Annotated in this window: 36 protein-coding genes; 21 read left to right on the forward strand and 15 right to left on the reverse strand. The window is 70.8% G+C overall.

The annotated features are described in order from the left end of the window. Nucleotides 1–125: 125 nt before the first annotated feature. Nucleotides 126–485, reverse strand: coding sequence for an ArsR/SmtB family transcription factor (locus tag ACWDR4_RS43180; RefSeq protein WP_450416801.1), 360 nt, complete (start codon nucleotides 483–485; stop codon nucleotides 126–128). A gap of 150 nt (nucleotides 486–635) precedes the next feature. Between ACWDR4_RS43180 and ACWDR4_RS43185 the strand changes: the two genes are divergently transcribed. Then, a complete protein-coding gene (locus ACWDR4_RS43185) occupies nucleotides 636–1,979 on the forward strand; it encodes an MFS transporter (protein ID WP_450416803.1) in 1,344 nt (447 codons plus the stop codon). Nucleotides 1,980–1,992: 13 nt separating this feature from the next. Here the strand turns inward: ACWDR4_RS43185 and ACWDR4_RS43190 are convergent, their stop codons facing one another. Beyond that, nucleotides 1,993–3,063, reverse strand: coding sequence for a M23 family metallopeptidase (locus ACWDR4_RS43190; RefSeq protein ID WP_450416858.1), 1,071 nt, complete (start codon nucleotides 3,061–3,063; stop codon nucleotides 1,993–1,995). A gap of 155 nt (nucleotides 3,064–3,218) precedes the next feature. Then, nucleotides 3,219–4,877 (reverse strand): tetratricopeptide repeat protein, encoded by a 1,659-nt coding sequence (locus tag ACWDR4_RS43195; protein ID WP_450416805.1) that lies wholly within the window; start codon nucleotides 4,875–4,877, stop codon nucleotides 3,219–3,221. Between the two features lie 194 nt (nucleotides 4,878–5,071). Between ACWDR4_RS43195 and ACWDR4_RS43200 the strand changes: the two genes are divergently transcribed. From ACWDR4_RS43200 to ACWDR4_RS43230, 7 genes are all read left to right on the forward strand, one after another. Next, on the forward strand, nucleotides 5,072–5,899 hold the full coding sequence (locus ACWDR4_RS43200) for an SAM-dependent methyltransferase (RefSeq protein ID WP_450416807.1): 828 nt from the start codon (nucleotides 5,072–5,074) through the stop codon (nucleotides 5,897–5,899). An 84-nt stretch (nucleotides 5,900–5,983) separates the two neighbouring features. Continuing rightward, nucleotides 5,984–6,355: a DUF6479 family protein gene (locus ACWDR4_RS43205; RefSeq protein WP_450416809.1), complete on the forward strand. Its 372-nt coding sequence runs from the start codon at nucleotides 5,984–5,986 to the stop codon at nucleotides 6,353–6,355. 241 nt (nucleotides 6,356–6,596) lie between these two features. Continuing rightward, entirely contained in the window at nucleotides 6,597–6,788 is a 192-nt protein-coding gene (gene tgmA, locus ACWDR4_RS43210; RefSeq protein WP_319210443.1) for a putative ATP-grasp-modified RiPP, read from the forward strand. Nucleotides 6,789–6,804: 16 nt separating this feature from the next. Beyond that, nucleotides 6,805–7,791, forward strand: a complete 987-nt coding sequence (tgmB, locus tag ACWDR4_RS43215) for an ATP-grasp ribosomal peptide maturase (protein WP_450416811.1) — start codon at nucleotides 6,805–6,807, stop codon at nucleotides 7,789–7,791. Nucleotides 7,792–7,849: 58 nt separating this feature from the next. Then, nucleotides 7,850–8,614, forward strand: a complete 765-nt coding sequence (locus ACWDR4_RS43220) for an LLM class flavin-dependent oxidoreductase (RefSeq protein ID WP_450416812.1) — start codon at nucleotides 7,850–7,852, stop codon at nucleotides 8,612–8,614. Continuing rightward, a complete protein-coding gene (locus tag ACWDR4_RS43225) occupies nucleotides 8,607–8,744 on the forward strand; it encodes a hypothetical protein (RefSeq protein WP_450416814.1) in 138 nt (45 codons plus the stop codon). Before ACWDR4_RS43220 ends, ACWDR4_RS43225 begins: the two co-directional genes overlap by 8 nt. 208 nt (nucleotides 8,745–8,952) lie before the next feature. Then, on the forward strand, nucleotides 8,953–10,077 hold the full coding sequence (locus ACWDR4_RS43230) for a S1 family peptidase (RefSeq protein WP_450416859.1): 1,125 nt from the start codon (nucleotides 8,953–8,955) through the stop codon (nucleotides 10,075–10,077). A gap of 144 nt (nucleotides 10,078–10,221) precedes the next feature. Here the strand turns inward: ACWDR4_RS43230 and ACWDR4_RS43235 are convergent, their stop codons facing one another. Then, entirely contained in the window at nucleotides 10,222–11,070 is an 849-nt protein-coding gene (locus ACWDR4_RS43235; protein WP_450416816.1) for an oxygenase MpaB family protein, read from the reverse strand. A 214-nt stretch (nucleotides 11,071–11,284) separates the two neighbouring features. Between ACWDR4_RS43235 and ACWDR4_RS43240 the strand changes: the two genes are divergently transcribed. Then, nucleotides 11,285–12,859: a serine/threonine-protein kinase gene (locus ACWDR4_RS43240; protein WP_450416818.1), complete on the forward strand. Its 1,575-nt coding sequence runs from the start codon at nucleotides 11,285–11,287 to the stop codon at nucleotides 12,857–12,859. A gap of 84 nt (nucleotides 12,860–12,943) precedes the next feature. Beyond that, nucleotides 12,944–13,108 (forward strand): 50S ribosomal protein L32, encoded by a 165-nt coding sequence (rpmF, locus tag ACWDR4_RS43245; RefSeq protein ID WP_450416819.1) that lies wholly within the window; start codon nucleotides 12,944–12,946, stop codon nucleotides 13,106–13,108. A gap of 22 nt (nucleotides 13,109–13,130) precedes the next feature. Here the strand turns inward: rpmF and ACWDR4_RS43250 are convergent, their stop codons facing one another. Together ACWDR4_RS43250 and ACWDR4_RS43255 are read right to left on the reverse strand one after the other, a co-directional pair. Then, complete coding sequence (locus ACWDR4_RS43250) at nucleotides 13,131–13,850, reverse strand: TIGR03943 family putative permease subunit (protein ID WP_450416821.1); 720 nt, start codon at nucleotides 13,848–13,850, stop codon at nucleotides 13,131–13,133. Beyond that, nucleotides 13,847–14,881 (reverse strand): permease, encoded by a 1,035-nt coding sequence (locus ACWDR4_RS43255; protein ID WP_450416822.1) that lies wholly within the window; start codon nucleotides 14,879–14,881, stop codon nucleotides 13,847–13,849. The genes ACWDR4_RS43250 and ACWDR4_RS43255 overlap by 4 nt, the downstream gene beginning before the upstream one ends. A 120-nt stretch (nucleotides 14,882–15,001) precedes the next feature. On the opposite strand from ACWDR4_RS43255, the gene ACWDR4_RS43260 reads away from it, so the two are divergent. From ACWDR4_RS43260 to ACWDR4_RS43270, 3 genes are all read left to right on the forward strand, one after another. Then, complete coding sequence (locus tag ACWDR4_RS43260) at nucleotides 15,002–15,415, forward strand: TOBE domain-containing protein (protein ID WP_450416824.1); 414 nt, start codon at nucleotides 15,002–15,004, stop codon at nucleotides 15,413–15,415. A 61-nt stretch (nucleotides 15,416–15,476) separates the two neighbouring features. Continuing rightward, a complete protein-coding gene (locus ACWDR4_RS43265; protein ID WP_450416826.1) occupies nucleotides 15,477–16,604 on the forward strand; it encodes a serine hydrolase domain-containing protein in 1,128 nt (375 codons plus the stop codon). A 17-nt stretch (nucleotides 16,605–16,621) separates the two neighbouring features. Then, entirely contained in the window at nucleotides 16,622–17,263 is a 642-nt protein-coding gene (locus tag ACWDR4_RS43270) for a nucleoside/nucleotide kinase family protein (RefSeq protein ID WP_450416828.1), read from the forward strand. 113 nt (nucleotides 17,264–17,376) lie between these two features. Here ACWDR4_RS43270 and ACWDR4_RS43275 read toward each other — a convergent pair whose 3' ends face one another. From ACWDR4_RS43275 to ACWDR4_RS43300, 6 genes are all read right to left on the reverse strand, one after another. Further along, nucleotides 17,377–19,212 carry a hypothetical protein gene (locus ACWDR4_RS43275; RefSeq protein ID WP_450416830.1) on the reverse strand — a complete coding sequence of 612 codons (1,836 nt, stop codon included), beginning with the start codon at nucleotides 19,210–19,212 and terminating at the stop codon, nucleotides 17,377–17,379. A gap of 57 nt (nucleotides 19,213–19,269) precedes the next feature. After that, a complete protein-coding gene (locus ACWDR4_RS43280; protein ID WP_450416832.1) occupies nucleotides 19,270–21,000 on the reverse strand; it encodes a hypothetical protein in 1,731 nt (576 codons plus the stop codon). A 2-nt stretch (nucleotides 21,001–21,002) separates the two neighbouring features. Continuing rightward, entirely contained in the window at nucleotides 21,003–21,905 is a 903-nt protein-coding gene (locus tag ACWDR4_RS43285; RefSeq protein WP_450416833.1) for a carbohydrate ABC transporter permease, read from the reverse strand. Further along, complete coding sequence (locus tag ACWDR4_RS43290) at nucleotides 21,902–22,822, reverse strand: carbohydrate ABC transporter permease (protein WP_450416835.1); 921 nt, start codon at nucleotides 22,820–22,822, stop codon at nucleotides 21,902–21,904. Before ACWDR4_RS43290 ends, ACWDR4_RS43285 begins: the two co-directional genes overlap by 4 nt. 123 nt (nucleotides 22,823–22,945) lie before the next feature. Next, on the reverse strand, nucleotides 22,946–24,268 hold the full coding sequence (locus tag ACWDR4_RS43295) for an extracellular solute-binding protein (RefSeq protein ID WP_450416837.1): 1,323 nt from the start codon (nucleotides 24,266–24,268) through the stop codon (nucleotides 22,946–22,948). Nucleotides 24,269–24,543: 275 nt separating this feature from the next. Next, a complete protein-coding gene (locus ACWDR4_RS43300) occupies nucleotides 24,544–25,674 on the reverse strand; it encodes an ROK family transcriptional regulator (RefSeq protein ID WP_450416839.1) in 1,131 nt (376 codons plus the stop codon). Between the two features lie 329 nt (nucleotides 25,675–26,003). Here ACWDR4_RS43300 and ACWDR4_RS43305 point away from each other — a divergent pair, with 329 nt between their 5' ends. The 5 genes from ACWDR4_RS43305 to ACWDR4_RS43325 all read left to right on the forward strand — a co-directional run bounded on the left by ACWDR4_RS43305 (nucleotide 26,004) and on the right by ACWDR4_RS43325 (nucleotide 32,541). Continuing rightward, on the forward strand, nucleotides 26,004–26,912 hold the full coding sequence (locus ACWDR4_RS43305) for an N-acetylglucosamine kinase (RefSeq protein ID WP_450416841.1): 909 nt from the start codon (nucleotides 26,004–26,006) through the stop codon (nucleotides 26,910–26,912). A gap of 196 nt (nucleotides 26,913–27,108) precedes the next feature. Further along, nucleotides 27,109–29,070, forward strand: a complete 1,962-nt coding sequence (locus ACWDR4_RS43310; RefSeq protein WP_450416842.1) for a phosphatase PAP2 family protein — start codon at nucleotides 27,109–27,111, stop codon at nucleotides 29,068–29,070. Between the two features lie 98 nt (nucleotides 29,071–29,168). Then, nucleotides 29,169–30,911, forward strand: coding sequence for an ArnT family glycosyltransferase (locus ACWDR4_RS43315; RefSeq protein WP_450416844.1), 1,743 nt, complete (start codon nucleotides 29,169–29,171; stop codon nucleotides 30,909–30,911). A gap of 47 nt (nucleotides 30,912–30,958) precedes the next feature. Beyond that, entirely contained in the window at nucleotides 30,959–31,882 is a 924-nt protein-coding gene (locus tag ACWDR4_RS43320; RefSeq protein ID WP_389356581.1) for a MurR/RpiR family transcriptional regulator, read from the forward strand. Between the two features lie 269 nt (nucleotides 31,883–32,151). Further along, entirely contained in the window at nucleotides 32,152–32,541 is a 390-nt protein-coding gene (locus tag ACWDR4_RS43325; RefSeq protein ID WP_450416846.1) for a hypothetical protein, read from the forward strand. A gap of 16 nt (nucleotides 32,542–32,557) precedes the next feature. Here the strand turns inward: ACWDR4_RS43325 and ACWDR4_RS43330 are convergent, their stop codons facing one another. Continuing rightward, nucleotides 32,558–33,223, reverse strand: a complete 666-nt coding sequence (locus ACWDR4_RS43330; RefSeq protein WP_450416848.1) for a peptidoglycan-binding domain-containing protein — start codon at nucleotides 33,221–33,223, stop codon at nucleotides 32,558–32,560. A gap of 263 nt (nucleotides 33,224–33,486) precedes the next feature. Here ACWDR4_RS43330 and ACWDR4_RS43335 point away from each other — a divergent pair, with 263 nt between their 5' ends. From ACWDR4_RS43335 to ACWDR4_RS43345, 3 genes are all read left to right on the forward strand, one after another. Further along, the gene (locus tag ACWDR4_RS43335; protein ID WP_450416860.1) at nucleotides 33,487–34,176 is read left to right on the forward strand and encodes a TetR family transcriptional regulator; all 690 of its coding nucleotides are present in this window, start codon (nucleotides 33,487–33,489) and stop codon (nucleotides 34,174–34,176) included. Nucleotides 34,177–34,317: 141 nt separating this feature from the next. Then, complete coding sequence (locus ACWDR4_RS43340; protein WP_450416850.1) at nucleotides 34,318–34,698, forward strand: Zn-ribbon domain-containing OB-fold protein; 381 nt, start codon at nucleotides 34,318–34,320, stop codon at nucleotides 34,696–34,698. Nucleotides 34,699–34,851: 153 nt separating this feature from the next. Further along, the gene (locus ACWDR4_RS43345) at nucleotides 34,852–37,650 is read left to right on the forward strand and encodes a hypothetical protein (RefSeq protein WP_450416852.1); all 2,799 of its coding nucleotides are present in this window, start codon (nucleotides 34,852–34,854) and stop codon (nucleotides 37,648–37,650) included. A gap of 103 nt (nucleotides 37,651–37,753) precedes the next feature. On the opposite strand, the gene ACWDR4_RS43350 is transcribed toward ACWDR4_RS43345, so the two are convergent. Then, nucleotides 37,754–39,733, reverse strand: coding sequence for a hypothetical protein (locus tag ACWDR4_RS43350; protein WP_450416854.1), 1,980 nt, complete (start codon nucleotides 39,731–39,733; stop codon nucleotides 37,754–37,756). Between the two features lie 122 nt (nucleotides 39,734–39,855). Next, entirely contained in the window at nucleotides 39,856–40,278 is a 423-nt protein-coding gene (locus ACWDR4_RS43355; protein WP_450416856.1) for a VOC family protein, read from the reverse strand. Nucleotides 40,279–40,433: the final 155 nt, after the last annotated feature.

Here is a 40,433-nt window from a genome sequence, read left to right on the forward strand (position 1 = left end):
GGACGGGCTGGGTATGTCAGCCCGTCCGGCGTTTGAGGACAAGGCCCGTTCAGGGCCGTAGCGGGGGTTCGGGGGCGAAGCCCCCGAGGGATGGGACGGGTAAGGGCGGCGGGGGCGAAAACCCCTCAGTCGTGCGCCGCCTTGCCGCTCACCCTGTGATCCGCATGGCTCAGCGCCTCCATCACCAACCGCCGCAAGTGCCCGTCCCGCAGGCTGTAGTGGACGTACCGCCCCTCGCGCCGCGTCTCCACCAGCCCCGCGAGCCGAAGCTTCGCCAGATGCTGGCTGACCGCCGTCCGCGACGCCTCGCACCGCTCCGTCAGCGAACCGACGTCCGACTCACCCTGCGCGAGCAGCCACAGCAGATGCAGCCGCGTCGCGTCGGACAGCAGCGCGAACACCTCGGTCGCCTCCGCGAGCCGCGCACTGTCCGGGGCACGCAGATGCGTATCGGCCGCAGGTGGCAAGGTCTCGCGAGCAGGCATGCCCTCAGCGTAGAGGGAGGAGGGGCCCGTCGAGGGCGACGGCCACTCACCGATTCCCGCATCCCCCTGTCAACATGTGCGCAGGTGCGCACCTATAGCTAGAGTAGTGAGAGGTCACGCCCGCTCCCCGCCGCCCCCAGGGACCGCCGCATGCTCTCCGTCCTCCGCAACCGCACCTACCGCCGCCTCTTCACCGCCCAGCTCGTCGCCCTCACCGGCACCGGCCTGGCGACGGTCGCTCTTGCCCTCCTCGCGTACGACCTCGCGGGCGCCGATGCCGGTTCGGTCCTCGGTACCGCGCTCGCGGTCAAGATGGTGGCGTACGTCGTCATCGCCCCGGCCGTCGGCGCGGTCGCCGACCGGCTGCCGCGGCGCGCGCTGCTGGTGGGGGCTGACCTCACGCGGGCCGGGGTCGCGCTGCTGCTGCCGTTCGTGGACCAGGTCTGGCAGGTGTACGTCCTGATCTTCCTGCTGCAGGCCGCGTCGGCCGCGTTCACCCCGACCTTCCAGGCCGTCGTACCGGACGTACTGCCCGCCGAACGCGACTACACCCGGGCCCTGTCCCTGTCGCGGCTCGCGTACGACCTGGAGAGCCTGTTCAGCCCCGCCCTCGCCGCCGCGCTGCTGTCACTGATCACGTACAACTGGCTGTTCCTCGGCACAGTGGCCGGTTTCCTGGCCTCGGCCGCCCTGGTCACCTCCGCCGTACTGCCCAAGCCCATCGCCGAAACCACCGCCCCACCCACCGGCAGCGTGTACGCGAGAGCGACCGCCGGCACCCGGCTCTTCCTCGCCGTCCCCCAGCTGCGCGCCCTGCTCGCCCTCGACCTGGCGGTGGCCGCCGCGAGCGCCATGGTCACCGTCAACACCGTGGTGTACGTCCGTGACCTGCTCGGCCGGAGCGCCGCCGACGTACCGCTGGCGCTCGGCGCGTTCGGTGCGGGCTCGATGGCCGTGGCGCTGCTCCTGCCCCGGGTTCTCGACCGGATACCGGACCGTACGGTGATGCTGCGGGGCGCCCTCCTGCTCACCGGCGTCTTCGTCGTGCTCGGCGCCATCACCTCGGCGGGCGGCGGGAGTTGGCGCTGGCCCGGGCTGCTGGCCGCCTGGGCCGCGTTCGGTGCCGCCTGCTCGATGGTGCTCACTCCGACGGGGCGGCTGATCCGCCGGGCGGCGCCGGCCGGGGAGCGGACGTCCGCGTTCGCGGCCCAGTTCTCCCTCTCGCACAGTTGCTGGCTGCTGACGTATCCACTGGCGGGATGGCTCGGCGCGGTGGCCGGGCTTCGGTTCGCGGTGTTCGCCCTGGGGGCCGTCGCACTCGTCGGCGGGCTGCTCGCCGTACGTCTGTGGCCTGCGCGGGAATCCGCACCCGTCGAGCACGAGCACGCCGGTCTGCCCGCCGGGCACCCGCATCTGGCCGACGCGCGACGGGTCGGCGGCGGCTGGCGGCACACCCACGACCCGCTCCTCGACGGGCTGCACGCCCACGGCTGACCGGACGGACGGGTCAGTTCGCCGCGAGCCAAGGCTGCGGATCGGCGTAGTAGCCGTCGTAGATCACTTCGAAGTGCAGGTGCGGGCCGGTGGAGAGGCCGGTGGAGCCGACCCGGCCGATGGGGGTACCGGTGGACACCGTCTGACCGGCGGTGACGCCGAGCGCGGACAGATGGCTGTACGTCGTCTCCAGGCGCTTGCCCTCGATGGTGCCGTGGTCGATGACGATGCGGTTGCCGTACGCCTTGGTCATGGCCGCGAAGACCACCTGGCCCTGGCGGGCGGCGAACACCTGGGCGCCCTGGGGCGCGCCGAAGTCCACGCCGGTGTGGAGTTTGGTCACGCCGGTGAGGGGGTGCTGGCGTGACCCGTAGGGGGAGGTGATGACGAGGGTGCTCACCGGGGCGGCCAGGATCGCGTTCGCCGGGGCGCCGCCGGTCACGGGTTCCTGGTCGAACGTCTCGTAGCGCGGGAGCAGTTCCTTCACCTCGGCGAGGTACGTGCGAGCGCCGTCGGGCACGCGTCCCGCTTCGGTGACCTCGTCGATTCCGACGGCGTACGCGGCGAGGGTGAGGTCCACCAGCTCGCCGTTGACGGTGCCTTCGGTTCTGAGGTCCGTGATCTGCCGGGCGAGGGCGCAGTCCTGTCGGCCGAGGGCCATGATGGCGTCGGCCTCGTCGCGCGGTGAGGAGGTTCCGTTGCCGTCGTCGTCCTTGCCCCAGGTCCGCCACTGGGCGGTGGTGAATCCGGCGATGCCCTGCTCGCCCGTGAGTTCGCCGGTGTCGTCGCGCCAGCCGGTGAGCTGGTCGATCTGGGCGGCGAGCACGGACGGTGCGACGACGGTGCAGGCGGCGGCCTTGCGCAGCCACGGCCCGTAGGTCTCGTTGACGCCACCCACGCTGCTCTGCTCCGTGTCCGCCGCCGAGGCCCCGTCCCCGGGCAGACCACCCGTCAGAGCAAGAAAACCGGCGACGACAGCAAGGGTCACCAAGCACGGCAACACCATCAACGTGAAGAAGCCCGGACCACGCCGACGAGGGCGCTGCGCCGGTGCCCCAACGGCGTCGTCGTCACTCACACACAGACGCTAGCCCGCCACCCACGGAAGATCACCGACCCCAAAGGCAGACCAGAAGGCAACAACACACGTCCACAAGGGCAGCCCCGGCAGGGGCGCGGGGAACTGCGCGACCAGCCCCCACCGGCCCGCGGCAAACGAACTACCCACCAGGGGAGCCCCTAGCAGCAGCCAACATCCAGACGACAAAAGCACGACGCCTCGATCGGAACATCCGCCAAAGCAACCGCAATCTTCAACTGCTGAGCAACGATCCGAGCCTCCCCCACCCGCCCCAGCCGAACCAGACACTCATGGAACCCGTGCAGCGCCCACACGTTGCCGGGATGCTGCACCGCACGCGGAAGCGTGTCGTCGAGGCCGAGGTCGGCCCGATAGACCGCCTCCGCCTCCGCGACCCGCCCCTGTTCAAGCAGCAGCGCGCCATACGCGTGCCGGGTCGGCTGCATCCACCCCCACGGCTCGTCGTAGGGCAGGTTGTCGTCCAGCGCGATCGACCGCTCCAGCGCGGCGAAGGCGGCGTCGAAGTTGCCCTTTCGGTACTCCAGTTCGCCGTCGAGCATGGCCGACGCGACGGCGAGGATGTCGGGGCACGTGTTGTTGAACAGCATCCGGGTCTCCGGGACCCGGCCGACCGCCGCGCGGAACAGTTCGCGCTCCGCCTCGGCCTCCGCGATGCGGCCCGTGGCGGAGAGGGCGACCCCTCGGGCGTACCGGAGCATGGCCGTCGTCACGCAGTACAGCGACGGGTCGGCGGGCAGCGGCAGTTCGAGGATGTCCGGCCAGCGGCCGAACCGGATCAGCACATGGACGCGCATGGCGAGGAAGCCCTCAAGCCAGTCGGCCATGGGCGGGCTCTGCACCCGCAGCAACTCCTCCGGGATGGACGCCTCCAGTTGCGCGGCGGCCTCCAACGCGGTCCTGGACTGGCCCAGGAACATCGCGCCGTAGATCTTGAAGTGGTGGTTGTGCGACCGGTAGAGGGTGTAGAAGTTCATCGCGCCGGACCTCGCGCGGAACTTGTCGTCGGCGACGATCGCCGTGCTGTTGTCCGCGACCACGCGCCGGTAGTCGCCGCAGAGCACGTCCAGGTGGGTGGGCATGTGCTGGAGGTGGCCGGCGTCGGGGACCAGGCCGCGCAGCCGGTCGGCGGCGGGCAGGGCGGTCTCCGGGGCGGCGGACATCTCCATCAGGTGGATGTAGAGGTGCAGGAGTGCCGGGTGCCGTGAGCCGGCGTCGGTCGCGATCGCCCGTTCCAGGACGGCCTTCACGGCGAGGGTGCGCGAACCTTCGGCGGGCTCGCCGGTGCGTACGTCCCACAGCTGCCAGGGGGTCAGGTTCATCAGCGCGTCGGCGTACAGGGTGGCGACGTCGAGGTCGTCGGGGGCGAGTTCGTACGCCGTGCGCATGCTGTCCGCATAGGGCTCGTTCCACACCGAGCAGTCCTCGACTGCCTCCGCCTGCGGGTAGCGGGAACGCAAGGCGCCGATCAGGGCCTGTTCGACGGGCGTGGCACCGGCCGCCTTCCGCTGGGCGAGTTCGACGGCGGCGTGCGTGCGGGCGACGGTCGCCGCGAGTTCCTCGCCGTCGAAGAACTCCCAGGGTTTGTTGTAGTTCGGGCCGAGGGCGTACGCGATGCCCCAGTGGGCCATGGCACAGTCGGGATCGGCCGCGGCGGCGGCCTCGAAGCAGGAGACGGCCTCCTCGTGGTGGAAGCCGTACGTCCACACCAGGCCCCGGTCGAACCACTTCTGGGCCTCGGCGGACGACGTCGTCACGGTCCGCGCGTGGGTGCCGAGGTCGTAGTCGTAGTGATCCATCGGTGTCTCTCCCGGTCTCCCGCTCCGCTGGGGCCTGTCCGGCGAGACTAGAGCCGCCCGCGGCCCGCGGCAGCACGCGTTCCCGGCGCCTCCCGCCCTGGCCCCGGGGAGCCCGGTCATAAGATCACCCTCGTAGGCGCGAAGGATGTTGACGGCCGGGTGCGTGTCGACGTCCGTGCGGGGTGCGGGAAGTGATGAGAGGAAGCGGCGTGAGCGAGCAGGGCAGCACGTCAGAGGGACGCGGCCGGCTGGACACCTCGGTGGCCCACAACGCGAGGGTGTGGAACTACTGGATCGGCGGCAAGGACAACTACGTCGTCGACCAGGGAGTCGGTGACCACATCGACGCCATGTTCCCGCTGATCCGCAGCGTGGCCCGCGCGGACCGCGCCTTCCTCGGGCGGGCCGTGCGCTTCCTGGTCGCCGAGCGGGGTGTGCGGCAGTTCCTGGACATCGGGACGGGACTCCCGACGGTGGACAACACCCACGAGATCGCCCAGCGCATCGCCCCCGAGTCGCGGATCGTGTACGTCGACAACGACCCGATCGTGCTCGCGCACGCCCGTACGCTGCTGACGGGCACCAGCGAAGGGGCCACGGACTACATCGACGCGGACGTCCACCGCCCCGAGACCATCGTCGCCCGCGCCGCGGAGACCCTCGACTTCGACCGGCCCGTCGCCGTCATGATGCTCGGCATCCTGAATTTCGTCCTCGACACCGGCCAGGCGCAGGACATCGTGCGCCAGGTGATGGCGGCGGTGCCCTCGGGCAGCTATCTGGTGCTGACCCATCCGACGACCGACTCGGATCTCGGTGGTGAGGGAAACATCGAGGCGATGAAGTTCTGGAACGAGAACGCCACCCCGCCGATCACCGCACGTCCCCGTGCCGAGGTCGCCGCTTTCTTCGACGGCCTGGATCTTCTCGACCCGGGGCTCGTCTCCTGTGCGCAGTGGCGTACGGAGAGCGACTCCACCGCTACTCTTCCGCAATTCGGCGCCGTCGCTCTGAAGCCCTGAGCGGAAAGAAGGACGAGGGCGGCACAGCGTTTTCTCAGGATCATTTCAGGCGCGTATTCACAGGCCGTCGGCGATAATTGGCATATGAGTACGGCAACGTCTGAACTACTGGCCGCGTCGAGCGATCTACTCAACGTGACGGCCGCATTTATCGCAGGCCTGTTCATCGCTGGTGCACTGATCTGGGCCTTCTGGTTCGGCATGCGGGTCCGGGACCGGGAATCCGCCCGACCCCGCCCCGACGAACAACCCACACTCCCGCCCTCCGGTCCCGTCCACGAGATCCGCGAGATGCGGGAGCCCGACGAAATGCCGCGCGCTGCGGCCGAGCGGGAGCGGCTCATGCCGTACGAACTCCACCCCGCGTCGACGAAACGACGCAAGGACCAGCAGCGGGGCCGCTGGGACCCCGGCTCCAGCGGTTCCTTCGGCAGTGGCGGCCTCGGGCGCCACTGACCCCTCTGCCCCCTTGCCCCCTCCGCCTCCCTCCGATCCATCCGCGACCCGGCCCCACGATCCGCGGAGCGTGGTTCGCGGACTACGGAGAGCTGCCCGGACGCGGTTGTACACAACGTGAGGCAACCATTCACTCGTTCGATTCGTATAACTCCTTGGAGGCGGGGCACGGGGGACGGGACGGTAATCCCGGAGTGCCAGCGTCCACTTGACCGACGTCGTCGCCGATCGAGGAGAAGCGATGCAGCTGTTCGTTCTGAACTACGCGCGCCCAGCTGAGCAGTTGGAGGTGAGCACTCCGTACAGTTACGACTGCGGACTGCAGTTGAATGTGCTTCCGGGTGGGCGGATAGCGGCTCATGACCATGCCGTGATGCGTGAATTCGGGGCCACAACGTCGACCGCCGGTTCCAAGACTCACTTCGACGACTGAACATGGATCTGACTCGATGACGGTCCTGGTTCTGACGTCCGAACAGGACGTGACGGCGGATCTCGTGGTGGCCCGACTGAACAGCACCGGCATTCCCGTGGTACGGCTCGATCCCGCCGACCTGCCCGGCGATGTCGCCCTGTCCGGCGAGTACGTGCACGGCGCGTTTCGCGGGCATCTGTCCGTCGGCGGGCGGCTGGTCAGCATGGGCGGGCTGCGGTCCGTGTGGGTGCGCAGGCCGGGGGTTCCGGGGGCGCGGGCCACCGAGCCGTCCGGCTGGCTCACCGAGGAGGCCTCGCAGGCCTTCTACGGCATGCTCCGGGGTACCGGCGCGCGCTGGATGAACCATCCCGACGCGGCTCGCCGGGCCCGGCACAAGCCCTGGCAGCTGCATCTCGCGCAGCGCAGCCGGCTGCCCGTGCCGGCGACGCTGATCACCACGTTCCCGCAGGCGGCCCGTGACTTCGCGCAGCGTTTTCCCGACCTGGTCGTCAAGCCCGTCTCCGGGTCGCATCCGCAGGAGCCGCCCAGGGTGGTACCGACGAGCCGGGTGGCGCCCGATGTCGACTTCACCGCCGTCGCCTTCGGGCCCACCCTGCTGCAACGCCGGGTCGACAAGCGGGCCGACATCCGTCTGACGGCGGTCGGCGACGGGATCCTCGCCGCCCGCAAGGCAGTTGCGCCGGACGCGCATCCCGACGACGTCGACGTCCGCTTCGCGCCCTCCGACGAGCCCTGGCGGCCGGTCGAGGTGTCGCCGCGGATCGCCGAGGCCGTGCACCGGTATCTGCGGGAGGCCGAACTCGCCTACGGGGCCTTCGACTTCGCCGAGGACGCCGACGGCATCTGGTGGTTCCTCGAATGCAACCAGTCGGGCCAGTTCGGCTTCGTCGAGATGGACACCGGGCAGCCGATCGCCCGGTCCGTCGCCGACTGGCTGGCCGGGGAAGAGCCCGACAGACAGCCGTGCGACCCGCGGGGGTCCATGCGCACGGCTCCCTGAGGAGAGCCGCCGCGAAAGTGTCGTCACCCTCAACAGGGCAACCTCCTACGGTGAGTTCATGGACTTCAGCGTGGTCGCCGCGGCGCGTGCGGACGGCGGTCCGGTCGATGAGCCGGTGCAGGTCGGGGTGGTCGCCGACCGGCTCGGGTACCGCGAGGTGTGGGCCGGGGAGGGGCCGACCTGGGACGCGTTCGTCCTCGCCACGGCCATCGGCCTCGCGACCGGGCACGTCGCCCTGACGGCCGGCCCCGTGCCCGTCTCCGTACGCGATCCGCTGACGATCGTGCGGGGCGCGGCCTCGGTCGCCGCGGCCGTGGGGCGCCCGGTCGGGGTCGCGCTGGGGACCTCCAGCAGGCGGGTCGTCGAAGGCGTGCACGGGGTGCCGGGCGGGGCGATCGTGCCCGGGAGCGTCTTCCTGCGGCGGCACCGGCCGCCCGGGGGCCCGCTCACGGTGGCGGCGTTCGGCGACCGGGCGATCTCCGTGGCGGCCACCCATGCCGACCGGATGGTTCTCGATGCCGTCTCCCCGGAGCAAGTGCGGGCCCTGCGCGGCACGTTGGACGCGACGTCGAAGCGGGCGGGGCGCGTCCCCCCTCCCCGGCTGGCCGCCTGGCTGCCGGTCGCCGTCGCCCCCCGGCCGGAGTCGGCTCGACCAGGTCCTGCGGAGTGTCGCCGGCTATCTGGCCGTCCCGGGCTACAGCGACATGCTCACCGCAGCCGGGTTCGGAACGGCTGTGGACCTCGCGCATTCCGGTGCCCCTGTGGACGCGCTGCTCGCCGCGTTGCCGCCGGAGGCCGCGGGCACGGTCGCGCTGGTGGGTGACTCCGACGCCGTACGCGCCCGGATCGACGCCTATGCCGGCGCCGGGCTGGACGAGATCGCCCTGGTGCCCGCCACCGCCGGCGACCCGGCGGGCGAGCACACGCTCACGGCTCTGGCAGACCTCGTCTGATCGCCCGTCAGCCCCGGCGCACGGGTGACACCACCACGGCGCATTGGTATGGACCTGCCAATGGTCAGCGGCTAGGCTCTGCCGAGCCACACGTGTGAGAGCGCTCTCAGAGTACCGCCGTTCCACCCCCACCTTGTTGGAACAACGAAGGGCAACTCCCTTGAGACGCAGGACGATCACGCGCGCCTCCCTGGCCGCGACACTGCTCATGCTCGGCACCTTCGTCACGGCGGGCGTCCTGCCCGCCGCCGCCGACTCGTCCCCTACGACCAAGACCCCCGCCACCGAAGCACCGGCCTCCGCCGGACTGCTCGCCGCCATGCAGCGCGACTTCGGGCTGACGAAGCCGCAGGCCGAGGCACGCATCGCCGCGGAGAAGGCGGCGACGGCCGCCGAACCGAAGGCCCGTCGGGCCGCCGGCGCCTCCTACGGCGGCTCCTGGTTCGACGCCGACAGCGGTCGACTGGCCGTCGCCGTCACCTCGAACGCCTCCCCCGCCACCCTCACCTCCGTCCGGGCCACCGGCGCGGCCGTTCGCACCGCGGCTCACAGTGCGCGCCAGCTCGACGCCACGCGGGCCCGCCTCGACAAGCTGGACGCGCCCGACGGAGTCAGCGGCTGGCACGTCGACCCGAAGGGCGGCGCGGTCGTCGTGACCGTCGTCGCCGATCGACAGGGCGACAACGATGTCGAACAGTTCCTCGACCGCGCCCGTGCCGCAGGTCCCGTCACGGTGGAGAAGACCGCCTCCGCCCCGCGCACCTTCGCCGCCGGAACCGTCGGCGGCGACCCGTACTACACGGGCAACGTCCGCTGCTCCATAGGGTTTTCGGTACACGGCGGATTCGTGACCGCCGGGCACTGCGGCCAGGCGGGCGCCGGGGTCAGCGGCTGGGACCGGTCCTACATCGGCAACTTCCAGGGCTCCTCGTTCCCCGACAACGACTACGCCTGGGTCAACGTGGGCAGCGGATGGTGGACCGTACCGGTCGTGCTCGGCTGGGGCACGACCTCCGACCGGCTCGTGCGCGGCTCGGCCGTGGCGCCCGTCGGTGCGTCGATCTGCCGGTCGGGGTCAACCACGCACTGGCACTGCGGGACGGTGCAGGGCCTCAACGAGACCGTCAACTACAGCCAGGGCGCGGTCTATCAGATGACGAAGACGAGCGTCTGCGCCGAACCGGGCGACTCCGGCGGCTCGTTCATCAGCGGCGACCAGGCCCAGGGGGTGACCTCGGGCGGCTGGGGCAACTGCACCAGCGGGGGCCAGACCTGGTTCCAGCCCATCAACGAGATCCTCAGCCGGTACGGCCTGACCCTGCACACAGCCTGAACCAGCGTCTCCTGATCCAGCGTTCCTGAACTCCCCTGTTGGCGGCACGCGGAGGGCACGCGTGCCGCCAACAGGCTTGCCCGTACGGTCAGTTCGGCGGGTCCACCTGATCGGCCCCAGGACTCAGGACTCAGCGCTCAGTACTCAGGGTTCGAGCTTCCTGAGCTGTGCATTGGTGCGCCGGGTCCGGCGGAGGCGCTCGGGGAGCGGGGTGCGGTAGTCGGGCAGCAGGCGCTGGGCGCGGAACGCGGACTTCAGGAAGGCGCGGACGACACGCTCGCGGCGGGGGCTGAGCCAGCCGATGCCGTGGAGGCGGCAGACGCGCTCGCCCGCCAGGTAGCGGGTCAGGTCCCGGCCGAACGGCCGTAAGGGGGACGGGAACCAGCGCTCGGCGAAGAAGTCCATCATCGCGGTCGCCACCCGACGGCCGGCCTCCGTCGGCTCGTACGGCCGGGAGTCGAACTTCGCCGCGAACTCGGTCATGGCGTTCCAGTCCTCGGGGAACGCCTCTCCGTCCAAGGGACCGGACTCGCGCTCCAGGAGGCGGAAGAGGGTCCGCGCCCAGTGGTGCCACGCGGTCTTCATCTTCTCGCTCGTACCGGGCAGACCGAGGGAGGTCTGAAGCCGGTCCCCGAACGTGGCCAGCAGGACCAGGGGATAGACGAAGTCGTCGATGTCGTCGAAGTTGCCGGAAAGGTGCGGGGTCCGGCGGGCGACGCCCAGGTGGATGCGGTTCAGGCGTTCGGCGGCTCTGCGGCCCGCCTCGCTGGACAGGCCGTCCACCATCCAGGCCGTCAGGAAGTCGTTGCCGTCCTGGAAGCGCCGGTGGGGACGCGTCTCCAACTTCGCGGTGTGGGCCAGGGTGGCGGACCCCATGCTCGGCTGCATCATGCGCATGGTGCCCGGATAGATCATCATCGCCAGGGCGAACTCCGGGACGCGGTGGCCGACGTAGAGCGAGATCATCCGCTCCCAGTCGGTCTCCGGGTCCATTCGGGCAAGCTCACGGTCCACCCATCTGTACCCACGGCGCATCGTCGGTGCCCTCCCCGTCCCCGACCGGGCGCACTTCCCCGTATGGGAAGGCGCATGCCCTCAAAGCCCTTTCGCCACAAGGTAGTTGAGGGTTCGGGACGGCCGGTGCTCCGCTATGCTCGGCCCCTTCGAACGAACGACGACCAACCGAACAGGGAACGTGAGAGCGCACGTGACATCCGGAGATGGCGATCACCCATCGGCGACGCGTTCGGACCGCGGCTCGGGACACGGTTCGGAACGGCTGATCGCCGGCCGGTATCTGCTCCACGACATCCTCGGCAGGGGCGGCATGGGCACGGTCTGGCGCGCCCATGACCAGTTGCTCGACCGGCCGGTCGCCGCCAAGGAGCTGCACATCCTCACCCACGGCGACGAGGAGCACCGCATCCGGGTGCGCCGCGCCATCCGTGAGGCACGCGCGGTCGCCCGGGTGCCGCACCCCCATGTCATCGGTGTCCATGACCTGGTCGAGGCCGAGGACCGGCTGTGGATCGTCATGGAACTCGTCAACGGGCCTTCGCTGGCCCACCGGATCGCCGAGACGGGCCCCCTCCCTCCGCATCACGCCGCCGCCCTCGGTCTGCAACTGCTCGACGCGCTGGAGGCCGTGCACAACGCCGGTACCCTGCACCGCGACGTCAAGCCCGCCAACGTCCTGCTGCGCCGGGACGGCAGCGCGGTCCTCACCGACTTCGGCATCGCGGCCCTGGACGACGGCGAGTTCCTGACGACCACCGGCGAGCTGATCGGCTCCCTGGAGTTCATGGCGCCCGAGCGGGTGACGGGAGCGGAGGCCGGTCCGGCGTCCGACCTGTGGTCCCTGGGCGCGACCCTCGCCACGGTCTGCGGCGGGCTGTCCCCGTTCCGCAGACCGGCGGCGCCCGCGACGCTGCACGCGGTGGCGTACGAGGAACCCGTCCTGACGGAGCGACTCGGCCCGCTGCGCCCGGTCGTCGAGGCGCTGCTGCGCAAGGCCCCGGGCGAGCGGCCCTCGGCAGCCGTCGTCCGTTCCGCGTTGCAGCGGGTCGCGGCCGGGGAGACGTCGGAGATGTTCGCCGAGCCGCTGCCCCCGGCGACCGTGCGCGTACTGCGGCCCTCGCATCCGACGGCCGACGCGGACACGGTGACCAGTGGGCATGGGCGGCTCGTCCCGGCCGGGCAGGGCGATCCGACGGCGCGGCGCACCACGTCCCTCAAGCACACGCAGCCCCGGCCGTCCCGCCGGGCGGGCCGCAAGGGGCTGTGGTGGGCACTGACCGGCACGGTCGTACTGGCGGCAGGCGTCGTGGGCGGTCTCTTCCTCACCGGGACGCTGCCGTTGAAGGATGGCCCGAAGACGACGACCGTCAGTCAGGTCGTACAGTCGGCGACCGGCTGGCAGCCGGTGACCGGAGCGGCCATTCAGCGAGGGGACCAGGTCACCGTGCGATTCGTCTCGGGTGAATGGACGGTCGACCACCGGAACATACCCATGACCGGGCCGGCCGGCTACGACGCGGAGACCGACGCGTTGCTGGACGGTGCGAGGGACTGCAAGGTCGAGCCCGCGGCACCGTTCGGCACCCTGCTGGCCGTCCTCACGGGCACGAAGGGCTCCCCCGTCCACTCCGTCGGGCGGAGGCTGACCTTCCGGGCGACCGGGAACGGCACCCTGCAACTGGGCATCAACGACTCCGCCGGGGCCTGCTCCGAGGACAACCGGGGCACGCTGACCGTGCAGGTGAGTGTCACGCACCAGCCTTGACGGACCGGTCACCGACACCAAGATTGCTAATGGGATCCATTTTCATGTAGCGTCCTTCTCGCTCGCCGACCGAGGAGGATTCCCATGGCCGTTCCCAAGCGGAAGATGTCCCGCAGCAACACCCGGCACCGTCGCGCCCAGTGGAAGGCTGCCCCGGCCCAGCTGGTGCCGGTCACCGTCGACGGGGTCGCCCACATGGTGCCGCAGCGCCTGGTCAAGGCGTACGAGCGCGGGCTGATCCAGCCCTGACCGGAACTCCCCGATCCAGGCCTCAGCCGTTCCAGCTCTCGTCGTACGGGTCGCGCGGCGTCGGGACCGGCTTCGCCTCGGCGATGTCGAAGAACGGGATGATGCCGTTGTTCACCGGGTCCTTGGTCCGCAGCTCGCTGTAGGTGCCGGTGAGTTCGAGCCAGGTGTCCGGTTGCAGCACCGGGGGGATCCGGCCGGTCAGGCCGACCTTGACCGGCTGGGCGTCGGCAGCACAGCAGTTGAGGGCCATCCGGACGAGATACGGGGTGCCCTTGCCGTCGAGCGCGACGAACCCGGTGATCACGATCCGCCGGTCGCCCAGCGAGCGTCCGTGGTCGTAGGCCGCGCGGCCCGCGTAGTCGACCAGGCTGAGGCGTACGGGGTCACCCGAGGGCAGGGGCGCGTAGGCCAGCGGCGCCTGGAGGGCCGTACCCGTGCGGAGGGCGCTGTAGGAGCCCAGGGCGGGCGGGGCCACCAGGATCAGCGCGAGCAGGGGCAGGATCAGGAGCCAGGAGACGCGCGGTTCACGGTGGACGTGAACCTCCTTGCCGGGGCCGGTACTTGACCGTTTCCGCTCGTACCAGACCGTCGCCAGCGCGGCCACGATCAGGACCACTCCGGCGCCGACGACCAGTGGTTGGAGCCCTGCCTTCACGTAGCGCAGATAGAGGTCGGTGGTGCCCGCGTGCACCATCGCCCCGCCGACCAGGAACAGGACGGCCGCCTGTGCCTGCCGGTTCACAGGAGCACCGACCCGACGAGCACCGACGACGCCACGGCCATGACGAAGGTGGCCGGTGCGAAGCGGAGGGCGAAGCCCCGGCCGAAGGTCGCCGTCTGCATGGCGAACAGCTTCAGGTCGATCATCGGGCCGACCACCAGGAACGCCAGCCGGGCCGTGAGCGAGAACTGGGTCAGGGACGCGGCGACGAACGCGTCCGCCTCCGAGCAGATCGACAGCAGCACCGCGAGGACGGCGAGCGCGAGGACCGACACCACGGGGTTGTCGGCCGCGAGGCTCAGCCAGTGCGCCGGGACGACGGCCTTCAGGGTGGCCGCGGCCATCGCGCCGACGACCAGGAAGCCGCCCGCGTGCATCACGTCGTGCCGTACGGAACTCCAGAACGCGGCGCCCTTGCCGAGGCCCTCGTCCGACGGATGGGCCGGCGGGCGCAGCCAGTCGGCGCGGCCGAGCCGCTGCCAGAGCCAGCCCATCGCACACGCCACCAGCAGACTCGCCACGAATCGCGCCACCACCATCTCCGGCCGGCCGGGGAACGCGACGGCGGTCGCGGTCAGCACGATCGGGTTGATCGCCGGGGCGGAGAGCAGGAACGCCAGCGCCGCCGCCGGGGCGACACCCCTCCGCACCAGCGCGCCCGCCACCGGCACGGACGCGCACTCGCACCCGGGAAGCACCGCTCCGGCCATCCCCGCGACCGGCACCGCGAGGGCGGGCCGACTGGGCAGGGCGCGGGCGAAGAACGACGGCGGTACGAACACCGCGAGCATCGCCGACAGCAGCACACCGAGGACGAGGAAGGGCAGGGCCTGGACGACGACAGCGACGAACACCGTCATCCAGCTCTGCATCACCGGCTCGGACACCGCCCGGCGGATCGGCCCCTGCAAGGAGACCACCAGGATGAGCAGCATGGTCAGGACGAGCGGCGAGTTGAACTGCCAGCCCTGCTGCTCGCCGCCCGGATCTCCCTCCGGCGCCTCCGTGTCGCGATGGCCGGACCCGGGCGGGGCCGCTTTGGTGATGCTCACGGGCGAGGTACCTCCGGGCGTGGCCGTGCTGTGTGCGTGCGTTCCTTACCAGTTCAGTACGCCGCGACGGGCGCGGTTGCTCATTTTGCGAGATCGGGGAACGAGCTTAGGTTGGCGCGTATGCAGTCCTACACCATTGGTCAGGCCGCCCGTCTGCTGGGCGTGAGCCCCGACACCGCGAGGCGGTGGGCCGACGCGGGGCGGGTGAAGACCCACCGTGACGAGGGCGGGCGGCGGCTGATCGACGGACGGGATCTGGCCGCGTTCTCGACCGAGTTGGCCCACTCCAACGCCGGTGCGGGCAGCGGCTCCGGCGAGGAGGAACCGTCGTACACCTCCGCCCGCAACGCCTTCCCCGGCATCGTCACGGCCGTGAAGCTCGGCGATGTGGCGGCTCAGGTCGAGATCCAGGCGGGCCCGCACCGGCTGGTGTCCCTGCTGACCCGGGAGGCCGTGGAGGAACTCGGCCTCGAAGTCGGCGTGGAGGCCACGGCCCGGGTGAAGTCGACGAACGTACATATCGACCGCACCTGATCCGGGGCACTCGACGCAATAATCGGTGGCCGTGTCCACGAGGCCTGGTTACGGTCACGGCATGGTGGAGACCTCCGGCACATCCGGCACGTGCACCGACCAGTTCGCCCCTGTCCGCGCGGCGCTGGCGGCATCCCTCGACGACAAGGACGTGGGCGCGTCCGTCGCGGTGTACCTCGACGGCGAGCCGGTGGTCGACCTGTGGGGCGGTCACCTCGACGAGGCCCGTACCGTCCCGTGGGAGCGCGACACGCTCACCAACACCTGGTCCACGACCAAGACGATGACGGCACTGTGCGCCCTGGTCCTCGCCGACCGGGGCGAACTCGACCTGGACGCGCCGGTCGCCCGCTACTGGCCCGAGTTCGCCGCGAACGGCAAAGAGGACGTCCGGGTACGGCATCTGCTGGGCCATACGGCGGGCCTGCCCACCTGGGACGAGCCGTTGACGCTCGACGACCTCTACGACTGGCCGACGGCCACCTCGCGGCTCGCTGCCCAGGCCCCGGCCTGGAAGCCCGGCGTCGAGGGCGGCTACCACGCAGTCACCTACGGCCACCTGGTCGGCGAGGTGATCCGCCGGGTCACCGGCCGTACCCCGGGTGTCTTCTTCGCCGAGGAGATCGCCGGACCGCTGGGCGCCGACTTCCACATCGGGCTGCCCGCCGAGCACGATCATCGGGTCACGCCCGTGATCCCCCCGCCCGAGCCTGTACTCGATCCGAACGCCGCTCGGCCGAGCGACCGCCGTGGCAATCCGCCCCTCCCGCCCGCCACCGCCAACACGGAGGCCTGGCGGCGCGCCGAGATCCCCGCCGCGAACGGCCACGGCAACGCCCGCTCGGTCGCCGCCGTCCAGTCCGTCCTGGCCTGCGGCGGCACCGCACGAGGCGTACGGCTGCTGTCGGAGGCGGGCTGCGAACGCGCCCTGGAGGAACAGTTCCTCGGCACGGACGGCATCCTGGGCGTGCCCATGCGCTGGGGCATGGGGTACGGCCTGAACTCCGGCCAACTCCCCAACCCCCGCACGTGTTTCTGGGGTGGCTGGGGCGGCTCGATGGTCCTGGTGGACATGGACGCGCGCATGTCCGTGGCGTACGTCATGAACCGGATGCTCAACCCGGAAGGACTCGGCGACGACCGGGCGTTCATGATCCTGGCGGCGGCCTACGAAGGGCTGTCCGGGTAGGTGAGAGACTCGGCCGCGTGGAACGACCTCCCTCCTCCCCCACGTTCGACGAACTCCTCGGCCGGGCCCAGGCGCTGGTCAGGGACGACCGGCGTGCCGTGCTCGGTATCGCCGGGAGTCCTGGCGCGGGCAAGACGACGCTCGCCGAACGGCTCGTCCGGGCACTGAACGGCGACGGCCCGCCCTGGGTCGCCCATGTGCCGATGGACGGATTCCATCTCGCCGACGTGGAGTTGGACCGGCTGGGCCTGCGGAATCGCAAGGGCGCGCCGGACACCTTCGACTCGGCGGGGTACGCGGCGCTGCTGCAACGGCTGCGTGCGGAGGGCGAGGACGGCATCGTCTACGCGCCGGGGTTCGAACGGGTCCTGGAGCAGCCGATCGCGGGCGCGATCCCGGTCCCGCCGACCGCCCGCCTGATCGTGACGGAGGGCAACTACCTCCTGCTGTGGCCCCGGGTCCGCTCACAACTGGACGAGGTGTGGTTCTGCGAGCTGGACGAGGAGGAGCGCCTGCGCCGCCTCATCGCCCGACACGAGCAGTTCGGCAAGCCCCACGAGAAGGCGGTGGCGTGGGTACTGCGCTCGGACCAGCCCAACGCGGAGCTGGTAGCGGCAACCCTGGACCAAGCGGACCTGGTGGTACTGACAGGCGGGTAGAGGCAACCCTTGCCCAGGCGGACCTGGTCGTACAGACAGGCAGGACTGCACCCACCTAGGGGCGCGGGGAACTGCGCGACCAGCCCCCACCGACCAGCAGCCGAAAGTCCTCCTCAGCAGCCCGAAACCGTCAACTCCGGCTCACCGCGGACGTCGCCCGCCACCTCACCGATCACCGCCGTGAACGCCTCCGTGCGCACCCGCAGACCTTCCGGCGTGGCCTCGAAGACCGGCGCGAACCCGGCGCCGCCTCCGTACCGTACGGCGAACACGGTCAGCCCTTCCGGTACGCCGGGCGCAGGCTCGGCTTCCAGCGCCGAGGAGCTGACCAGGTGCCGCCAGCCCTCGTCGGGGTTGCCATAACCGCGCGGGTCGGCCGCGAGGGCGAACGCCGCCTGCTCCTGGGTCGCCTCCGTGCGCGCGTCGAAGTGCTCCACGCCCTCCGACGCCGGGTGCGTCAGGCGCAGGGGGCCCGCGGAGACAACGGCACCCGCTTCCGCCGTACGGCGGACCTGGTCGCCGTCGTCCGTGGCGTACGGCAGTCCGGCGAGCAGGTACAGGGTGCCGTCGAGGTGTTCGACGGCGACCGTGACCCACAGAGCCGTGCCGTCCGTGACGTACAGGGACCGCACATGGCGCAGGACGTGGTCGCGACCGACAACCGGCTTGGTGACCAGCTTGGCCGCGAGGCCGTCGGTGCGGACGTCCCGTACCCGGACCTCGCCCATCGGGCGGCAGAGCAGGAAGCCGTCCACGACCGGGCCGAAGCCGTGCTGACGGTTGACCGCCGCCGGGAGGTAGTACGTGCCCGCCGCCTCGACCAGGGAGGGGGTCATCCTGTCGTCGAAGGCCACCGAGACGCTGCCGGCGCGGAGTTGGTGGCGCAGCGGTTCGGTCGAGGGGGTGCGGTGCCAGGGGGTGGTGTCCTGGATCTGCCAGACCAGCATCCACGCGAAGTGGCCGTCGATACCGCCGTCCGGCTTGACCGCGTGCCGGGCCCAGCGGCTGTCGCCCCGGTAGCGGCCGAGGTCGGCGCCGATGCGGTGGCCGAAGTAGCGCAGGCCCAGGACCGATTCGAAGGCGGAGTGCTGTTCGCTGTAGCGGGGGCCGCCGTTGTCGTAACCGCCGTTCGTCAGGCGGGCGTCGATGTAGCGGGCCAGCGCCTCGCCGTCCTCCGCGAAGATCTCCTCGCCGCTGACCCGGTGGGCCTGGGCGAGGAAGGAGAGGGAGATCGGGCCGTAGTTGTTGTCGTAGGCGCCGCCGTGCTCGGGCGGCAGGGTCGCGCCCCGGTCGCTCACCCGGTGGGCGCGGACCTTGTCGACGTACAGCGAGATCGCGCGCGACCGGACCAACTCGCCCTGCTCCGGAGGGAGATGGGGGGCCAGCATCAGACCGCCGACGACACAGCCGATGGCCTGATTGCCGGCCTTCTGCGGGTTGAAGAAGGTCGCCTCGGTCAGCCAACGCCAGTAGCCGTGCGCCAACTCGACCAGCTCCGCGCGCTGTTCGTCGGCGACCAGACCCTCGGCCGCGTCCAGGATGTCGACCGCCTGGAGCAGCGCCCACACCGTGCTCGGCCAGTCGCCGATGGGGTAGGCGCCGGACTCCAGTACGTAACGGGCGTACGGGAGACCGGAGTTGCGGGTCCGCAGGTTCGGGTAGCCGGGGTTGTCCTCGGTGTAGACCCGCTCCCGGAGATGGAAGGCGAGGCTGCGGGCCACCGCCTCCGGCAGGCGCGGGTCCTTGCCGCGCTGCCAGGCCAGGGCCAGCAGCGAGGTGATGCCGAGAGAGGTGTCGCCGATGTCGTCCACGCAGTCGGGGTGTTCGAGGTTGCCGTCGCGGGTGAGGCGAGTGAGCGCCTCACCCACGACGGCGGTCAGGACGGCGTCGTAGTCCGCCGGAGTCGCCGGCAGATCGTGCAACGCCCCTCGCTGGCGCGGGAGATGCAATGCCCTCAGTCCTTCATGCCTGGGCTGGCCATGGCGTGGTTCGTCGGAGTCACAGCGTCACACGACAGGTGCGGGCCGACGGGCGCGCAGCGCGACGGTCAGGGTGTGCGGGCCGAGTCCTCCGATGTAGACACGGTTCCCGGTCGTCGCATCGGTGCCGCCCGCCACGGTGTAGTCCTGCCCCGGGTCGTAGCGCAGTACCTCGCTACGCTCCGGTCCGGCGAGCGGTTCGCCTGCCTGGAGGTCGGCCTCGACGCGGATCTCGTCGTCACCGACCCGGTAGGTCATCGGCCCGGTCGCCAGGCACCAGCGTCCGTCGCCGATCGGAACGGCTCCCTCCAGCACTCCGCCCGGCCGGAAGGTCAGTTCGAGGGACCAGGGCACCCGTGGTCCGCTGATGTCGATCCGCAGGTCGGCACCGCCCTCCCGCAGGTCCACCTCGACGCGGGTCGTGTGGGAGACCTCGTCCCGAGGCCGGTCCGGGAAGGCCATCGAGGCCGAGAAGCGTCCGTCGTCCACCAGCCGGTAGACGGCGTCGTCCCGCCTCTCGTCCTTCGGGAGCGGCTGGTAGTAGGCGGCCGTGAGGGTCTGGGTGAGCCGGTAGCTGTTGTCGGCGGGCTGTTCCATGTCGGCGGCGCGGAACGGGCCCAGGTCGAAGAACCCCCGCGAGAGACGGACCGCGTCGAGGACGGCGTCTCCCGCGAACAGGCGCAGGAAGGTGGGGTTGCAGGCGAGGCCCGAACGGATGCGCCGGTGCTCGGGCACGTCGGAGCCGCCGTACACCACCGTGTGCGCGGTGGCCGAGGCGCGGGCGGCGAGGCGTGCGGTGGCGAGGTACCGGTCGCGCGGAAGTGGCTCCTCGGCCGAGGCCGGCAGGGTGCGGCACAGGTCCGGGGTGAGGAGGGTCTCGGCGAGCAGGTCGGGGTCGTCGATACCGCCGGCCGCCGCCAGCCAGGCCGCCCGGGCGAAGTCGCCCCGGCCGGTGCGGATCGCGAGCAGCCGGTAGTGCGGCAGGTAGGGCGCCAGCGGGAACGGGTGGTTCTGGTCCTGCCGTCGTGAGTGGACGGTCTCCACCGTGCCGTCCGGCCTGATGAGGTCCAGGGTGGTGGCGAGGTTGCGTTCGACTGCGTACAGCAGGTCGGCGCGGCCGAGGACCTCGGCCAGCAGGAGCAGCGACGGGTTGGAGACGTGGGCCGCGTAGTTGGCGCTGCGTTCCGAGTACAGGCCCTCCGCGTCGATGTCGACGCCTTCGGAGAGCCACTCCTCGACACGGCCGAGCAGCCGGTCGTCCGGGAAGGACCGGTGCAGCCGGGCCAGTGCCGCCGACAACTCCCAGCGGTGGTTCGGGGTGTGCACCCCACCGGTGAGGAGGCCGCCGGTGGCGGCGTCGGCGATCTCGGCGAGCGCGGCCGTGACGTCACTCAGTTCCGGCCCCGCGTCGGCGGCGAGGATGTGCGCGTCGCACACGTCGTTGACGGTGAAGCCGGAGTCCGGCGGGGACTGCACGTTGTCACCGCCGGCGAAGAGGCCGGTGGTGGTCTGCGTGGCCCGCAGGGCGCGGAGGTGGGTCGTCGCGGCGGCGACGGCCTGTGCGCTGCCGTGCAGGGCCGAGTCCGGGGAACGGTAGGCCGCGACCAGGGTCTTCACCCGCCGCGCCAGACCACGGTGCGGCACACCGGCGGGTTCCTCGTCGGGGCGGGCCGCCAGCGGGGCGGCCTGCCGGTCGGCGGCGCGGGCCGCCGACCGGACGAACTCGTGGTCGAACTCGGAGTCGAGCGGGGTGGGCAAGGTCAGTCCTTCAGGCCGGCGTTGATGTCGGCGTTCATGACGTACTTCTGGAACACCAGGAAGACGACGATCAGCGGGATCATGGAGATGACCGAACCGCCGAGCAGCACCGACCAGTTGATGTTCTGCGCCCCGACGAGGCTCTGGATGCCGATCTGCACGGTGAACTTCTCGGGGTCGTTCAGCATCAGCAGCGGCCAGATGTAGTCGTTCCACCGCCACTGGAACGACAGGATGGCGAGCGTCAGCGCGATGGGCCGGGAGAGCGGCACCATGATCCTCAGGAAGATCGACAGCTCCTTCGCGCCGTCGATACGGGCGGCCTCGATGAGCTCGTCGGGGACCGTCAGGAAGAACTGGCGGAACATGAAGCACCCGGTCGCGGTGAGCAGAGCCGGGAGGATGATGCCGGAGAGCGAGTTGTAGAAGCCGAGGTCGCGGACCACCAGGAACAGCGGGGCGAGCATGACCTCGGCCGGCAGCATCGTGGTGGCCAGGATGCAGAGGAAGAAGGCCTTGAGCCATTTGTTGTCGTACTTGGCCAGCGCGTACCCGGTGCAGCAGCTGACTCCCACCGTGAGGATCGTCGCGATCACACACACGAGGGTCGTGTTGATGAAGTACTGGGCGAAGTTGGCGCTTGCCCACGCCGCCTTGTAACCCGACACGGTGGGGTTTTCCGGGAACACCGTCAGCGGAAGGGAGAACAGGTCTCCCGCCGGCTTGAAGGAGCTGAGAACGAACCACAGCACCGGAATCCCGTAGAGGCCCGCCAGGAACCACAGCAGAGTCGTCGGGGCGATCGCGCGCCGAAGCCCGCCGGTTGCCGAGCCGCGGTTCCTCTTCTTGGAGACGGCCCGTACGGAGTCGGCGTCGACCTTGCGCGGCATGTCTGTGGTTGTCATCGGTTCTCCACCCGCCGGTTGACCATCATCTGGATGACCGCGACGCCCATCAGGATGAGCATGAGCACGAACGACGCGGCGCTCGCGTAGCCGATCTGGCCTGCCTTGAACCCCGTCTGGTAGATGTACTGGACAAGCAGGTTGTTCGACGTTCCGGGTCCACCGCTGTTGAGGGAGGCGAACACCGCGTATTCCTTCATCGCGTGGATCGTGTTGAGCAGGATCACGATGAAGGAGGTGGGCGCGATGCTCGGCAGAGTGATGCTGATGAACTGGCGCCACGGACCGGCGCCGTCGAGCGAGGCCGCTTCGTAGTACGACGTCGGTACGTTCTTGATCGCCGCGATGAACAGCAGCATGGAGAAGCCCGTCCAGGCCCAGGACGCCGCCACCACGACCACGATCAGTGACAGGTCCGCGTTCGACTGCCACGGAACGGCGCTTCCGCCGACCTTCTCGATGAGGTAGTTGACCAGTCCGAAGTTCTCACCGAACAGCCATCGCCACAGGACACCCACGATAATGGGCGACAGAAGCCACGGGATGAAGAAGAAGAGGCGGGCGACCGACGCGCCCTTGGCGTGCTTGCTCACCAGCACGTTGGCGATGAGCAGCGACAGCACGAAGTTCAGCGGGACGAAGAGCACGGTGTACAGCAGCGTGCGGGTCATCGCGTCGTAGAAGGTCGAGTCCCCGAGCAGCTTCTGGTAGTTGTCCAGTCCGACGAACTGGAACGACCCGATGCCCGTGTAGTTCGTGAAGGAGTAAACGAGCCCGATCACCGCCGGCCAGACGAAGAACAGCGCGAAGAGCACGACATTGGCCGCGATGAGGACGAGCGGCGCAAGCGTGTACTTACTGCGTCTCCTGGACGGGCTCGGCGGGCTCGCAGACTCGACCGAGGCGCGTTTTGTCATCTTCCTGACTCCGTGCTGGTGGATGGGGATTGCGGTGGGCTCACGCCATGAGCCCGGCACTGGCTGGGCGCCCGGGCCGGGCGGCGGAGTCTCGACCCCGCCGCCCGGCCCACTGGCCTACGCTCAGCCGCCGACCTGCTGGTTGTAGCCGGCCACGATGTTCTCCAGGGCCTTGTCGGCCGACTGCTCGCCGTTGACCGCCTTGCCGATCTCAGCCTTGGTCGGGTCGTCGGTGAGGCTCTTGCCCTTCAGCACCCAGCCCGTCTGCGCGGAGTTGAAGTAGCCGGAGATCGGGGCGTAGAGCGGGATCGACTCGTTGTAGAGCTTGAACGCCGCCTGCGCCGCCTCGGACTTGAAGGGGTACGTCGGGTTCAGACCGCTCTCGACCGGCAGGAAGCCGGACGCCTCGCACAGCGCCTTGTAGTGGGCCGGCTCGTACAGCCAGGACAGGAAGTCCTTCGCGGCCTTGGCCGCGTCGGCGTTGTTGTTGAAGCCCACCGTCATGCCACCGCTGTTGACGTCGCTGGCCTGCACCGGCTCGGCGGGGGTCGGGACGCTCGCCCAGTCGAACTTCGTGATGCTCTCCGCGAAGGCGGGCACCTGCCACACGCCGGACCAGTAGGCGACCACGTCGCCGCTCTGGAACATGGCCGACGGGTCGGCGCCGCTGGTCCACACCGACTTCGGGATGGTCTTGTCGTCGTTCCATCCGACGAAGGTGTTCACGGCCTTCTTGGTCGCGTCGTCCACCGAGAACTTGCCGGAGGAGTCCGCGTGGACGCCCTGCCCGCCGAACTCGTAGATCATGGCGCGCAGCCGGGACGCCGACTGGTCGAACGTCAGGGAGTACTTGGCCTTGGTCTTCTCACGGACCTCGTTCGCCGCCTTGATGAAGTCGGTCCAGGTCCAGGTCTTGTCGGGCGAGGTCGGGAAGGAGACACCGGCCTTCTCGAAGAGCGACTTGTTGATGAACATGCCGGACGCGGTGACGTCCGAGGGGATGGACAGCACCTTCCCGGACGAGTCCTTGGCGACGAAGTTGGCGTTGATCTTGTTGGTCTTGTTGTTGGCGATGGAGCTGAGGTCGATCAGCTTGTTCGACCAGATCGGGTCCAGCGCCGGTACGGCCGCCACGTCGGGCAGCGAGTTCGCCTGCGCGGAGTTGCGCAGCTTCGTCGTGTAGCCGTCGTAGGGGATGTTGACGAGCTTGACCTTGACGCCCGTTTCCTTCTCGTAGGCCGCCACCGACTTCTTCCAGCCCGCGTCCTGCCCCGGAACCGTCGAGATCCAGAACGTCAGCGACTTGGACGTACCGCCCGAGTCGGAGCCCCCGCCGCAGGCGGAGAGCAGCAGGGCACCCGCCGAGGCAACGGCGGCGAGGGGAACCAGGCGGCGCATACCGCCGCGGCCGAGTCGGCTGGAGCGCCGCACACCCACAGTGGTCATCTTCGATCCCTTTTTTTCGGTAGGGGACAGAGCACGGCGCCGACCCATGCGGCACGGGTGCATTTTGCAGGAAAGTTGCTTTCCGGGGGGCGCAGCCTCGCCCGGCCGCGTCGTCCACGCGGGGCGGGATCCCCGGCCTTCTGGCCGTCACCGCACGGGCACGCCCTCGTGCGGTTGCCGTACGTCGAGTACGGGCGGGAGGCTCGCCCCAAGCCGGCGTCCCGGCCGACTTAGAAAGCGCTTGTCCGGACATTGGCAGACCGAGTCCGAAACCGTCAATGCTTCGCCCGCGCCGCCTCGGTCACGGTTTGGACTCCCCTGACGACCGCGAGCCGCGCCGCGCCCACCACGGTGCCGAGATCACCGACCTGGCTGCTGACCACCTCGGTGGGCCAGCTCAGCCGCTCCAGCTCGGCCCGCACACCGGGCAGGAGCTGCGGGAACGCACCGGTGCTGCCGCCCAGGACGAGCAGCCCGGGGTCCAGTACGGCGGTCACCGCGGCGGCCAGCCGGCCCACGTCCACCGCGTGCCGGTCGACGATCGCGCGGGCCGTGGCGCTGCCTTCTCCGGCCAGCGAGAACAGCCGTTCGGCGGTACGGGGGCACGAAACGTCGGATTCCGGCCAGACCTCGGCGGCCCGGCGCAGCAGGGAGCGGGCGCCGATGTACTCCTCCAGGGCCTCGTGGCGGGGCTCCAGGTCGTCGTCCCAGGGGTAGGGCAGCCGGGCCAGCTCTCCGGCCGCCCCGTTGGCCCCGGCCAGCACATGGCCCCCCACGACGATGCCGAGACCGATACCGACCCCGATCCGCAGATAGCCGAAGGTGTGCCGGCCGCGCGCAGCGCCCTCGTGCAGTTCGGCGAGCGCGGCGCAGTTGACGTTGTTCTCGAGGTGGACGGGCACCCCGGGCGGCAGCGCCACGGCCACCGCGTCGAAGACGGGTCCCGCCTTGGCGGTCGCCGGACGCACGGTGCCCTCCTCGGCGCGCGCGGTGACGTCACCGACGGCCACGACGATGGTGCGCAGCGGAGCGTCGGCGGGGAGCACGGACAGCGCTTCGCGCACCACCTCGGCGGCCTCCTCGCGGGAGCCGGTGGCCTCGGCGAGCAGGGTGCCGTCCAGGGCGCAGCCGCGCACCCGGGTCAGGGCGGGGCCGAGGTCGACGGCGAGTACGGAGCCGGCCGCGGGACCGAGGCCGTATACGGCGGCGGAACGGCCCGTACCGCCGGAGGCGATGCCCGAGTGGGCGGCGAGCCCGGCGCTCTCCAGTTCCGCCACGGCGGAGGACACGGTCGGCTTCGACAGGCCCGCCAGACTCGCGAGCTGCGGCCGGGTGGCCGTGCCCGCCCCGGCCAGCACCGCGAACACCGCGCTCGCGCTCTCGGTCAGGCGGGGGGCCTTCGCCACGTCGTGTTCCACAGTCTCCCCAAGGTCGAGGGCCGCGCTCCCCCGGTAGCTCGAAGTGGTGGGATGCGGCGATGGGACGCCCTGGCAGCGCGGTTCCCGTCGCGTTCCGGCCTGGTCGGGCCACCGTCGCGGTCGAGTGCGCGATACCTATTGACACGCACTGTACTTCGTTAGTTAACTTCCTAACGAATGTCACGGTACTCGCCTGCCGTGTCCGCTCAGAGGCCCGTCCCGGGGCTTCCCTAGCTCATCCGTACATCAGGTTTTCCCTGCTCCAGGCACGGTTCGCCCACCGTCGCAGCCACAAGCGCAACGACGAAAGAGGATCCGTGCCGGACTCTCCCTTCCCGCGCCCGCTCGTCGTGGGCATCGACGTGGGCGGTACCAAGACGCACCTGCGCGCCTGCGCCGGGGACGATCCGATCGCCGATCACGTCCGCCCGAGCAGCGGCTGGCGGCCCCACGACCCCGTGGCCGCCGCCGACTGGCTCGCCGCGCTGGTCGCCGGTGCCCTGCCCGCGGGCACCCTCCCCTCCGCCGTCGCGGTGGGCGGTCACGCCTGTGAGACGCCCCGGCAGTGCGAGGAGATCCGCTCCGTACTCCAGGAACGTCTCGGCGTGCCGTGTCTGGTCGTCGGCGACGCCGAACTGCTGGTCCCGGCGGCGGGACTGGACAAGGGTGTCGGCCTGGTCGCCGGCACCGGTTCGGTGGCCGTCGGGCGGCGTTCCGACGGCACTCTCGTCCAGGTCGGCGGCTGGGGTGCCGTACTCGGCGACGAAGGCGGGGCCGCGGGTCTCGTGCGCGAGGCCGCGCGGGCCGTCTGGGCCGCCCATGACCGGGGCGAGGCACCCGACGCACTCGCCGCGGGGCTCATATCCGCCTTCGGCGTCGGTGAAGTGCCCGCGCTGGGCGCGGCGTTGGAGAGCGCCACGGATGTCTCGGCCGAGTGGGGCCGACACTCCCCCGTGGTGTTCGAGGCCGCGGAGAGGGGTTCCCTGATCGCCGAAGAGGTCATCGCCGAGGGCGGCAGGTCGCTCGCGTCGCTCGTGGTGCGGCTCGCCGGACGCGGGGTCGCCGTCGACGACGTGGTGGTCTCGGGCGGTACGGTGCTCGCCCAACCCGCCCTGCACGACGCGCTGTTGGCGTCCCTTGCCATACTCGTCCCCGGTGCGCGGCTGCGGCCGTTGCGGGTGGCGCCGGTGACGGGTGCCGTGGCGCTGGCCCGTTCACTCGTATGACACGTACCGGTCATTGAGCCAACCCCGACCGGACATCGCTCGACCGTAGATCTTCACCCGTACGACTCACCCTCATCGCAGGCCACCTGTGGCCGGCACGTCTCAGGCGCTCGTCCCATGTGCTGGTCGAGATCCAGTCGTTGGCACCACCCTCCCTCCTGGCCGCACGGCCGAAGAACTCCAGAGAGGCACGCGCATGCCGTCTTCAGACGGACTCCACTCCACCGCGTCGTCGGACCGGCCCGCCCTGAACCGGCGGAGCATCCTCAGGACCTCCCTGGCCGCGTCGGCCGGTCTGGTCGTGGCCCCGACCGTACTCACCTGGGCGAGCGTCGAGCAGGCGAGCGCCGCGACCGCCGCCTCCTCGGTCGAGGCGAGGTCCGCGACGACCGCAGCCGCGTTCGTCGACGACTACACGACCAACATCGTCGCCAACCAGACCCCCGAGACCAACGCGGTGATCCGCATCCTCGGTGGCTTCGCCAAGGTGTGGAAGACCGGCGCCGCCTGGAACACCGGCACTCCGCTGCTGGCCGACGTGCTGCGCGCCAACGTGCGCTACTGCGTCCGCCTCACCGGTGCGCGCACCGAGGCGCAGGCGAGGGAGGCGTTCGTCTACGACCGTCAGCACCAGAGCTACGCGATCATCGCCGCCCTTGGCCCGCTGGCCGACCTGTACAAGGCGGGTGCCAAGGCGGTCACCTCGATCACGACGGCGCCGGACACGACGCCCGCGACCACGATCAGCGACGCCGTCCCGGCGGGCGCCCCGGCCGGATCCGCGCTCGGCGCGGGCTCGTACACCTCGGACCTCGGTCAGGTGGCCAAGCTGGTCGACACCGTGCGCGGCCCGTTCGCCTCCGGCAACCCGGCCAAGTTCGCCTTCCAGTACCCGCGCCCGTGGCGCATGAACGAGAACAGCGAGGTCGTCCCCACCGGTGCGACCGACGCGCTGGGCTTCCCGGTGTACGAGTCCGACGTGGTCGTCGTGACGCAGCTGCTGCGGCAGCGCGGCACGAACGCGGCCGAGGACGGCGGCTTCCCCAGCGGCCACACCAACGCCTTCCATCTGGCGGCGCTGGCGTTCGCGTACGCGGTCCCGGAGCGCTTCCAGGAGATCGTGACGCGCGCCTTCGAGCTGAGCCACACCCGGATCATGTCGGGCATGCACTCCCCCGTCGACGTCCTGGGCGGCCGTGTCATGGCCACCGCCCTGGCCGCCGCCGCCCTCGCCGACCCGGCCAACGCCGACCTCAAGGCCGCGGCGCGCGCCCAGGCCCTCGCCTACTTCCAGGCGCAGACCGGCACGACGGCGGACACCCTCTACGCGTACGCGCACTCGGGCACCGACGCGTATGCCGACCGGGACGCCAACGCCCGCACGGTCGAGCCGAAGCTGACGTACATCCTCAACCGGAAGGGCCGCGACCAGGCGCTGACCGTGCCCAAGGGCGCGGAGGTGCTGCTGGAGACGCGTCAGCCGTACCTCGACGCGGCGCAGCGGCGCGCGGTGCTGCGCACGACCGCGCTGCCCGCCGGGTACGTCCTGCTCGACGGCGCCGAGCAGTGGGGCCGGCTCAACCTGTTCGCCGCGGCGGACGGTTACGGCTCCTTCGAGTCCGACGTGACCGTCTCGCTCGACGCGGCGGCCGGCGGTTTCGGCGCGGCCGACAGCTGGCGCAACGACATCGACGGCCGAGGCGGACTGACCAAGAAGGGCACCGGCACGCTCACGCTGACCGGGCACAACAGCTACACGGGCGGCACGGTCCTCAAGGAGGGCACGCTGGTCTCGGCCTCGGCGCACGGGCTGGGCCACGGCGACGTCCAGGTGCAGGGCGGCACGCTGCGGGTGACCGAGCCGGTCCAGCTGCACGGCACGTACGCCCAGAAGTCGGCGACGCTGGCCGTGACGCTGCGCGCGGGCCGTCGCAAGGAGGTCGTGACGGTGACGCGCCGGGTGATCCTGGAGAAGGGCAGCGTCCTGTCGCTGACCCTCGACTCCGAGAACCCGCCGGCCGTGGGCAGCGTCGTCTCCGTGATCGAAGCCCCGGTGGTGCGCGGCCAGTTCGACCGTATCGAGGTCGACTCGGACAAGGTGCGCGCGATACCGGTCTACACGTCGGAGGGCCTGTCGGTGCGAATCGTCAGGCGGTAATGCACGCTGCGGGGCGGGAGCTGATGCGAGAGTAGGGCCATGGCCCGGCTCCGGATCACTCCCGCCGCCGCGCGGTCGGCGTCGCCGCGGGGCGGACGATGACGCGCGACCGGCACACGGTTCTCGACCCGTCCGCCGTCGAGGCTCCGCAGAAGGTGCTCGCCGGTGCCGCCCCCGCCACGCCGACGCCCCCGACCGGACGAGCGCGACTGCTCGCCCTGCTGAGACGCCACCGGCGCCAGCTGGTCCCGCTCGCCGTGGCCGTCCTGCTCCTCCAGATGGCCGTCGCGATGATCACCACGGCCGTCGAGCAGACACCCACCATCGACGAGCCCGTGTACGTCGGCACGGCGGCCGTCTACCTCCACGAGCACAGCCTGCGCCTCAACCCCGAACACCCGCCGCTGGGCAAGCTGATCGTCGCCGCCGGAGTCGCCGCGGCGGACCCGCACTTCGACCGGCACTACGTCGGCAACCAAGGCCAGGTGGGCCGTCATCTGCTCTACGAGTCCGGCAACGACCCCTGGCGGCTGATGCTGTGGGCACGGCTGCCGGTGATCGTACTGACGCTGCTCTTCGGTCTCGTGGTGTTCGCCTTCGGCAGTGAACTCGCCGGTGCGGCAGGCGGGTTGGGGGCGCTCGCCCTGTACGCGTTCTCGCCGGACGTCGTCGCACACGGCTCGCTGGCCACGCTCGATGTGCCGGCGGCCGGGTTCGTGCTGACGTCGGTGTGGCTGCTGTGGCGAGCGCGGCAGCGGCCCCGCCTGTATCTCCCGCTCGCCGGTGTCGCGCTCGGGGCGGCCATGGCCACGAAGATGAACACCCTCGCCGCGGCCCCGGTACTGCTCCTGCTGGCCGGTCTGTCGGCGTGGCACGCCCGGCGCACCACCTCGGCTCCGGGGGCGCTTTGGAGGCTGCTCGGGCGCACTGTCGCGGGCGCGGTCCTGGTGGCGCTGGTCGCGGTGGCCGTCGTATGGGCGTCGTATCTCGTCGTCGACCCCCGGCTGCGCTGGGCGCCCGCTCCCGGCCAGGTCCCGGTGGTGCACGGGCTGCGGGGGCAGCTGGCCGGGCTGCTGCCCTTCCCGGAGGCCTACCGCGACGGGATGCGGATGCAGTTCGGCCTGGAGAACGCGCACTGGGAGGGCTTCCTCTTCGGGCGGCACTACTCGGGTTCCCTCTGGTACTACCTGCCGGCCACGCTCCTGGTGAAGACACCGCTGGGCATGCTGGCGCTGTGGGCGGCGGGCACGGTCGCGTTTGTGACGGCCCATCAACTCCGGCCGGTGGCACCCTACTTGCTGCTCCCGACGGCCGTGCTGCTGGCCGCCGCCATGGAGGGGGAGCGGAACTTCGGGGTGCGGTACGCCATCTTCGTGCCGATGTTCGGGGCGCTGGCGGCGGTCGGTGTGCTCGCGCTGCGGCGGCGGTGGGTGCCGTTCGTGGCGGCGGGGCTGCTGGTGTTCGTGGCGGTCAGTTCGCTGCGGACGTTCCCCTTCTATCTGCCGTACGCCAACGAGGCGTTCGGGGGCACGGCGAAGACGCACGAGCGGCTGCACGACTCCAACGTCGACTGGGGCCAGGACCTGGGGCGGCTCGCGGACCGGCTGCGGGACCGGTACGCGGGTCAGCGCGTCTGGCTGGTCTACAAGGGCAGCGGTGTGCCGTCGTACTACGGGATCCACGCGTCCGATCCACGCCGTCAGCCCGAACGGAAGGTGCGCGGACTGCTGGTGGTGTCGGACTCGTCGATCGCCAAGGCGACGGGCCGGCTGGCGGTGCTGATCCACAGCAGTCACGAGGTCGACGAGGTCGGGCACTCGATCACGATCTTCCGCCGGTGAACGGTGAGCTATGTTGAGTCGCTGTGGGAGACGAACGAGGCACATCGGTGCCATCGCCGCAGCAGGCACGCGCCCAGGCGTCCGCGATCACCTCGGGGAAGACGGCCCCTGAGGCGGAAGCGGCGCCGGCCTCCCGGCTGCGGGAACTGTTCGACGGGCCCCGGCTCTCCCCCGGGCAGCGGCGCATCGCGCAGTATCTGATCGAGCACATCACCGAGGCCGCGTTCCTGTCGATCACGGACCTCGCGGACCGGGTGGGCGTGAGCCAGCCGTCCGTGACCCGGTTCGCGGCGGCCGTCGGCTTCAGCGGCTACCCCGCGCTGCGCGAGCGGCTCCAGGCCATCGCGCTCAGCACCCTCGCGAGCGCGCCGGGCACGGCGGAGGAGAATCGGAGCAACGAACTCCAGGCGGCCGTGGACGCCGAGATCGCCAACCTGGAGAACCTGCGCCGCGACTTCGCCGACCCCGACCGGGTGATCGAGGTAGGCCGCAGCCTGTCGCGCTCGACCCCGCTCACCGTGCTGGGACTGCGTATCTCCGGGTCGCTGGCCGAGTACTTCGCCTACGCCGCCCGCCGTATCCACCCCGACGTACGGCTGGTGACCCGGGGCGGCAGTGTCGCCTACGACGCGCTCCTCCAGTCGCGGGAGGCCGGGGGCACCTGGGTGCTGGCCTTCTCGATGCCCCGGCACGCGCAGGAGACGCTCACCGCGGTGCAGGTCGCCCGGCGGGCCGGGCTGCGGGTGGCCCTGATCACCGACCTGGCGCTCGGCCCGCTGGCCGACGAGGCCGACATCACCTTCGCCACCGGCACGGGCTCACGGCTGGTGTTCGACTCGTACGCCGGGCCCGTGGTGCTGTCGGCCGCACTGCTCCAGGCCATGACGGACGCCGATCCGGAGCGGACGCAGGGGCGCCTGGAGGAGTACGAACAGAGCGCCGACCTGCATCAGTTCTTCCTCCGGGACTGAATTCCCTCGCCGCATGTGCGCAGATCAACATGGGGGCGTATGGGCGTTCATCCCGTTTTGTGCATGAATTTTTTCATACTTCTTGCAAACCGGACGGCATATATAAATACTGCTCACGGACCCGCTGCCGCCGTCTCCTACCCGCGTCGGCGCCTCGGGTGTCCGGACGGGTGTCGCCTGCGCGTACGCCCGTTGCGGCCCCGGCCATCCCCTAGGCCGGGGCCGCTGAACACCGTCGCCACCCTGTCGACGCCGCACTCCCGGAAGCGATGACCATGCCTCTGACCTCCACGATCGCCACGCGGACCGGCCCGGACTGGCCGTGTCAGGTCAAGATCCCCGGCAGCTACGACTGGGAGCGCTCGGCGGTCAGATGGCTGCGCGAGCTGGTGCCGACGCGCTACGCGGGCTACCCGACGCTGATCCGCCACCCCGTCCTGCTGGCCCGCCACGCGCACATCCAGGTCCAGCACGAGATCCGGGTGGCCCGCACCGCCCTCCAGACGGCCCGCGCCGACCTGCCCGGCCTGGGCCTGAGCGAGTCGGTCATCGAGCACACGATCAAGATGTACGCCGCCGAGGTGCTCCAGCTCCAGCACATCGCCCGCAGCATCCGCGAGGTCACCCAGGCCCTGGTCGACACCCACGCCGCCCGCTGAGAGTCCGCGAGGGCACTCAGGACGCCGTACGGGACTCCAGGTCCTTGCGGGTGTCGTCGCCATAGACGCCGGTCTCGTCGCCGCGGATGCCGTACCAGAGCTGGAAGCGGGCCACGGCCTCGGTGAGGGCGGTGTCGTAACTGCCGGACGTGGCACCGTCGGTGTAGACGTCCGGGATGCTCAGCAGGCGTTCCTGCAGTTCGGTCACCTCGGGTCCGCTGTCCCCTTCCCGAAGGAAGCCGGGGCCGTCCGGGTCGGCCGGGGCCGACGCGCTGGGAGCGGTCGAGGGAGCGACGGAGGGCGCCGGCCCTGCCTCCTCGCCCTGGGCGTTGCCCGGGAGCAGCAGGGCCGAGCCGAAGCCGACCAGGGCCGCCGCGCCGACAGCGACCACGACGGCGACGCGCCGCAGGTTCGGCCCGAACCCGAAGCCCGTGTCGGCCTGTTCCCTCCGTTGGACACGTCTGCGACGGGCGACGGGGGGCAACTCCTGCGTGGCGTCCTCGGCGCCGGGCGCGGGCCGGGGCAGGGGCACGTGCTCGTACCCCTCGGGCACGGCGGCCATCGCCTCGTCGTGCTCCCGCATGAGCTGCGCCAGCGCCTCGGTACGACGCCGGCGCAGTACGCGCGTCGGCTCCAGGGTCCGGCGGCGTTCCGGCCGGCCCGGTGCGGGCGGTGTCGACACTCTGCTCCCCTTCCCTGCGTACGGACTGCGGCACGGATTTCTGTCCGTTCCGCACAAGGACCGCGAACGGCCATGCCGTCGGCCCCATGGAGTGATACGCGGTCGGGGGCCGCCGGGTTCAGCACGACGGGCGGAGGTTGGCGGAGGTTATGGGAAACGCGACGCCGGCCGTATCTCCGGGGCACTCAGTTCCCCCTACGCAGCGCACTGAGTGCCATCGGCCTCACTGTGATGCTAGTTTCCCGTCCATGACCAAACCGCCGATGCGGGACGCCCTGGTCGCGGCGGCCTTTCAGCTGTTTCTGGAGCGGGGCTACGAGCAGACCACCGTGGACGAGATCGTGGCGCTCGCGGGGGTCGGGCGCCGGTCGTTCTTCCGTTACTTCCCCTCCAAGGAGGACGTGGTCTTCCCCGACCACGAGCGGTGCCTGGCCGACATGACGGCATACCTCGCCGAGAGCCCCGAGGACGCGGAACCGGTCGGGCGAGTGTGCGCCGCCGCGCGCATGGTGCTGCTCATGTACGCCGAGAACCCGGCCTTCTCCGTCCAGCGCTACCGCCTCACCAAGAAGGTGCCCGGACTGCGCGCGTCCGAGCTGTCGGTGGTCTGGCGGTACGAGCGGGCCCTGGCCGCGTATCTGCGCGAGCGGTTCGCCGGCCGGACCGACGGGATGCTCCGGGCCGACGTGATCGCGGCGGCCGTCGTCGCGGCCCACAACAACGCGCTGCGCTCCTGGCTGCGCTCGGACGGACAGGGCGACGCGACCACGGCCGTCGACCATGCCCTGGACTATGTGAAGGCGGCGTTCGGTACCCCGCCCCCGGGCTCCGGCAGGAGCGAGCCCGAACCCGAGACGGAGGACGTGGTGGTCGTCGTCTCGCGGCGCGGGGCGCCGATGTGGCGGGTCGTCCAGGAGATCGAGTCCGCGCTCACAAAACAGCCCGAGAATTGAGGGTACGCAGTGCCTTTACGCATGACACTGAGTGCCATACCCTGAGGCCGTGCACGGTGGCACGGCGAACCGCGCACTTCGGATTCAGGCCGAGCGCAGGGAGATGACACCGTGTACCACTCACTAGGCGCCACTCGTCCGATGGCCATAGGTTCCGCCACGGGCCTGCTCGATGCCCCGGCCGACACGAACACCCTTGTCTTCCAGCGCTGCGGCTGGTGCGCCACCGCGATGTACCACCGGCTGCTGTGCCCGGTCTGCGCGGGCAGCGACCTCCGTACGGAGCGCAGCGAGGGCACGGGCACGGTCCGGCACTCCACTGTGGTCCACCGGAACACACCGGCCGCGCGCAATGTGTCGCTGGTCGAGATGGCCGAGGGCTTCGTCGTACGCGGCCGGGTGATGGGTCCGGCCGCCGGCATCCACAGCGGGGACCGGGTCCGGCTGGCCACCGCGAAGGACCCGGTGCGCGGCGAGCCGGTGTTCCAGCTGCTGGACGAGCCGTACCGGGCCTGGATCTGACGTTCCGGCCGACGACCTGGCAGCCCGTCAACTTCCTTTCCTCCTTCTCCACTTCCCCACAGGCAACCCACAGGTCTCTGATCCCGTCCTCCGGGGCGAGAGGGGCCGTCGGGTGACCGGGGCTCCTGAGCGAGGGCCAGGAGGAGGAGACCATTGCTACGTGCCCGGCGAATATGGGTCACCGCTGCGGCGGTGCTCGCGGTGGTGGGGGCATCGCCAGGATGGGCGCAGGCGGAGCCGTCGCCCCGGCCGGAGGTGGCGGCCCAACAGCTGCCCTCGGGCTGGACGTTCACCGGTGAGGGTGCGGAGCGGCAGCTCGTCTGGCGCTCCGGCAGACCGGTTCCGATGGGTGACGCGCGCGTCGAGTTCTACGCGGGCGACCACCTGCTCGGCCGACCCGAGGCGGCGAAGGACGGCCGGTCGTTCCGGCTCCCGCTCGAAGGCACCCTGAGCACCGACACGCTCAACGGGACCAAGGGGTTCGAGGACCTCCAAGTGCGCGCCGGTGGACGCCGGTTGGACGCGGCGGGACTGGCGGCGGCTCCTGACGAGCGACGCGCGGCGATCGCCCCGCCCGCCCTGGCCCCGGCCAACCCCGTCGACCCCGGCAAGCCGGGCTCGTACCGCACGGTGTCGGGCGAGTACACGCTCGACTCGGTGAAACTGCCCGGGTTCCCCGTGCCGGTGGAGATGAAGGCCGTGGTGGTCGCGCCGACCGGCGCCACCGGTCGCAGGCCGCTCGCGCTGTTCCTGCACGGACGCCACTCCACCTGCTACAAGCCCGGCACCGACGAGATCAGCGGCGCGTGGCCCTGCCCGGCCGGCGAGAAGCAGATCCCGAGCTACCGGGGCTATCTGCGCGACCAGAAACTCCTGGCGTCACAGGGCTATGTGACGGTGTCGATCTCCGCGAACGGCATCAACGCCCAGGACGCGGACGCCGAGGACGCCGGGGCGCAGGCCCGCTCCTCCCTCGTACGGCAGCATCTCGCCCGCTGGGCCGACTGGGCCGCGAACCGGCCCTCGGCACCGGCGATCGTCCGGACCGCGCCGCCCGCCGACCTCTCCCGGGTGCTGCTGGTCGGTCACTCGCGCGGCGGCGAGGGCGTGAACCGGGCCGCGATGGACAGCCTGTACCGTCCGCCGGCCGACCAGGACGGGTACGGCGGCCCGGTGCGCTGGAACATCCGGGGTACGGTCCTCATCGGCCCGACGATCTTCGGACAGAACCCGGTCGCCGACGTCCCGTCGGTGACGATTCTGCCGGGCTGCGACGGCGATGTGTCCGATCTCCAGGGCGAGTTGGCCGTGGACGGCACCCGTGGGATCAGCCGAGGCGCCGCCCTGCACAGCGCGGTGTACGTCATCGGCGCCAACCACAACTACTTCAACACCGAGTGGACGCCGGGACAGGCGCAGGCACCGGCGGACGACGACTTCTGGTCCGACCCGGACGAGAAGGACCCGGTGTGCGGCGTGGGCACCCGGACCCGGCTGACCGCCGACCAGCAGCACAAGGCGGGCGCCTCCTACATCGCGGCGGCGGCCCGGCTGTTCGTCGCGGGCGACGACCGGGTACGTCCGCTGCTCGACGGCTCCGGCAGGCGGGCACCGTCCGCCGACCCGGCGCGCGTCCTCACGCACGCCGTGGGCGGGAACCGCTCCGCCGGTATCCTGCCGGACGGCGCGGTGACCGTGCAGGGCGGTGGCGGACGGCTGTGCTCGGCGGTCGACGACCGTCCCTCGGTCAGGTGTCTGGCCGCGGACAGCGCCGGTGAGTCCCCGCACTTCGCGGGGTGGATGACGGGGCGGGAGGTGGGCCGCCGCGCGGTCACCTTCAAGTGGTCGCAGCCCGGTACCGCCGTACGGGTGCGTCCCGAGCGGCCGGTGTCCCTCGGCGGCGCCAAGGGCCTCGCCCTGCGCGTGATCGTGCCGCCCAACACCACCGGGACGCAGCTGGACGTGTCCGTCACCGACACCGCAGGCAAGCGCGCCACCCTCGGCCGGGTCCGGGTGGACGGGCTGCCCGGGAGCAGGCGGACGGCCTCGTACTGGGCGCGGGAGGTCCGCGTACCGCTGTCCGCCGCCGCCCGGGCCGGGGTCGACCTGCACAAGGTGCGGAGCGTGGAGCTGACTCCGCGCAGCCGCTCGGGGCAGGCCTGGCTGATCGACGCCTGGGGCTGGCGCCCGGGCACGCCCGCGGTGCGGCCGGCCGCGCTGCCGCGCGTCGACCTCGGACGGCTCACCGTCAAGGAGGGCGACTCCGGCTCCCGTACCTACCGGGTGCCGGTCCGGATCGCCGGGCAGGGGGGCGGCAGCGGCACGGTTCGGGTGTACGTCCAGAATCCTGGGTCGCAGACGGTGACGAACCGGCTGGTGACGGTGCGTCCCGGCGAGCAGAGCATCGACGTGCCGGTGACGGTGACGGGTGACACCCGGTACGACTACGACGCCTGGCAGTTCGTGTTCGTGAAGGCGGTGCGCGGGGTGGTCATCGGCTCGTACACCGGTGGGGTGACCGCCCTCAACGACGATCCCCGGCCCACGGTGACCGTCGCTCCGGTCGCGGACCGGGTCACCGAGGGGCAGCGGCTGACCTGGCGCGCGTCGCTTTCGGCACCGTCCGGTACCGAGATGAACGCGATCCTGGAGGTGCTGCCGGTTGTCGGCGGGGCCGAGCTGTCCACGACGGATGTTGATCCGGCGTGGCTGGAGGAGGTCTCCGGGGAGTCGGCGCTGCCGGAGCGGGCGTTGTCGAAGGTCGAGGGGCTCTATCTGTGGGTGTCGATCCCTCCGGGCGAGTTGAGCGCGGAGGTGAGTATTCCTACGGTTGCGGACTCGGTGGTTGAGGGGGACGAGTCGGTGCGGGTTCGGGTTACGGACTTCGATGAGGAGACGGGGGAGCCTGTGCCTGGGCCTGAGTTTGTGGGGACGGTGGTGGACGCTTCGTAGGGGTGAGTTCTTCGGGTGCGGGTGCGCTGTGGCTTGTCGCGCAGTTCCCCGCGCCCCTGGGGCGGGGAGAGGGACTGCGTCCTCCTCCCCGCCCCTATCCCCCTTACGACACCGTTAGTGTCAGTGCTCCCGTGTATGTCTTGCCCTGTTCCAGCTGTGTTTCTGTGCCGTCTGTCGTCAGGGTGAGGGTCTTGCCTGCTGGGGGCTTGATCGTTGCGTCTGTTGCCAGGGTCAGGGCGCTCAGGTAGGACGTGCCTGTGACCGTCCAGGTCGAGCCTGCGTCCAGGGTTACCAGGACGCCGTTGTTCACCACCTCGCTCGGGGTGTTGGTGACCTCGCTGATCTCGCGGTACTGGGTCGATGTGATGGTGGTGACGTTGTGGCGGGTCGTCGAGGCGGAGATGGTGCCCTCGAGGGTGGAGGCCGTGAAGGTCAGGGTCAGGTTCTGGCCCTGGAGGTTCGCGTTGCCGCCGCCTCGTACCGCGTTGTAGAAGTCGCCCTTGAGGGCGATCTCCGTGAACGTCGCCTTCGCGTCGGTCGACTGGGGTGAAGTCGTCACCCAGGTCGATGACTTCACCGGGTCGGCGGTGGGTTCCGTGTAGGTGCCGATCGTCTCCGTGCGCCAGGGTTTGCCCGTCACGGAGACACTGTTCGGGCGGTCGGTGTCCATCAGCTGGAAGATGATGCCGTTGCCCGGGTCGATCGTCGCGCCGCCGGAGCCGTCCACGGTGACGTTGCCCGCGACCGCCTTGCACATGAACGCCGTTTCGCCGGTACGGACTTGGGTGCCGCCGTCGATGGTGACGGAACCGGCGTTGTACCAGAGGACCATGAAGCGGCCCGCCTCCACGGTCGTCGACCGCACCGGGAGTTTCCTCAACTCCGCACCGGTCAAGCCCAGTTCGAGGGCCTCGTTGAGGGCCGCGACCGCTTCCTTGGTGCTGTCGCCGTAGTGGGCCCGCGCTCCCCAGTGGATGAGGGCGTAGTCGCCCACGTCGAAGGTGCAGCCGAGGAAGTGCTCGGTGACGTTGCCGATGGCGTACGAACCGTAGCCCTGGCCACCGGTGTTGGCGATCGTGCTGTTGATCGCGGTGAGCGTGCAGTAGCTGCCCCCGTCGACCGACAGGGCACCCCATTTCTCCGAGGAGATCGTCGAGTTGACGAAGGTCGCCCTGGTGCTCGCGCCGAGCAGGTTGGTGGTGCGGACGTTGCCCGACAGGCCCAGCATCCAGGGCACGTCCATCATGTACCGGGTGTCGCCGGTGGGGACGTACTCGGCGGGCAGGGTGCCGTCGGCGCAGTGCAGGTGCGAGTTCTTGACGATCACGTTGGCACTGGCGTCCGCGATGAGCGCCGTACGGACCACGCCCTCGTTCCTGATCGTGGCACCGTCCACGACGAGGGTGGTGCCCGCGCCGGTGCCGACGACGGAGGCTCCGTAGCCGATGAAGTCGCAGCGGCCGTTGGCCGCGAAGGCGATCCTCGGCCTGGTGAGGGTGTAGGTGGCGCCGCCGGTGACGTACACGCCGTTGAACGCCTCGCCGTTCGAGAGGAGGGCGATGTCGCAGGCCTTGGTGTCGGTGACGGTGCCGCCACGGACGTTCGAGGGCACGGACTTCGCCTCGTTCACGCCGTCGGCGTCGACGTACAGGGCCTGGCGGAAGGGGAAGGTGAGGTCGCTGTAGGCGAGGTCGGTGGCCTCGGCGACCGTCAGGACGACGGTGCCCCGGTAGGTGCCGGCCGCGATGGCGACGGCCCCTCCGCCGTAGCCGTCGGTGAGGTCGGCGAGGTCGCTGCCGGTCTCCACGCCGTTGACGGTGAGGGCGAGCCGGTAGCCGTCCGGGACGGTGATGACACCGCCCTCCGCGATGGTGAGGACGCTCGCCCTGGTCGTCGCGGTCAGCTCCAGGGTCTCGCCGGAGCCGACGGTGATTCTTGTTCCGGGCGCGGCCTGGGCGGTTGTCGCGGTCGTCGCCCTGACCGCCGGTGCGGCGAGGGCGGCGACCGCCACCAGAAGTGCTCTCGGGCGGGACCTGAAGGTGACTTCGCGGTCGGTGAGTGCGGCGGGTTTCCTGTGGGTCACCATCGACTCCCTTGTCTGGTTTCGGGCATGGTCGGCTCACGCTCGGCGTCGGCCGGTGAGATGAGAGGTGTGGTGTGGTGCGGTGCGGTCCGGTGGAGAGGGACGGATCGGGCCGGATCGGCTCAGGGCGTGGGCCGGTCGATCAGTTCGATGAGGTTCCCGTACGGGTCGGCGACGAACGCCATCCGGGCGCCCGGGCGCGGCGCGGGACGCGGTGTCATACGTTCCAGCGCACCCTTCGCCACCAACCGGGCGTAGGCGAGGTCGACTTCCTCGGGTGTGTCCACGCTCAGACAGAGGTGACCGAGGCCGAGCGTGTGCGCGGCCTCCAACGGGCTGTCGGCCACGAGGCCGGTGGCCGCACCCGGGCGGTGAAGCAACTCGACGCGGTAGCCGCTGACATGACGGAGCATCACCCCTCGCAGATCGGTGCCGGGGACCGCGAAGGTGTGCTCCTCAGTAAGGTCCAGAGCCTCGCGGTACCAGACGGTCGCGGCCTCCAACTCCGGTACGGAGATGCCGACATGGTCGAAGCGCGAGGTCATTTCCAGGTCACCTCGGGACGCGCCTCGGGCCGGCTGTCGGGGGCCGCGTCCACTGGGCCGCGTTCGCCTCGGATGCGGGACAGGACGCGCGTGCGCAGTTCGGTGAACCGGGGATCGGCGCGGGTGGTGAGCTGGTCGCGGTCGGCGCCCAGGGG

This window comes from Streptomyces sp. NPDC000878 (assembly GCF_053599695.1).

What these genes read in the sequence shown, in the direction of transcription:
- ACWDR4_RS43230 (WP_450416859.1), top strand. Translation starts at nt 8,953, where the DNA reads ATGCTCGGCACCTTCGTCACGGCGGGCGTCCTGCCCGCCGCCGCCGAC.
- ACWDR4_RS43260 (WP_450416824.1), top strand. Translation starts at nt 15,002, where the DNA reads ATGCAGTCCTACACCATTGGTCAGGCCGCCCGTCTGCTGGGCGTGAGC.
- ACWDR4_RS43265 (WP_450416826.1), top strand. Translation starts at nt 15,477, where the DNA reads ATGGTGGAGACCTCCGGCACATCCGGCACGTGCACCGACCAGTTCGCC.
- ACWDR4_RS43355 (WP_450416856.1), bottom strand. Translation starts at nt 40,278, where the DNA reads ATGACCTCGCGCTTCGACCATGTCGGCATCTCCGTACCGGAGTTGGAG.
- ACWDR4_RS43335 (WP_450416860.1), top strand. Translation starts at nt 33,487, where the DNA reads ATGCGGGACGCCCTGGTCGCGGCGGCCTTTCAGCTGTTTCTGGAGCGG.
- rpmF (WP_450416819.1), top strand. Translation starts at nt 12,944, where the DNA reads ATGGCCGTTCCCAAGCGGAAGATGTCCCGCAGCAACACCCGGCACCGT.
- ACWDR4_RS43220 (WP_450416812.1), top strand. Translation starts at nt 7,850, where the DNA reads ATGGACTTCAGCGTGGTCGCCGCGGCGCGTGCGGACGGCGGTCCGGTC.
- ACWDR4_RS43185 (WP_450416803.1), top strand. Translation starts at nt 636, where the DNA reads ATGCTCTCCGTCCTCCGCAACCGCACCTACCGCCGCCTCTTCACCGCC.
- ACWDR4_RS43295 (WP_450416837.1), bottom strand. Translation starts at nt 24,268, where the DNA reads ATGACCACTGTGGGTGTGCGGCGCTCCAGCCGACTCGGCCGCGGCGGT.
- ACWDR4_RS43325 (WP_450416846.1), top strand. Translation starts at nt 32,152, where the DNA reads ATGACCATGCCTCTGACCTCCACGATCGCCACGCGGACCGGCCCGGAC.
- ACWDR4_RS43180 (WP_450416801.1), bottom strand. Translation starts at nt 485, where the DNA reads ATGCCTGCTCGCGAGACCTTGCCACCTGCGGCCGATACGCATCTGCGT.
- ACWDR4_RS43195 (WP_450416805.1), bottom strand. Translation starts at nt 4,877, where the DNA reads ATGGATCACTACGACTACGACCTCGGCACCCACGCGCGGACCGTGACG.
- ACWDR4_RS43235 (WP_450416816.1), bottom strand. Translation starts at nt 11,070, where the DNA reads ATGGACCCGGAGACCGACTGGGAGCGGATGATCTCGCTCTACGTCGGC.
- ACWDR4_RS43290 (WP_450416835.1), bottom strand. Translation starts at nt 22,822, where the DNA reads ATGACAAAACGCGCCTCGGTCGAGTCTGCGAGCCCGCCGAGCCCGTCC.
- ACWDR4_RS43200 (WP_450416807.1), top strand. Translation starts at nt 5,072, where the DNA reads ATGAGAGGAAGCGGCGTGAGCGAGCAGGGCAGCACGTCAGAGGGACGC.
- tgmB (WP_450416811.1), top strand. Translation starts at nt 6,805, where the DNA reads ATGACGGTCCTGGTTCTGACGTCCGAACAGGACGTGACGGCGGATCTC.
- ACWDR4_RS43205 (WP_450416809.1), top strand. Translation starts at nt 5,984, where the DNA reads ATGAGTACGGCAACGTCTGAACTACTGGCCGCGTCGAGCGATCTACTC.
- ACWDR4_RS43285 (WP_450416833.1), bottom strand. Translation starts at nt 21,905, where the DNA reads ATGACAACCACAGACATGCCGCGCAAGGTCGACGCCGACTCCGTACGG.
- ACWDR4_RS43315 (WP_450416844.1), top strand. Translation starts at nt 29,169, where the DNA reads ATGACGCGCGACCGGCACACGGTTCTCGACCCGTCCGCCGTCGAGGCT.
- ACWDR4_RS43340 (WP_450416850.1), top strand. Translation starts at nt 34,318, where the DNA reads ATGGCCATAGGTTCCGCCACGGGCCTGCTCGATGCCCCGGCCGACACG.
- ACWDR4_RS43310 (WP_450416842.1), top strand. Translation starts at nt 27,109, where the DNA reads ATGCCGTCTTCAGACGGACTCCACTCCACCGCGTCGTCGGACCGGCCC.
- tgmA (WP_319210443.1), top strand. Translation starts at nt 6,597, where the DNA reads ATGCAGCTGTTCGTTCTGAACTACGCGCGCCCAGCTGAGCAGTTGGAG.